This is a genomic window from Streptomyces pseudovenezuelae (genome assembly GCF_029892565.1).
Lineage (GTDB): Bacteria > Actinomycetota > Actinomycetes > Streptomycetales > Streptomycetaceae > Streptomyces > Streptomyces pseudovenezuelae_A.
In genome coordinates this window covers 336,333-391,591 of the sequence record NZ_JARXVH010000007.1, presented here as the reverse complement: position 1 = coordinate 391,591, position 55,259 = coordinate 336,333, and the positions used below count along the sequence as shown (strand labels likewise).

The window sequence follows — 55,259 nt, the reverse complement described above, 5'->3', positions numbered from 1 at the left end:
GATGCAGATCCAGATGCAGGCGGTTCTTGCCGCTCTTCGCCTCCGGCACCCGCTGGAACAGCAGCCGCCGCCCCAGCCCGGTACCGCTGCCCGCGTCGAACGGATCCGCCGGATGCCGCACAGCGATCAGATCCCGGAACGCGGCCCGCCCGAGATGCTCGACGGTCGCCTCCTTGGGCAACGCCCCGACCTCCAGCAACCGCTCGACGAGGGCGCTGTTGTCCTCGACCGAGTAGTGCAGGGCGGCGGCCCAGAAGTCGGCCTGGGCGTGCGGATCACCGGAGTCGATGACGAGCTTCCAGTGGATGGGGGTGGGAACGGCTGCGGGATCGGGCGTGGGCGCGGCTGCTTGAGTCATACGTCCACTATCCAACGCGGGTCTGACAATCTCAGCTCGACGGGTTTTCGAGGACGAGGTCAGACGTCCACCGGAGCGGCCGCAGGCACATCGGCCCGGGCCGGCTCCAACCGCCGCCGCCCCGCGGCCGCCGCCCGCCACACATCAAAGGTGAGCAGACACAGGGCCAGCCACACCAAGGAGAACCCGGCCCACCGCTCCACCGGCATCTCCTCGTGGAAGTACAGCACCCCGAGCAGGAACTGGAACACGGGCGCCAGATACTGCAGCAAGCCCAGCGTGGACAACGGCACGCGTATCGCCGCGGCCCCGAAGCAGACGAGAGGCAGCGCCGTCACGATCCCGGTCGAGGCGAGCAGCGCGGCATGCCCGGCACCCTCGCTCACGAAGGTCGCATCGCCCCGCGCCCCCAGCCACACCAGATACCCCACCGCCGGCAGGAACTGGATCGCGGTCTCGGCGGCCAACGACTCGACGCCCCCCAGATTGACCTTCTTCTTCACCAGCCCATAGGTGGCGAAGGAGAACGCGAGCGTCAACGAGATCCAGGGCGGCTGCCCGTACCCCACGGTGAGCACGACCACCGCCGCGAACCCGACCCCCACCGCGGCCCACTGCATCGGCCGCAGCCGCTCCTTCAGCAGCAGCACGCCCATGGCGATGGTGACCAGCGGATTGATGAAGTACCCGAGCGACGCCTCGACCACGTGCCCGCTGTTGACGGACCAGATGTAGACGCCCCAGTTGACGGTGATGACCGCCGCGGCCACCGCCACCAGCGCCAGCCTGCGCGGCTGCCGCAGCAACTCGCCGGCCCAGGCCCAGCGCCGTACGAATAGAAGCGCGACCCCGACGAAGACGAGCGACCAGGCCATGCGATGGGCGAGGATCTCGATCGCTCCGGCAGGCTTCAGCAGGGGCCAGAACAGCGGAACGAGACCCCACATCCCGTACGCCGCGAAGCCGTTCAGCAGTCCTATCTGCCGCTCACCCTTCGGCTTCCCGCTCACGGGCCCTCCCCCTCACCTGGTCGCACACGCACGCAGGCACGAAGGTAACGCCGAGCGCCCGCACCTGTCATGTCCGTATCGGTATACGGTCATGACAGGCGGGGTCCGCGGGTCTGACCTGGGCGTCAGCCCTTGACGGCGGCCGCGATCGCGTCGGCGAGCGGGGTGGTCGGCCGCCCGGTGAGCCGAGACAGGTCACCCGTGGCGACGACGAGTTCGCCCTTCTCGATGGAGGCGTCCACGCCCGCGAGGATCGCGACGAACGGACCGGGCAGACCGGCGCCGGCGAGAATGCCGCTGTAGGCCTCGACGGAGACGGGGCTGTAGACGATCTCCTGCCCGGTCTGCCGGCTCAGCTCGGCCGCGTACTCCGCGAAGCTCCACGCCTCGTCGCCACCCAGCTCGTACGCCGTGTTCTCGTGCCCCTCGCCGGTCAGTACGGCGACGGCGGCGGCCGCGTAGTCGGCGCGCGAGGCGGAGGAGACGCGACCGTCGCCGGCGGCCTGGACGACGGCGCCGTGCTCCAGGGCGGGGGCCAGGTTCTCGGTGTAGTTCTCGTGGTACCAGCCGTTGCGCAGCAGCGAGTAGGGCAGGCCGGAGGCCAGCAGCACCTTCTCGGTACCGCGGTGGTCGTCGGCGAGCGCGGCCGTCAGGGAGTTGGGGGCGCTGGTGTACGCGAGCAGAGCGACGCCGGCGGCCTTCGCGGCCTCGATGACGACCGTGTGCTGCTGGACGCGGCCCTTGTCGAACTCACTGCCGGAGATGAGCAGCACCTTGTCGCCGGCGGCGAAGAGGTCGTCGAAGGTCTCGGGGGCGTTGTAGTCGGCGACGGCGATCCGCACGCCCCGCGCGGCGAAGTCGGCGACCTTGGCCTCGTCCCGTACGACGGCGGTGATCTGCTCCGCCGGAACCTTCTCCAGCAGCTGCTCCACGACGTGACGGCCGAGGTGGCCGGTGGCTCCGGTGACAACGATGCTCATGATTCAGAACTCCTCAGGGGTGCGTATGCACTAACCCTAGGGGCAGCACTAACTCTCCGAAAGTACCCACTTTGAAGTAAGGTACTGGCATGCCCGTAAGTACCGCAGCCGATGCTGATGCTGATGTGAAGAGTGCCCCCGTCGACACGATGTGCCCCTACCGCCTCGTCCTGGAGCACGTCACCAGCCGCTGGGGTGTCCTGGTTCTCATCGAACTCCTCGACCGCCCGTACCGCTTCAGCGAACTGCGCCGCGCGATCGGGCGGGTGAGCGACAGGATGGTGAGCGAGAAGATGCTGACCCAGACCTTGCAGACCCTCGAACGGGACGGCCTGGTCCACCGCGACGCCAAGCCGGTGATCCCACCGAGGGTCGACTACTCCTTGACCGACCTGGGCCGCGAGGCCGCGGAACAGGTGCGGGCGCTGGCCCTGTGGACCGAACGCCGGATACCCGAGGTACTGGAGGCGCGCGAGGTGTACGACACCCGGAAAGCGGCCGCTGAGCAGGGATGACGTGCGTGTAGCGGCTCCGCCGAACGAATGCGGACGGCGCTCGCTGGGCACACACATGTCAGGGCGTCGGATGACACGAGCGCCACGTCCACCCGTGCGCCCCCTCTCCGCCTCCCGCGCCGACTTGAGTCGCCCGGCATCCTGGGGGCGGAGCGCAGTACCCAACCGCGCGCCGGCCCTCGTGCCGCCCACGAGGACTTCGATCGGCGTGCGGACGCCTACTCGGGGGTCGCATGGCCAGACAGATTCCGGATGCGCGAAGGATCGGTTCTGCAGCGCGAATGAGGAGCGGCCGGGTGCACACCCCCTTTCCACGCCAGGCTTGGCGCCGGCGGCAGGAGGAACTGGCGCTGGCCGTGCTTCACCAACTCACCTGTGTCGCCGAGGAGATCAGGAACGCCAACCTGCTGATGCTGCACCGCATCACGGCCGAGCAGGTGGACCGCGCGATCGCCGACCCCGCGCTGGCCGCAGCCATGAGCACCCTGCGCGAGCTCTCGGACCACAAGCGCCGCCAAGTCCTGTTCGTCAACCGCGAGTACAGCGCCATCCTGCTGGGGCATCGCATAGGTGCCTACGGCTGGGAGGAGCTGATCGGCCATCTGCGGGTGCTGGCTCGCAACCCGGTCTTTGCGGAGTATTGGGAAACGACTCGGGAGCACCGGCTGAGCCTGCCACGCCATTCATTAGAGGCTCGGGTGGGCGATGTCGTGAATGTAATTGTCGACGAATTAGGTGACGATCCGGACGAATGGTGGGTTGTCGGCACAGAGGATGAGCCGAATTCCTGACGTGATGTAATCAATAAGTCGACAGAGGTGATTTCCGAGCGAATGCGTGGGCTCGGTGGACGCGGTTGGGCGCATAAAGGATTCGCCCTAATTACCTCTGGGTAATCAGGTATCCTCGCGCGAGACGTGTTGCGTCCGGCCCCGTAGTCACCTGGGGCCGGACCTTCATTTGTGTCCGGACGTAGAAAGTAGAAAAGGGCCCCCGCGTGCGCAGCGAATTCCCTGTCGTCAGCATTCTCCGCCGAATCGGCGACTCGCCTCGCCAGCGAGGATCAATGACCGGCGAGACGTGTCCCGATGTGTTCGAGCTGAGCGACGGAAATTTTGCGGTCATCGGTACTGACCGAACCGAGGAACTAGACGGACTCTTGCCCGCAGACGCTGCCAGAGCCGATTACGAGCGCATTGTCGTCATCACCCGCGAAACTCTCCTCAGGGCCAAGCGGGACATCCCCGAAGCCTGACTCGGCTGATGTCGACCGACGTAAAGGGCCCGGATGACCGATCTCATCCGGGCCCTTCCGCATGTCCGTTGCCGTCAGCCCACAACCGTCCAGGTATCCCCGCCCGCCAACAGCGCGGCCAGCTCCCCCTTGCCGTTCTGTTCGATCGCCGTGTCGAGCTGGTCGCTCATCTGCGTGTCGTACACCGGCCGGTCCACGGAGCGCAGGATGCCGATCGGGGTGTGGTGGAGGGTGTCCGGGTCGGCGAGGCGGGACAGGGCGAACGCCGTTGTCGGGGAGGCCGCGTGGGCGTCGTGGACGAGGATCTGTGACTCGTTCTCCGGCGTCACCGTCACGACCTTCAGGTCACCCGTGGCCACATCCCGCACCACGCCCCGCGAACCGTCCGCCCCGAAGCGGATCGGCTTCCCGTGCTCCAGCCGGATCACCGCCTCCTCCGCCTGCTGCCGGTCCTTCAGCGCCTCGAACGCACCGTCGTTGAAGATGTTGCAGTTCTGGTAGATCTCGATCAGCGCCGTACCGGGATGCGCGGCGGCCTGCCGCAGCACCTCCGTCAGGTGCTTGCGGTCGGAGTCGATCGTCCGCGCCACGAACGACGCCTCCGCACCGATCGCCAGCGACACCGGGTTGAACGGCGCGTCCAACGAACCCATCGGCGTCGACTTCGTGATCTTGCCGACCTCGGAGGTGGGGGAGTACTGCCCCTTCGTCAGGCCGTAGATCCGGTTGTTGAAGAGCAGGATCTTGAGGTTGACGTTCCGGCGCAGGGCGTGGATGAGGTGGTTGCCGCCGATGGAGAGGGCGTCACCGTCACCGGTCACCACCCACACGCTCAAGTCCCGCCGGGAGGACGCCAGTCCGGTCGCGATCGCCGGCGCCCGGCCGTGGATGGAGTGCATCCCGTACGTGTTCATGTAGTACGGGAAACGGGACGAGCAGCCGATGCCCGAGACGAAGACGACGTTCTCCTTGGCCAGCCCCAGCTCCGGCATGAAGCCCTGGACGGCCGCCAGAATCGCGTAGTCACCGCAGCCGGGGCACCAGCGCACTTCCTGATCGGACTTGAAGTCCTTCATGGACTGCCTGCCCTCGGCCTTGGGGACGAGAGAAAGCGCCTCGATCGTGTCCGTGCCTTCCGTGGACGTCTCAGCCATCGATGGCCTCCTTGAGAGCCGTGGCGAGCTGCTCAGCCTTGAACGGCATGCCGTTGACCTGGTTGTACGAGTGGGCGTCGACCAGGTACTTCGCCCGGACCAGCGTGGCGAGCTGACCGAGGTTCATCTCGGGGATCACGACCTTGTCGTAGCGCTTCAACACCGCGCCCAGGTTCTTCGGGAACGGGTTGAGGTGCCGCAGATGGGCCTGCGCGATGGCCTCCCCGGCCCCGCGCAGCCGCCGCACCGCCGCCGTGATCGGCCCGTACGTCGACCCCCAGCCCAGCACCAGCGTGCTCGCCCCGTGCGGGTCGTCGACCTCCAGATCGGGCACGTCGATGCCGTCGATCTTGGCCTGCCGGGTGCGGACCATGAAGTCGTGGTTGGCGGGGGAGTACGAGATGTTGCCGGTCCCGTCCTCCTTCTCGATGCCGCCGATGCGGTGTTCGAGGCCGGGGGTGCCGGGGATCGCCCAGGGGCGGGCGAGGGTCTGCGGGTCGCGCTTGTAGGGCCAGAACACCTCGGTGCCGTCGTCGAGGGTGTGGTTCGGTCCCTGCGCGAACTGCACGGTCAGGTCCGGGAGTTCGTCCGTCTCCGGGATCCGCCAGGGCTCCGAGCCGTTGGCCAGATAACCGTCGGAGAGAAGGAAGACGGGAGTGCGGTACGTCAGCGCGATACGCGCCGCCTCCAGGGCCGCCTCGAAGCAGTCGGCCGGCGTCCTCGGCGCGATCACCGGAACCGGCGCCTCACCGTTGCGGCCGAACATGGCCTGGAGCAGATCGGCCTGTTCGGTCTTGGTGGGCAGACCGGTGGACGGCCCGCCGCGCTGGATGTCGATGACGAGGAGCGGCAGTTCGAGGGAGACCGCGAGCCCGATGGTCTCCGACTTCAGTGCCACACCCGGACCGGAAGTCGTGGTGACCCCCAGCGAACCGCCGAAGGCCGCGCCGAGCGCCGCGCCGATGCCCGCGATCTCGTCCTCGGCCTGGAAGGTCCGTACGCCGAAGTTCTTGTGCCTGCTGAGCTCGTGCAGGATGTCGGAGGCCGGGGTGATGGGGTAGGAGCCGAGGAAGAGGGGCAGGTCGGCCTGGCGGGCGGCGGCGATCAGGCCGTAGGCCAGGGCGAGGTTGCCGGAGATGTTGCGGTAGAGGCCGGGCGGGAACGCGGTCGCGGCCGGGGCGACCTCGTAGGAGACCGCGAAGTCCTCGGTGGTCTCGCCGAAGTTCCAGCCCGCGCGGAACGCGGCCAGGTTCGCCTCGGCGATCTCGGGTTTCTTCGCGAACTTCGTCCGCAGGAACTTCTCGGTCCCCTCGGTCGGCCGGTGGTACATCCACGACAACAGGCCCAGCGCGAACATGTTCTTGCTGCGCTCGGCCTCCTTGCGGCTGAGGTCGAACTCCTTGAGCGCCTCGACCGTCAGCGTGGTCAGCGGCACCTCGTGGAGGCTGTAGCCGTCGAGCGAGCCGTCCTCCAAGGGGGAGGCCGCGTAACCGACCTTCTGCAGCGCCCGTTTGGTGAACTCGTCCGTGTTGACGATGATCTCCGCGCCGCGCGGCACGTCGGCGATGTTCGCCTTGAGCGCGGCGGGGTTCATGGCGACGAGCACGTTGGGCGCGTCGCCGGGGGTGAGGATGTCGTGGTCCGCGAAGTGGAGCTGGAAGGAGGAGACGCCCGGCAGGGTGCCGGCAGGGGCGCGGATCTCGGCGGGGAAGTTCGGCAGTGTCGAAAGGTCGTTTCCGAAGGACGCCGTCTCCGAGGTGAAGCGGTCGCCGGTGAGCTGCATCCCGTCACCGGAGTCCCCCGCGAACCGGATGATCACCCGGTCCAGCCTGCGTACGTCCTTCGCGCCCGTCGGTTTGCGCTGCTCTCCCACGACGGCTTCGTCGGCCTGTTCCGCTGTCCTGCTGACCTGGCTGGTCACTGAACTGGACCTCCTTCGAGGCGGCTGTCTGGGACCGGCCTTCCCGCAGGCCTTCCCAGGATCAACCCTACGTCCGTTAGGGTCGCCTTCCCTCGGCCATTCGCATGATGGACGCGGTTTTGAGACGGTCCGCCGCCCTGACTTGTCATGATTTCTCGCCCCCCGACGCCTCCTTGTGGAGACGCTCTGCATGTCTCCGCGGTTTCTGACTAAGTGTCAGCCCGTCAGGAGTTCAGATAGGTGAGCACCGCGAGAACACGCCGGTGATCCCCGTCACTCGGAGACAGTCCGAGCTTCAGAAAGATATTGCTGACGTGCTTCTCGACCGCGCCGTCGCTGACCACCAGCTGCCGGGCGATCGCCGAGTTGGTCCGCCCCTCGGCCATCAGCCCCAGCACCTCCCGCTCCCGTGGTGTGAGCCCGGCGAGCACGTCCTGCTTGCGGCTGCGCCCGAGCAACTGCGCGACCACCTCGGGATCCAGCGCGGTGCCCCCCTGGGCGACCCGCACCACGGCGTCCACGAACTCGCGCACCTCGGCGACCCGGTCCTTGAGCAGATAGCCCACCCCGTGACTGGAACCGGCCAACAGTTCGGTGGCGTACCGCTCCTCCACATACTGTGACAGCACCAGCACACCGAGTCCCGGATGCGCCTTCCGCAGCTGTACGGCGGCCCGCACCCCCTCGTCCGTGTGCGTCGGCGGCATCCGCACATCGGCGACCACCACGTCCGGCAGCTCGCCCTGTCCGTCCAGCTCCGTAATGGTCTTGATCAACGCGTCCCCGTCCCCGACCCCGGCGACGACCTCATGTCCGAGGTCGGTCAACAACCGGGTCAGGCCCTCCCGAAGCAGCACTGAATCCTCGGCGATGACCACCCGCACCCTGTCCTCCACGATCTTTGGCCCCCCGAGCCCGACTCCGACCACCGCACCGACCAAGTCGGCCCCCGCGGCAGCTCCGGTGGTCCAGCATTCCAGCAATCCCATCCCACTGCGCCCGACGAACGCGAATCAGCGGGAAAAGGCGCACGGTAGGACGGGTTTCGGGGGGTTCATTTCAGGTCGGGGCCACATCTCCGGACGCTGGCGCACACGCCTCGACGCCGGTGAGCATTTTCCAGCCCGTCCGGCGTTTGAGGACAAGGCCCCTTCAGGGCCGTCGGGGGCGAGAACCGCCCCAGGTCACCCCACCGCCCGCCAGGGCAACTCCGCAGTCACCCGAGTAGGCCCTCCAGCGGGCGAATCCACCACCAAGATCCCATCAACGGCATCCAACCGCTCGGCCAACCCCCCGAGCCCCGAGCCCCCGGACGAATCCGCCCCACCCACCCCGTCATCCACAACCTGCACCATCAGCCGGTTCTCCACCCGCCACACATCCACGGCCGCCCAAGTAGCCCGCGAATGCTTACTGATGTTCTGCAGCAGCTCGGACACGGTGAAGTAGGCGATCCCCTCGATGGCCGGCGCAGGCCGAGCCGGCAGATCCACCTCCACCTGCACCGGCACGGTGCACCGAGACGCCACCGAGGACAACGCCGCATCCAGCCCCCGGTCCGTCAACACCGCCGGATGAATCCCCCGAGCCAGATCCCGCAGCTCCTGCAACGCCGTCTTCACCTCACCGTGCGCTTCCCCCACCATCCGGGCCGCCGCTTCCGGGTCCTCCGTCAGCTTCTCCTTCGCCAGCCCCAGATCCATCGCCAACGCCACCAACCGCGCCTGCGCCCCGTCATGCAGATCCCGCTCGATCCGCCGCAGATCCGCCGCCGCCGTATCGACGACGACCCCCCGGTCCGACTCCAGCTCCACCACCCGCGCGGACAACCGCGTCGGCCCGAGCAACCCCTGCACCATCACCTGGTCCACCGTCGTCAACGCCCGCACGATCCAGGGCGTGGCCAACGTGAACAACAGCCCCACCAACGCGGTCACGGTGATCTCGAACGGGTTGTTCAGGTAGATGTTGTGGGTCCCGTCGCCGTACAGCTGAAGCCCGTCCTGACCGGCGTACACGGGAAAGACCCAGAACCACAGCGGATACGTCAGCGCCGCCCACCCGTACGCCCAGAAGTTCAGCGCGATGACGAACGAGAACACCGACCACGGGAACTGCAGCACCGCGTACAGCAGCGAGCGCCACGACGTGCCGCTCTTCAGCACGGCACCCACCCAGGCCAGCACGCCGGACTTCCTCATCCGCAGCGGCTCCGGGTCGGCCACCTCCACGCCCAGCAGGCTCCGCGCCCGCACCCGCTCCATCGCCCCGAACCCGCGGCAGCCGGCCAGTCCCGCCGCCAGCACGGGAACCCCGAGGAAGGTCACCAGCAGACCCGCGCCGAGGGCCACCATCGTGACCGCGTAGGTGAACAGCACGATGCTGATCGGCAGGCTCAGCAGTACGTACCCGAACGCACGCCAGGTGCGTCCCTCGAACGGTGCCCGCAGCCCGGCGGGCAGCCGGTGCCGGCGCTCACCGGCGACGGAGAGCCCGCTGTCGAAACCGTGCCCGTCCCCGTAGCCCTGTCCGTACTCCGTGGCCATCGACGTCGTCCCGTTCTCTCGTCCTGCGGCTGTCCCGCCGTAGCTCCACCCTCCTGCGTCGCAGGTCCGCGAACCATGGAGTCCGTCGGCCTCTTGGACGGGGGGTTTTCCCTACCTCCGCGGTGGCTCTACGCCGATCCGGGCGTGCGGTCCCGCCAGGGCAGTTCCGCCGTGACGGTGGTCGGGCCGCCGGTCGGCGAGTCGAGGACGAACAGCCCGTCGACGGCACCCAGCCGGTCCGCGAGCCCCCGCATCCCCGTACCGCCGTCGAGGCGCGCGCCCCCGCGCCCGTCGTCCTCGACCTGGATCAGCAGCCGGTCCGCGGACCGCCACACCTCCACCGAGGCCGTCCGCGCGGCACTGTGCTTGCTGATGTTCTGCAGCAGCTCGGAGACGGTGAAGTATGCGATGCCCTCGATCGCGGCGGCCGGCCGGGCGACGAGGTCGACCGTCACCTTCACCGGCACCGTGCAGCGCGAGGCCACCGACGACAGCGCGGCGTCCAGGCCCCGGTCCGTCAGCACCGCCGGATGGATGCCCCGGGCGAGATCTCTGAGCTCCTGCAGCGCCAGCTTCACCTCGCCGTGCGCCTCCGCGACCATCACCGCGGCCGTGTCCGGGTCCTCCAGGAGCTTCTCCTTGGCGAGACCGAGCCCCATCGCCAGATTGACCAGACGGGCCTGCGCCCCGTCGTGCAGATCACGCTCGATACGCCGCAGATCGGCGTTGGCCGTGTCGACCACGACCCCCCGGTCCGACTCCAGCTCGGCGATCCGCTGCTCCAGCTCGTCCGACGGCGACAGCAGGCCGCGCACCATCGCCCGGTCGGCGTTGGCCAGCCCCCGCGCGATGAACGGCAGCACCGGCCACAGCACGAACAGCGAGGTCAGCGTGATGGTGAAGGTGAGGATGCCCCAGGGCAGCCGCATGAAGTCGTACAGAATCGTGCGCCAGCCCACCGGGTCCTTCAGAGTCATCCACAGCCATGGCAGATAGCCCCTGCGCCGCTTGGGCAGCCGACTGGGCTCCTCGATCCGCATCCCGAGCAGCTTCCTGGCCCGCGCCCGCTCGAACCGGCCCAACTGCCGTGCGCCCAGCAGCCCGAGCGTCAGCAGCGGGAACCCGATCACCGTGAGGGCCAGCATGCCTCCGGAGAACAGCACCGCCACGGTGTAGGTGAAACCGACCACCGACACCGGAAGGTTCGCCAGCAGATGCGCGATCTCCTTCCAGGTGTGCCGGTCGTAGGCGAAACGGGCGGGCGGCGGACGGTCGTCGTGCTCCGGTTGCTCCGGCAGCGCGGCTTCCCGGGCGGGCGTCGGGAACGAGAGGCGTTCGGTCATATGGGCTAGCGTGCCGCCCACCGCGCCCTCGCGCCATGAGGAGGACCGCCAGGTTCCCCTGGGGAAAACCCCACCCCCCGGCACGGTCGTCGGTGCCGCCCCGGCATATCGAGCAGATCTCAAGCCTGACGGGCTGCTTACCGTCTCTTTATCAGGGCCTAGACTCCCGTCCGTAGAGATCGCAGATCGTCGAACAGCAGCAGCTATCGTCGAACAGCAGCGAAGGGACGGACGCGGACGTGCGGGAACCGACTGTCCTCGATCCGACCGTCGTCGTCGCGGCGGACTACTTCGAGTCGTACTCGGTCGTCGGACTGCTCGCCGTCGTCGGCGTGCTCTTCGTAGCCGTCGCCTTCGGCGCCGGCCGCCTGCTGAGACCGGTGGTCCCCACCCCCGAGAAGCTCCTGACCTACGAGTGCGGAGTCGACCCCGTCGGCGAGGGCTGGGCCCACACCCAGGTCCGCTACTACGTCTACGCCTTCCTCTACGTCATCTTCGCCGTCGACTCGATCTTCCTGTTCCCCTGGGCCACGGTCTTCGCCGCCCCCGGCTACGGTGCGACGACCCTCGTGGAGATGTTCATCTTCCTCGGCTTCCTCGCCGTCGGCCTGCTGTACGCCTACAAGAAGGGCGTCCTGGCATGGACGTGACGCCAGAAGTGACCTCGTCCTCGCCGGAGCCGGTGTACCTCCCCGAGCCGAAACGCCTGGGCGCCCTCGCCCGCCTCGCCCCCGAGCCGATGAAGGTGGTCCTCAACTGGGGCCGCCGCTACTCCCTCTGGGTCTTCAACTTCGGCCTCGCCTGCTGCGCCATCGAGTTCATCGCCGCGTCCATGGCCCGCCACGACTTCATCCGCCTCGGCGTCATCCCCTTCGCACCCGGCCCGCGCCAGGCCGACCTGATGGTCGTCTCCGGCACGGTCACGGACAAGATGGCCCCCGCGGTCAAGCGCCTCTACGAACAGATGCCCGAACCGAAATACGTCATCTCCTTCGGCGCCTGCTCCAACTGCGGCGGCCCCTACTGGGACTCCTACTCCGTCACCAAGGGCGTCGACCAGATCATCCCGGTCGACGTCTACGTCCCCGGCTGCCCACCCCGCCCCGAGGCCCTCCTCCAGGGAATCCTCAAACTCCAGGAGAAGATCGCCCGCGAGTCCCTGGCGGAGCGCTACGGCGCAGCCCCGGCCCGCCCGTCGACAGCGGCCCTGCAGAGCGACCTGGTGAAGCCCCCGCCGACTCCCTCGGCCGAGGGGGACGCGCGATGACCCTGGTCGGCTGGCTCCCCGCCCCCGCCGAAGAACTCTTCGGTACGGAGGCCACCGCCGAGGAGTCCTACGAGGTCCTGACGGTCGACGTCCCGCCCGCCACCTGGCTCACCGCACTGCGAGTGGCGCGCGACGAACTGGGCTGCACCTACTTCGACTGGCTCAGCGCCGTCGACGAACCGGGCACCGGCTTCCGGGTCTCCGCCCACGTCGTGGCCCTCTCGCCGGTCCGCCGCCTCCTGGTGCGCACCACGGTCCCGCACGAGGCACCGGCCCTCGCCTCCGCCGTCGACGTCTACGCGGGCGCCGCCTGGCATGAACGCGAGACCCACGAGATGTTCGGCGTCGTCTTCGACGGCCACCCCGCCCTGGACCACCTCCTCCTCCCGGAAACCTTCGAAGGCCACCCCCTGCGCAAGGACTTCGTCCTGGCGGCCCGCGTAGCCAAGGCCTGGCCCGGCGCCAAGGAACCGGGCGAGTCCGACCACGGCGGCCCCAAACGCCGCCAGACCCTCCCCCCAGGCGTCCCCGACCCCAACGAGTGGGGCCCCCAAAAGGGCCAACTCCCTCCGGCCCCGACCCGCCCGGCCCGAGCAGCCGGCCGAGCCCCGGGCCGCGCGGCGGTCGAACGCCCCGCCGGTGCCACAGCCGACCGTCCAGCCCGAGCCACAGGCGACCGCCCGCCCCGCCGCACCCGCACGGCCGGGGATGGCTCCGCCAGCCAGGCGGGGGCTGGTCCGGCGGAGGGTTCGTCGGCACCGGCAACCGAGGGTGCTTCGTCGGGCGCGGCACCGGCAGTTGGTACGTCGGGGGAGACGCCGACGCCTGGTTCGGCTCCGGCCTCACCCTCCTCGCCACGGCGTAACCGCACCGCGTCCGAGGGCTCGGCCGGCCAGACGTCACCGGGAGCCGAGAGCACGGGCAGCGCTCCCGCAGGCCCCCGCCGGAGCCGCAGTGCCTCGCAGGGTTCCGCCAGCCAGCAGCCCGCGACCACTCCGGAACCGGAACCGTCGTCCGACGACCAGAGCGAGTCCGCCGCACCGCCGAAGGCACCCACGACTCCTCGCAGCCCAGACGCCCCGTGGCACCACGCCCGCCCGGCCTTCGACGCCCCGAAATCCAGCCCAGAACCACCGTCGGAATCCGCGGAGTCCACCTCGGATGCCGCTTCGGAAGTCGCTTCGGGAGCGGAACAAGCCCCCGATCCGAAGGCGCCCCACGCAGCTCAGGCGCCCCAAGACCCTGAGGCCCCCGAGGAGTCCGCCCCGAATCCCGAAGCCGCCCCCCAAGCCCCAAGCCCCAAAGCTCCAACCCCCGAAGACCCCGCAGGAGGCCCGCAGTGAACGACGCTCTCGACGTCGCCCTGCGACTCCTGATCGTCTTCGTCGTCTTCCTCACCTTCCCCCTCATCGTCGGTCAGACCGAGCACAAGGTCATGGCCCACATGCAGGGCCGCCTCGGCCCGATGTACGCCGGCGGTTTCCACGGCTGGGCCCAACTCGTCGCGGACGGCGTCAAGTTCGCGCAGAAGGAAGACGTGGTCCCGGCGGGCGCGGACCGCCGTATCTTCCAACTCGCCCCCGCCGTAGCCCTCCTCCCGTACCTGATCGTCCTGCTGGCCATCCCCATCGGCCCCGGCGAGGGCGCGGTCGGCCAAGTCATCGACGCGGGCATCTTCTTCGTGCTCGCGGTGATGGGCGTGGGCGTCCTCGGCTCACTCATGGCCGGGTGGGCCTCCGCCAACAAGTTCTCCCTCCTGGGCGGCCTGCGCACCGCCGCCCAACTCCTCGCCTACGAACTCCCGATGCTGCTCACCGCCGCCTCGGTGGCCATGGCGGCCGGCACCGTCTCCCTCCCCGGCATCCTCGACGCCTTCGAGTGGTGGTGGCTGCCCTGGCAGATCGTCGGCGCGATCGTCTTCTTCGTCGCCGGCCTCGCCGAACTCCAGCGCCCGCCCTTCGACATGCCCGTCGCCGACTCGGAGATCATCTTCGGCGCCTACACCGAGTACACCGGCCTGCGCTTCGCCCTGTTCCTCCTCGCCGAGTACGCCGGAATCATCGTTCTGTGCGGTCTGACCACCGTCCTTTTCCTGGGCGGTTGGCACGGTCCCTGGGGTGCCGACGGCCTCGGCTGGGTCTGGACCCTGCTGAAGACGGCCGTCCTGGCCTTCGTCGTCATCTGGCTCCGCGTCACCTACCCCCGCCTGCGCGAGGACCAGCTGCAGAAACTCTCCTGGACTCTCCTGGTCCCCCTCTCCCTCGCCCAGATCGCCCTCACCGGCATCGTCAAGGTGGTGATCTCCTAACCATGGCCGAGCCCCTCCCGCCCACCCGGCCCCGTTTTCCCGGCTCCGGCCTGGCCAAAGGTCTGGCCGTCACCCTCCGCACGATGACGAAGAGGACCGTCACCGAGCAGTACCCGGACGTTCAGCCCGACCTCCCGCCCCGCACTCGCGGTGTGATCGGCCTGTTCGAGGAGAACTGCACGGTCTGCATGCTGTGCGCCCGTGAGTGCCCCGACTGGTGCATCTACATCGACTCCCACAAGGAGACGGTCCCGGCGGCGGCCCCCGGCGGCCGCGAGCGCAGCCGCAACGTCCTCGACCGCTTCGCCATCGACTTCTCCCTGTGCATGTACTGCGGTATCTGCATTGAGGTCTGTCCTTTCGACGCGCTGTTCTGGTCCCCTGAGTTCGAGTACGCCGAGACCGACATCCGCGAACTCACCCACGAGCGGGACAAGCTCCGAGAGTGGATGTGGACCGTCCCGGCCCCTCCCGCCCTCGACCCCGGCGCGGAGGAACCGAAGGAAATCGCCGCCGCCCACAAGACCGCCGAGAAACTGGCGGCTGCGCAAGCCGCACAGGCCGCACAGGTCACGCCGGCCGCACAGGCTGCGCAGGAGGAGTCGAGCGAGCCGACCGCTCAGGCCGGCCCTACGGCGCAGGTCACGCCGCCCGAGCCTCCCGTCCAGGGTGAGCCGCCTACTCCGGCAGAGCCGTCTACCGTGCCTACTCCGGCGGACGGGCCTACCCCGGCGGAGCCGCCCGCCCCACCCACTCCGGCAGACCCGCCCACTCCACCCACCCCGGCGGAGCCGCCCACGCCTCCTCTGCCGCCCACTCCGGCAGACCCGCCCGCCTCGGCAGAGCGACCCACTCCACCCACCCCGGCAGACCCGCCCACCCCGGCAGACCCGCCCGAGCCGCCCGCGAAGCCCGAGCCGCCCGAGTCGCCCAAGCCACCCGAAGCCGAGGGAGGCGCATCGTGACCCTCGCCGCAGCCGCCGCTACCGCGGCACATGCCCTTGCCGTGCCCGCCTCCGCCGCGCACCCCACGCTGACCACGGCCGCCGCCGAGACCCACGGCTTCCTCTCCCCGACCGGCGTCGAGGTCGCCTTCCTCCTCGTCGGCCTGGTCACCTTCGGCGCCGCCCTCGTCACCGTCACCACCCGGCAGCTGGTGCACGCCGCCCTGTGGCTGGTGGTGACCCTCGGTGGTCTCGCCGTCGAATACCTCCTGCTCACCGCCGAGTTCATCGCCTGGGTGCAGGTCCTCATCTATGTCGGTTCCGTCGTCGTCCTCCTTCTGTTCGGTCTGATGCTCACCAAGGCCCCCATCGGCCGCTCCCCGGACGCCGATTCCGGCAACCGCTGGGCCGCCCTCACCGTGGCCGTCGCCGCCGCGGCCGCCCTGGTCTGGGTCGTCGTCGACGCTTTCCGCGCGACCTGGATCGATCTGGACGGCCCGGCCGCCGGCACCACCGCCGTCACCGGAGCGAGCCTGTTCCAGAACTGGGTGCTCCCCTTCGAGGCCCTCTCCGTCCTTCTCCTCGCGGCCCTGGTCGGCGCGATCGTCCTGTCCCGCAAAGCGAAGGCGGAGTCGAGTTCTCCCCCTGTGAACTCCCGGACGATCACGGAGAGTTCCCCTTCTGTCCCGGATTCCCGTAATCACACGATCGGTGGAAATGGCCCGGTTGAGGGAACCGGTCCGGCCAAGCAGGAAGGCGCCCGCTGATGCACCTCGCCTATCCCGCCGTTCTCGCCGCTCTCCTCTTCTGCACGGGCGTGTACGGCGTCCTCGCCCGCCGCAACGCGATCCTCGTCCTGATGTCGGTCGAGCTGATGCTCAACGCCGTCAACCTGAACCTCGTCGCCTTCGACGTCTGGCTCAGCAGGACCGCCCGGGACACCCTGCACTCCGGACAGGCCCTGACCCTGTTCACCATCGCCATCGCCGCCGCCGAGATCGGCATCGGCCTGGCGATCGTCCTCGCCGTCTACCGCAACCGCGGCACCTCGGACATCGACCGGCTCCGCGACACCGCCGAGGGCCACGAGCCCGACGGGCCGGAGTCCGAGGGTGCCGAGACCGACGGCCGGGACTCCCACGACCCCGACAGCGACGCCCGCACGGCCGGGCCGGCCGACCGGGCCGGGAAGGCTGAGGCCACCGCGTGACCACGACCACCCTCGCCGTCCTCGTCCCCCTCCTGCCGTTCCTGGGCGCGGCAGCGGGCCTGCTCCTGGGCCGCACGGCCCCCGGCTTCGTCCGCCCGCTCGCGGTCATGCCGCCCCTCGCCTCCCTCGTGCTCGCCGTGCTGGTCGCCGTGCGCCAGGGCGGCGACCGGGCCGTCGACGCCGCCACGGAGCTCACGCCCACCGGCTCGGTCCCGATCGAACTCGCCCTGCACATCGACGGCTTCGCCGCCCTCGTCGCCGTGCTGGTCGCCTTCGTCGCGTCCTGCGTGCAGATCTACTCGACCGGCTACCTACGCGACGACCCGCGCTACCCCTCCTACGCCGCCCTCGTCTCCCTCTTCACCTCCGCGATGCTGCTCGTCGTCTACTCCGGCGACCTGATCGTGCTGCTGGTCGGCTGGGAGATCATGGGCATCTGCTCGTACTTCCTGGTCGGCCACTACTGGGAGACCCCGGAGGCCCGCGCCGCCTCCATCAAGGCCTTCCTGGTGACCAAGCTCGGTGACGTCCCCTTCCTCATCGGCCTGTTCGCCCTCGCCACCGACGCCGGCTCCTTCCGGATCACCAAGGTCCTCGACACCGTCGCGAGCGGCGGACTCGACCACCCGACCCTGATCGCCCTGCTGCTCCTGGCCGGCGTCGCGGGCAAGTCGGCACAGTTCCCGCTGCACACCTGGCTCCCCGACGCCATGGCCGGCCCGACCCCCGTCTCCGCGCTGATCCACGCCGCCACGATGGTCGCCGCCGGTGTCTACTTCGTCGCCCGTCTCCTCCCGGTGTTCGAGGCCTCCCAGGCCGCGATGGTCGTCCTCGCCGTGATGGCCTCCGTCACGATGGTCGGCTCGGGTCTCGCCGCGCTCGCCCAGGACGACATCAAGCGCGTCCTCGCCTACTCGACGATCGGCCAACTCGGCTACATGACCGGCGCCCTGGCCGTCGGCGACCGCGGTGCCGCCGTCTTCCATCTCCTGTCCCACGGCGCCTTCAAGGCGCTGCTGTTCCTCGCGGCCGGCGTGATCATGCACGCCTCCGGCACCAACTCGCTGGCCGCCATGTCCCGCATGGGCAACCTGCGCGACCGTGTCCCCGACGCCTTCTGGACGATGACCGTGGCGCTCCTCGCGCTCGCCGCGATCCCGCCCTTCAGCGGCTTCTTCTCCAAGGAGTCCGTGCTCGGCGCCGCCGAGCACGTCGCCACCGGCCACACCGAGCACGCCCCCGGCGCGGCGGGCTGGACCGTGCTCGTCGCCGGCCTGCTCACGGCCCTGCTCACCGCGGCGTACGCCACCCGCCTGTGGCTGCTCGCCTTCCGCGGACACGGCGCCGAAGCCCCCGACCACGGCCGTCAGCCGCGCACCATGACCGTGGTGCTGTGGGTGCTCGCCGTCCCGTCCCTCGCCCTCGGCGGACTCGCCTACCGCTCACTGCCCGGATGGTTCGACGGCCGTGACCTCACCCCGACCCTCACCACCTCCGTGCTCGGCACGGGCGTGGCCCTGGTCGGCGGCATCGTCACCTACGGCGCGTGGCGGCACACCAGCACACTCGCGGCCGGCGTCCCGCTGGGCGCGGTCGCCGCCCACCCCGAAGGTGACGCCGGACTCGTCGAGGCCGAGGCGATCGCCAGCCACGCGCCCGCGTACGGAGACGTGGCCTCGGCGCCCGACCCGGCGGACCCCGGGCGGATACTGCTCGGCCCGCTGCACCGCCACGCGGCCGTCGGCTTCCACCTCGACGCCGTGTACGCGACCCTCTTCGTCCGCCCGGTCCAGGCCGCGGCGAGTCTCGTCCGGTTCCTCGACCGCGAGGTCGTCGAGACCTACGTACGCGGTGCGGGCGCCCTTCCCCGCCTGCTCGGGACCGCCGTACGGCGTGCCCAGACCGGCAATGTGCAGACCTATGTGAGCGCGCTGCTCGCCGGCACCGTCGTCCTGGCGGTCGCCGCCCTCCTCGTCGCCACGGGAGCGTGAGCACGCGTGATCGATATCAGCGAGTCCGTGATGCAGTTCCTTCTGGCGTTCGTCGTCGTCGCGCCGCTCCTCGGCGCCGTCGCCGCCCTCCTGCCCGCCCCGCCCGGGCTGAAGGGGAAGTCGCCCGAACAGGCCGTGCTGCGGCACGGCGTGACCGTGACCGGCGCGGTTCTCATCGCCGCGATCGTCCTCGCGCTCGGCTTCGACCACGACCATCCGTCGAAGATGCAGGCCACGACCGACATCAGCTGGATCCCCGCACTCGACGTGCGCATCCACCTCGGCATCGACGGCATCTCCCTCCCCCTTCTGGTCCTGACCGCGCTGCTGACCTTCCTCTGCGCGCTCTACTCCTACTTCAAGATGCCCGCGGGCCCGACCCCGAAGGCCTTCGTCGCACTGCTGCTCGTCCTGGAGTCCGGCACCCTCGCGAGCTTCGCCGTCCTCGATCTGCTGCTGTTCTTCCTCGCGTTCGAGATGGTCCTCGTCCCGATGTACTTCCTCATCGCCCGCTGGGGCGGCGAGGGCAGGACCAGGGCCGCCTGGCGGTTCATCCTCTACACACTGCTCGGTTCGGTCGTCATGCTGCTCGGCCTGCTCCTGATCGGGATCAAGGCCGGCACATTCGACATGGTGGCACTCGCCACTGACAACGGCCGGTCGCTGAGCACATCCGTGCAGGTCATCGCCGTTTTGGCGATCGGGATCGGGCTCGCGGTCAAGACGCCGATGTGGCCGCTGCACAGCTGGCTGCCCGACGCCCACACCGCTGCGCCGACCGTCGGCTCGGTCCTGCTGGCCGGCGTCATGCTCAAGATGGGTACGTACGGGTTCGTCCGGATTCTGCTGCCGATCGCCCCCGACGGCTTCCGCACCTTCGCGCCCTACCTCGCCGCCTTCGCCGTCGTCGGGATCATCTACGGATCCCTGGCCTGCCTGGCCCTCGCCAGACAGGGCGCGAAGGGCGACCTCAAGCGCCTGATCGCCTACTCCTCCGTCGGCCACATGGGCTTCGTCCTGCTCGGCATCTCGACCATGACCCCGACCGGCGTGAACGGCGCCCTGTTCGCCAACATCGCCCACGGCCTCATCACCGGCCTCCTGTTCTTCCTGGTCGGCGCTCTCAAGGACCGCACCGGCAGCACCGACCTCGACACCCTCGCCGCGGAGACCGGAGCAGCGCTGTACGGCAAGGCCCCACGCCTCGGCGGCCTGCTCGCCTTCGGCGCGGTCGCCTCGCTCGGCCTGCCCGGACTGGCCGGATTCTGGGGCGAGATGCTGGCACTGTTCGGCGCGTTCAAGCCCGCCGCCGGCCTCAGCCGCCCGGTGTTCCTCACCTTCATGGCGATCGCGGCCTTCGGTACCCTTCTGACCGCCGCATACATGCTCGTCGTGGTCCGCCGCGTCTGCATGGGCGCCGTACCGCAGGAGGCGCCGCAACTCGCCGACGTGCAGTCCTACGAGTTCGCCGCCTGGACCCCGCTCGTCGCCCTCACCGTCGTCGCCGGGCTGTGGCCCAAGGCCCTCCTCGGCCTCACCGACCCGGCCGTGCAGCAGCTCCTCGCAGGAGGCACCCGATGAGCAGCCCGGTCCAGCCGCTGGCCGCGACCCTCGTCCAGTCCGTCGACTGGCTCGCCATCGCGCCGCCCACCCTCGCGGCGATCGGCGCCCTTGTCGTCCTTGTCGCCGACCTGTTCATCGGCGACACCAAGAAGGCGCTCCTCGGCTGGTTCTCGGTGGCAGGCCTCGCCGCCTCCGCCCTCCTCCTGCTGCCCCTCCTGGACGGCGACCGTTCCACCTTCTGCCTGACCGGCAACGCAGACGTCTGCAGCTACACCGCGGACCGCTTCACCCTGGTCATCCAGTTCCTGGTCCTCGGCGGCGCCCTCCTCGCCGCCCTCCTGTCGGTCACCGCCCTCAAGGACGCCGACAAGCAACTCCCCGAAGGGGAGTACTGGTTCCTGCTGCTCTCCTCCGCCGCCGGCGCCGCCCTCCTGCCCGCCTCCCGCGACCTCGCGACCCTGATCGTCGCCCTGGAGGTCGCCTCCCTGCCCGCCTTCGCACTCGTGGGCCTCCGACAGGGCGACCGGAAGTCCTCCGAAGCCGCCCTCAAGTTCTTCCTGTCGTCGGTCACCGCGACCGCCGTCAGCCTCATGGGCATCAGCTTCGTGTACGCCTCCACGGGAACCCTCTACCTCACCCAGGTCGCCGACCGCATCCAGCACGTCGACGGACAGCTCCACACCCTCGCCCAGACCGGCGTCGTCCTCACCCTCGTCGGCTTCGCCTTCAAGGTCGCCGCCGTCCCCTTCCACTTCTGGGTGCCCGACACCTACGTGGGAGCGCCCCTGCCGATCGCCGCCTACCTCTCGGTCGTCGGCAAGGCGGTCGGCTTCTCCGGCCTGATCCTCGTCACCGTCGTCGCCTTCCCCTCGTACGCCGACGTCTGGGGCCCCGCGCTTGCGGCGCTGGCCGCCCTCACCATGACCGTCGGCAACGTCGGCGCCCTGCGCCAACAGGCCACGCGCGCGTACAGCGCGGTACGCCTGCTCGCCTGGTCGTCGGTCGGCCAGGCGGGCTACCTCCTCGTGCCGATCGCGGCGGCCGCCTACTCCGACGACCCCGAGCACTCGATCGGCTCCACGGTCGCCTACGCCCTCATGTACGCCGCCGTGAACCTCGGCGCCTTCGCGGTCGCCGCAGTGGTGGGCCGTACGCGAACCCTCAACCGCATCACGGACTACCGCGGCCTGTACGCCAAGAACCCCCTCGCCGCCCTGCTCCTGGCCTTCTTCCTGCTCTGCCTGGCCGGGCTGCCGCCGGGCATCATCGGCCTCTTCGCCAAGGTCACCGTGTTCGCGGCGGCCGTGGACGCGGGCCTCGGCTGGCTGGCCGTGGTCATGGCCGTCAACGTGGTGATCGCGCTCTTCTACTACCTCCAGTGGACGGCACTGCTCTTCCGCGCCCCCGAGGGCGAGCCCGTCAAGCACCGACTGCCCGCGCCCCTCACGGCGGCCATCACCCTCACCGGCGTCCTCGCCGTCGCCCTCTCCGGCGCCCCACAACTGGTGCTGCGCTTCGCCGACACGGCACTCTTCTAGGCAGGAGCCGGCAAGAGAGGCCGCCGTCACCCGGACGGCCCATGCCCGGCGCCGTGCGCACAAGGGAACTAGAGGCCCTCGCCTGGCGTTGACCAGTACGGGAGGGTCCACTGGACGTGGCACCACGGCACCGGTGGCATCGGAGACAAGACGCAGGATCAGCAAGCAAAGGGTTCCCCTGCTGCACGATTTGGAGGGCGTACCGTGCACCGCCGGCACAACGGGCTAAGGACCGCAGTACTCCTCGGGGGACTGTCCGCCCTCATCATCGTCATCGGCAGCTTCTTCGGTCGCATGGGGCTCGTCATTGCGGTCGTGGTGGCACTGGGCACGAACGCGTACGCGTACTGGAACAGCGACAAGCTGGCGCTACGCGCGATGCGTGCCCGCCCGGTGAGCGAGTTCGAGGCACCCGCCCTGTACCGCATGGTCCGCGAGCTCTCCACGCAGGCCCGCCAGCCCATGCCGCGCCTCTACATCTCGCCGACGGAAGCACCGAACGCCTTCGCGACCGGCCGCAACCCGCGCAACGCCGCGGTGTGTTGCACGGACGGCATCCTGCGCCTGCTCGACGAGCGCGAGTTGCGTGGTGTCATCGGCCACGAGCTGAGTCACGTCTACAACCGCGACATCCTCATCTCGTCGGTCGCGGGCGCACTCGCCTCCGTGATCATGTTCCTGGTCAACTTCGCCTGGCTGATCCCGATCGGCCGCTCGAACGACGACGACGGCCCCGGCATCCTCGGCATGTTGATGATCATGATCCTGGGTCCGCTCGCGGCCACCGTCATCCAACTCGCCATCAGCCGTTCCAGGGAGTACGAGGCCGACGCGTCCGGAGCCCAGCTCACCGGCGACCCCCTCGCGCTCGCCAGCGCCCTGCGCAAGCTCGAAACCGGCACCAAGCAGTTGCCGTTGCCGCCCGAGCCCCGGATCGAGACGGCGAGCCACATGATGATCGCGAACCCCTTCCGCCCGGGCCAGGGACTCTCCAAGATGTTCTCGACACATCCGCCGATGGCGGAGCGCATCGCCCGTCTCGAGAAGATGGCAGGTCGAACCCAGTGAAAACCATCCTGAACGTCATTTGGCTCGTCCTGAGCGGTTTCTGGCTCTTCCTCGGATACCTGCTCGCGGGCGTCATCCTCTGCATCACGATCATCGGCATCCCGTTCGGCATCGCGGCCTTCCGCATCGGCATCTACGCCTTGTGGCCCTTCGGGTACACGACGGTCGAGCGCCGCGACGCGGGCGCGCCCTCCTGCATCGGCAACGTGCTGTGGCTGGTCCTCGCGGGATGGTGGCTGGCCCTCGCGCACATCTTCACCGGCGTCCTGCTCTGCATCACGATCATCGGCATCCCGTTCGGCATCGCCAACTTCAAGCTCATCCCGGTCTCGCTGCTGCCGCTCGGCCGCGAGATCGTGCCGACGGACCAGCCGTTCGCGGCACGCTGACCAAGCAGAACGCACGGCCCGGGCAGGAGCGACGACCGGTCGCCCCCTCCGCCCGGGCCGCCGCGTTTTCCACAGCCCGGCAGTTGTCCACAGGCCGGCTCGATTGTCAGTGCCGCCTTGCATCATGAATCCATGACCGAGAACGAGCAGTTGCTGGCACGGGTGGCCGCCAAGGCGCGCAACACCCATCCGTGGGGCTGGACTTCCCTCCCCGAGCCCGTCGACGCCGCCACCCTGGCCCGCGCCGAGGCCACACTCGGTTTCTCCCTGCCGCCCCTGCTCGCCGACCTCTACCTGCGGATAGGGGACGGCGGATTCGGCCCGGAATACGGCCTGTTGCCCCTGCTCGACAGCCCGCCCGCCGGCGAGCCCGCCGCCGTCGTGCAGTACCTCGCCAACCGCAAGGAGGGCCGCAAAGACCCCGAGTGGCCCTGGCCCGAGGGAGTCCTGCCGATATCCCACTGGGGCTGCGCGATGTACGCCTGCGTGGACTGCCACACCCCACAGGCCACCGTCCTCCTGTACGAACCGAACGCCGCCGAGGCCGACCACGCCTGGTTCATCGACGCCCCCGAACTCACGGACTGGCTGCGCGCCTGGGTCGACGGGGCCGGCTGGTACGAAGAGATGAACGAGGAGCTGGAGATGGCTCCTTGGGCCGACTTCCGCATACGTACGACAGCCGAGCGAGCGTACTGACCGGCAGGCTCTCGGACCTCGGACGCGTGACCCCTAACCCTCTTGACCTCGGACCCCTGTCTCGGCCCCCGGGCCTTGGACACCGCCCCGTCCGCTACCGCGCGGCTGCCCACCGCCGCACGCCGTACGCGAGCACCCCCACGACCAACACACCCGCGCCCACGACCACTGACAGCCCCGGCAGCGCGAAGGCCAGAACCACGCACCCGAGAAGCCCCAGAGCCGGCAGTACACGGGCCGCCGGAGCCGAATTGAGCGTCCAGGCGGAGGCGTTGGCCACCGCGTAGTAGGCCAGCACACCGAAGGAGGAGAACCCGATCGCACCCCGCACGTCCACAGTGGCGGCCAGGACGGCGACCACCGCGCCCACGGCCAACTCGGCCCGGTGCGGGACTTGAAAGCGCGGGTGCACAGCCGCCAGCACGCCCGGCAGATGCCGGTCCCGGGCCATGGCCAGCGTCGTCCGTGAGACGCCCAGGATCAGGGCGAGGAGCGACCCCAGCGCGGCCACGACGGCACCCACCCGCACCACGGGCACCAGCCCCGGCACGCCGGCGGCCCGCACCGCGTCGGTCAGCGGAGCGCCCGCCCGACCGAGATCGTCAGCTCCCAGCACCGAAAGGACGGCCACCGCGACACACACGTAGACCGCAAGCGCGATGCCCAGGGCCAGCGGGATCGCGCGCGGGATGGTGTGCGCCGGATCCCGTACCTCCTCACCGAGGGTCGCGATGCGCGCGTACCCGGCGAACGCGAAGAACAGCAGCCCGCCCGCCTGCAACACCCCGCCCACACCACCCGAGAACCCGACGTCCAGCCGCTCCGCGTCGGACGCGCCGGATCCCAGACACACGACCACCACGGAAGCGAGGACAGCGAGGACCACCGCCACGATCACCCGCGTCAGCCAGGCGGACTTCTGGACGCCGCCGTAGTTCACCGCGGTCAGCGCCACCACGGCCGCGACCGCCACGGCATGCGCCTGCCCCGGCCAGACGTACGCCCCCACCGTGATCGCCATCGCCGCACAGGAGGCCGTCTTCCCGACCACGAACGACCAGCCCGCGAGATAGCCCCAGAACGCTCCGAGTCGCTCACGTCCGTACACGTACGTGCCGCCCGAGGCCGGATACCGGGCGGCCAGCCGAGCCGACGACATGGCGTTGCAGTACGCGACGACGGCGGCGACCGCGAGGCCGAGCAGCAGACCGGACCCGGCAGCGCGCGCCGCGGGCCCGAGGGCGGCGAAGATGCCGGCCCCGACCATCGAGCCAAGCCCGATGACCACGGCGTCCCCGACCCCCAGGGTGCGCCGCAGCTCGGGTTGATCAGAACCGGACTGATCGGAACCGGACGGAATGGGACCGGACGGTGTCATGGTCGAAACCTTACTGATCAGTTGCAACCGAGAAGCGTCGTCAAGACGTCCCATCCATCAACAGAGCACGAGCACCAAGCACGAGCAAACGCGCCCGAAATCACAGTGCCCGGACAGTGCGGGCACAGCGCGGAAGGGCAGGTTCACGGCATGACCATCATCAGCTGGATCATTCTGGGGCTGCTGGCCGGAGCCATCGCCAAGTTCCTGCTGCCGGGCCGCGACCCGGGCGGTTTCATCGGCACGACGCTGATAGGGATCGCGGGCGCGTTCATCGGCGGCTGGATATCGGCCCGTTGGCTGGACCACCCGATCTCCAAGGAGTTCTACGACGGCGCGACATGGGCCGCGGCGATCGGCGGCTCGCTGGTCCTCCTGATCGCCTTCCGCCTGCTGTTCGGCAACTCGCGCGACTGAGCACACCGCGCACCCCTGGACTGCGGCCAGCAGGCGAGAAGGGTGGGCGCCGACGGTGCCCACCCTTCCTCGTACAACCGCCGATCAGCCATCTACCGGTAGTTCACGAACTGCACGGCGAAGTCGAAGTCCTTGCCCTTCAGCAGGGCGATCACGGTCTGCAGGTCGTCGCGGCTCTTGGAGCTGACGCGCAGTTCGTCGCCCTGCACCTGGGCCTTGATGCCCTTGGGGCCCTCGTCGCGAACGATCTTCGCCACCTTCTTCGCGTTGTCCTGGGAGATGCCCTCCTCGATCGACGCGAAGATCTTGTACTCCTTGCCCGAGAGCTGGGGCTCGCCCGCGTCCAGGGACTTCAGCGAGATCCCACGTTTGATCAGCTTGGACTGGAAGACGTCGAGGATGGCCTTGACCCGGTCCTCGGAGTTCGCCTCCATCAGGATCTTGTCGCCGGACCACGAGATCGAGGCGCCCACACCCTTGAAGTCGTAGCGCTGCGAGATCTCCTTGGCGGTCTGGTTGAGGGCGTTGTCGACCTCCTGCCGCTCGACCTTCGAGACGATGTCGAAACTGGAGTCGGCCATGTCCTGTGGCTCCTTGTATCGGGGTGCGTGTCAGTGCGTATCGGCGGGCGTGGGGGCGGCCGCCGAGCCCGGCGTCGTCCCGGGCCGCATCCACACAAGCCTAGCCACCCCGTGTCCCCCGAGCGCAGATCAATCGGGTGGCGAAGCACCCCTCCGTATCGGGTATTGTTTACGTCGTTGCCAGCGAGCACCGCCGAAAAGCGGTTCGAACGGCAGCAAACCCCGGCGGTGTGCCCGAGCGGCCAAAGGGAGCAGACTGTAAATCTGCCGGCTCAGCCTTCCCAGGTTCGAATCCTGGCGCCGCCACACGTAAAACAAGGGGCCCGTGACCAGCCGTTTTGGCTGGTCACGGGCCCCTTGTCGTATGCGTTGGCGATCGACCTCTTGTCTCGCTCTGTCTCGCGTTCGAACGTCCCGTCTCGAACTCTGTGGCCCAGACGTGGACGGGATTCTGCCCCCTAGGAACGTCCCTCCAAGAGGGCAGAGATCTTGGCATTCGCGGCTTCGTCGCCGTCGCTGAGGAACTTCGCGTACACGCGGAACAGGACGGCCACGCTGTGGCCAGCTCGCTTCGCCACGAGCTGAGGTTCCACGCCAGAGCTGAGCCATGTGGAGACGGCCGCGTGACGAAGATCATAAGGACGCTTGGCCAGTGCCGACGCGTGCTGGGCGGGGGTCAGGGCGCGTGTTCGGGCCTCAGCCCAGACCTCCCCGTATCCGGTGTCCTGGATCAGTCCACCGCGCTGCGTACGGAACAACCGGCCGTCCGGTGCCGTGCCGTACGCCGTGACATGCCACCGGAGCAGGGCGACCAGTTCCGGCGGGATGGGGACTTCCCTGACCGCCTTCCGCGGGCGGTGCTTCAGTCCCCGCTTGTCGTGGGCCTCACCGCTGTCCGTCCACGCTGAGCCGGACCGCGGTCGCGTCTCTCTGAGCCGCAACTTCCCCCACCCGCGGCGCGGTAGATCACAGTCGTGGAGCCGCAAGCCAATGACTTCGGCCGGCCGTGCCGCGGCGTAGTACATGCAGCCGAAGAATGACATCAGATGGCGGCCCCGCGGGCTCTGGTCCCGTACGGCGGCCAAGAGCTTTGCAGCCTGCGCTGGCTCCGGCACGCACGCCGGGTCGACCTCCTCCTCGACCTGTTCGGGGGCTTTCCACTGGACGCGCGGTAGGGGGTTCTCCGTCAGGAGTTCAGCGTCCACGGCATACCCGAGGGCGTTGTGGAAAATGGCTCGCTTCCTGCGGATCACGCTCGCGGCGGCCGTCGTGCCATCCAGTTTCTTCGTCAGCGCGTCCAGCGCGGTGCGGACCTGCATACGGTCCGCCAGAGCAGATGTGGGCACGGACTTCAGCTCGAACCAGGTGAGCACCTTCACGACTTCATCTGGGGGCTCCTTCGTCCAGCGGTTCTTGTTGAACGCCCAGCTGTAGAGGGCAGTGCGTACGACTCGCGGATCCGCCATGCCCTTGGTGTCCTTCACCATGGCGGCCGTGACGGTCGCCATGGCTTCGGCGAGCGTGCGGCGCGTGGACGCGGGGGAGTGGTCCCACTTCATGGCGATGTAGTTGCGGGCATGCTCGTACCACGAGATGTCGCGTTCCTTGGCGAGCAAGGACTTCGGGAGGCCGCTCTCCACATCGAATGGTTCGCCCGCGCGAGTGGCCGTGATGAGCTGGGCCCGGCGGCTCTCCGCCAGGCCCGATGTCTTGAAGGACTCCGAGTGCGGGCGAGTGCCCGTTCCCCAGCGCACCTGGTAGGGCTTCCGCGTCGAATCGCGCTTGCGGATAGCCCAGATCTTGACGTCGTAAGTCCACTCAGTCACGCGGCATCCAGTTCTTCTTTGAAGGTGTCCAGGACACTTCGGCGCACACAAATGCGGCCGGACGGCGTGCGCCGCGCCTCCGGCGTGTAGCCGCGGTTGCGCCACCGGTACCAGGTGGCGCGGGTTATGCCGATCTCGTCCAGCACGTCGCTGAGCGGCACCAGTTCGTCTTTGGGCTCGCGACGGCGGCGGGAAGGGGTGGCCATGTCGGGGTCTCCTTGAGACAGCAGGAGGGGCAGACGAACGAGAGGGACCGTCGCCACCCCTTTCGGGATCGCGCGGCCCCTCTCGGGAATCCGCTACATCCGCTACATCCGCTACAGCGCAGGTCAGGGGCCTGGTTCGTGTCGCGGATGGGTGGGATGTAGCGGATAGGTGGCGCTACGCCGTGCGGTCGGCGGTAGCGGCTTTGGGGGTGATGTAGCGGATGCCGGGAAGCTCTTCCGCTACAGATTCACCCCCGTTGACCTGCGGTGTAGCGGATGTAGCGGATGTAGCGGATTTCTCAGGGGGGAGGGGGCAGTAGCGCAGCCACGCGTCCGCGAGATCTTCCGCGTAGTAGCCCTTCGGCACGCCGTGCGCGGTGCGGATGGACCGGGGCCGGATCGGGGTGTTGTCGGGACGCACGTACTGGCTCAGGAGCTTGGACAGGCCCCGTGCGGTCAGTGCTTTGCCGTCGTCGGTCAGGTCGGCCCACGGGGCATCGTCAAGTCCGAAGAGGACTTCGAGGATGGCGGCGGTGGGCATGCGGTCGGCACCGCAGAACACGCGGTCGCGCAGGTCCGTCAGCAGGCGTACCCCGAGGGAGGCTTCGTCGCCGTCCGTCGCGGACTTGATAAGCGCGACGCAGGCGGCGCGGGCGCGTTCGGGCCAGTGCCCGCCGACCGCGTCGGCGACGGCGAGCAGGGGCTCCCACACGTCGGCAGGCCGGTCGGAGACTCCCTCGGGCATCTCGGGCCAGGCTTGGGCTACTTCGTCGTGGACGGTAGTGGCCCAGTCAGCGAGTTGGTCGCGCAGCGCGTGGCCCTGCTTCTCGTGGACACGCCGGCGGTAGGGCTCGGCCTTCTCGTTGGGGGCCTTCTTGCGCATGCGGATGATGACCGAGCGGGTCAGGATGGTGTCTGGCAGTGAGCCGAGTCCCGCCATGGCGACCGCGCAGAACGAGGAGAACCACTCGGTGTTTTGGTTCGAGCCGTCACCTACGCAGCGCAGGGACTTGGCGCCGCGCCGGTAGCCGGAGTTGAGGAAGCCGCGGACCTCTTCGTTGCCGCCTGCTTTGGGCCCGAAGACAGTGTCGATCTCGTCGAAGAGCAGTGTCGGGGTTCCGCCGTCGGCTTCTACGAGCCGGAACAGGGCGTTCGCGGACGCGTTGACGGTGGTGGCCGCGCGCGGGGTGAGGGTTTCCACGATCTCCAGCGCGCGGGACTTGCCCGACCCAGGTTCCGGGGAAAGGAACGCGAGGCGGGCGGTGCCGTCGAACGCGTCGATCAGGTGCGCGTGGGCGTCCCATAGGGTGACGGCGACGTATGCGGCTTCGGTGGGGAAGACGTTGAAGCGGCGGTGGAAGGCTTCCACCTCGTCCAGCAGCGCGGCCCCGTCGATGGTGGGGTTCATGCGGCGTTCCTCCCTTCGGAGTTACGTGTCGAGCGCGGGACGCGGGTAGCCGAGGTAAGAGCTGAAAGGACGCCCTGACGGGCGGCCTTCTTTCGGGCGCCCGCCCCCCACCCATCACGGGTGAGCGGAGCGTGCCGCGGCCCGTCGGGGGTGGAGATGAGGCAATCCAGGTGGGGGGAGCGGGTGGTGGCGGTGGTCATGCGGCCTCCCGCGGTGTGGCGTTGGCGAGGATCCACTCCGTGGCGCTGCGGATCGTTGTGCGGCACTCGGCAGCCGGCAGTCCCGTGGACTCCCCCGCCGCCTGGATTGCCTCTTCGACCGTGTGGCGGGGGATGTGTCCCCAGGCCACGAACCGGGCCACCTTGCATGTGCTGCGGTACAGCGTGCTGTTGCGGCCGTTCGGTCCGCCTTCGACCGCGGCGGCAATGACCGCGCACTCTCGCTCCAGCGCGGTACGTGCGGCTTTGGTGCCGTCTCGCACCGGAGCGAGTGCAGGCACAACCGTCGGCTTGGCAGGTTCCGTGAGTAGGGCGGCGAGCCAGGCGGGCAGCGTGGCGACCGGGGCCGCCTCAACCACCTCGTAGGCGCCATGGTCGGTCGTGCTGTTCGCTGCGACGACGTAGCCACCCCAGGCCCGGGTGTCGATGTGTGGAGCGAGCCGCTTGACGCTGCACTTCAACCGCGTTCCGGGCGGGGCGGTGAAGTACAGGTGGCGGCCCCCGCTGGGGGTCCGCACCTGGTAGGTGTACGGATGAGGCTGGCCGGCGCGCTCGCAGAGCGCCTTGAAGGAAATGGCGCCGTCAGGCGCTCCTTCTGGTTCTTCGGGTTTGGGCACGTCCAGGTCGACGACGAGCAGGCCGGCCGGTCCGGTCGCGATGCCCACGTTGTACGGTCGGTTCGCCCACGCGGTGTGGATCAACTCCGGGTTGGTGGTGGCGCGTTGCTCGGGGGTGCGGTGCCCGGCGGTGCAGCGGCCGGTGCGCGGGCAGTCTCGTTCGGGGTGTCCGGCGGGCCGCTTGGTGTTGGGGACCAGGGGGATGACGGGCCAGCCGCGTTCCGCGGACAGCAGGGCCGCGGCGAGCAGGTGCAGCGCTTCCAGCGCCACAGGCAAGGGTTCGGCCTTGGTGTTATCGCCCGGTGCGGGGCCGTGGGGTCGCCGGATGGGGAGGGGGTGGGTCATGCTGGGAGACCTCCACTGGTCTGTTGGACGGGTGGATGGGGGGCGGCCCGGATCATTGGCGTGTGAGGGGTCGCCCCTGCTGCGTCCGCAGAGCGCGGGCGAGATCATGGGGTTGTCAGTGGTGGCGGCTAGATTCGCGGCATGTCGAGTCTTGACCTTGCTCAGGGATCCACCACGACGCGCGCGGAGTTGGCGGAGGCGTACGGCGGTTCGCAGTACGGCGGCGGCATCGTGCCGGCCAATCAGTCGCACAACATCTTCGTCTTCTCCGACCCCGCGGCCGGAAAGGAGCACGACTACACCTTCGACGGTCGCGCGGATGACGATGAGTTCGGCGTCTTGTACCTGTACACCGGTGCGGGTCAGGGCACTGGAGATCAGCAGATGACCGACCGCAATCGGGCGTTGCTGAACCACGTGCAGGCAGGCCGTGACGTGCATCTGTTCGTCGCGGACGGCACGTTGGGTTTCAGTGCCACGACGATTCAGCGCTACATCGGCCAGGTCGTCGTCGACCCGGTGCAGCCGTATGAGGAGCGGTGGACGCAGGTCGACGGCGAGCCGGGGCGCCGGCTGTACGTGTTCCGGCTGCGGCCCGCTCCCGGGGTCACGCTCGCGCTGACCGCGAAGGACACGATGCAGGCGGCGCCGACGACCGAGGCGTTGCCCGTGCCGCCAGCCGCGGCAGAGCCGGCGAGCGCGTCAGCGACGCCGGTGGCGACCGAGCAGCACGGCACGGATGCCACCACCGCCGACGTCACGGGTGGCTTGCGCACCGTGTTTCGGCGGGAGGGTCGGCTGACCGCGGCGTTTGAGGCGCTGTTGGTCTCCCATGGGCACGTCGTGCACCGTTTTCAGATTCCGGTGGCGGGCGAGCGGGGAGCTCTGCTGACCGACCTGTATGACGCGACCGACAACGTGCTGTATGAGGCTAAGGGCAAGGCCAGTCGGGATCATGTGCGCATGGCGATTGGGCAGTTGCTCGACTACCGGCGCCATATCGACGTGCCCGACGGGTTGCGTCTGGCAGTCTTGCTGCCGGAGGAGCCTTCCGCGGACCTGCGGGACTTGCTGAATGTGGAGGGCATCGCATTGGTGACGCAGACGGCTGAGGGCGGGTTTGTGGGATTCCCGCTCCCAGCGGCCGGCGCCTAGGCTGACGCGTGCCTTGCCCCTCGTAGAGGAGCAGGGAGATGGGCCGGGGCGACCGCGTGTCTTTGGCGAGATCGGGCGGTCGCCCCGGGTGTAGCTAGAAGGGCGGTTCGGCGTCCGCTCCGCCGGCAGCCGGGGTGTTGGCCGTGGCCCATGGGTCGCCTCCGGCCGCGCCGTTGGCGGCGGCGGGCTTGGCGTTGATGCTCACGGTGGTGAAGCGGATGGATGCGCCGATGTCGTCGACTTCGACGGCGAGCATGGAGCGCTTCTCGCCCTGCTCGTTGGTCCAGTCGTGCTGGCGCATCCGCCCCGAGGCGACCACGCGCGAGCCCTTCTTGAGGCTGTCGGCGACGTGTTCGGCGAGCGTGCGCCAGGCAGCGCAGCGGTAGAAGGCGGTGGTGCCGTCCTTCCACGTGTTGGCGGTGCGGTCGAAGGTGCGCGGGGTGACGGCGATGGTGAACTTCGCGAGCGCGGCGCCGCCGTCGGTGAACTTCAGCTCGGGGTCGTCGGTCAGGTTGCCGACCAGGGTCACGGGGGTCTCTCCGAACGACATGCTTGTCTCCTGATCTCGCAGGGTTAGAAGGGCGGTTCGTTGCTGTAGCCGTGGGGGCCCCACGGGTCACGGCCGCGGCGGCGCAGTAGGCGGGGAAGGCGTGGCAGGGGGAGCAGGCGCCAGCGGTGGTTTTCGTTCCAGCACCCGCAGGGCTCCCAGTTGCTGCCGGCGTACTCGCCGTCGTCGTCGCCGTAGGGGTACTCGATACCGCCGTCTCCCTCACACTCGCGGCAGTCGGGGTGCGGGGTGTCGGTCAGGACCAGCCACCGACCGAGCCGGTGGGAGACCTGAATGCGCAGTCGGATCACGGGTGTTGGCCTTCCTGGGCTACTTCTTCGCGAAGAGCTTGAGCGTGATGCCGCCGGCGCCGATCGGTCCGGCGACGCCGGCGATGACGGTGGCGGTGTGCGCGGCGACGTCCATGAGCCAGCACAGCGCGGCGACCACACCCCAGGTGCCGAGCGTGGCAGCGCCGGCGATCGCGAGCGGGATGAGTAATTTCTGCCAGGGGAAGCTGGCCGGGGTGGTGTCGTGGATGACGATGACGACGGGTTGTCCGGTGGCTTGGGCGCGGTGGTAGACGTCGGCGGGGATGTGCGGGGCGAGGTGTCCGGGCGGATCCGTGCGGTGCATGTGGTGCTCCCTTCCGGCATGCCGGAATATGCGGGCGCCCGCCGGGAGGTGTTCCGGGCGGGCGCCTGCTGGTGACGGTGTGTGGTTGTAGTGGCTACCGGCTAGTGGCTACTGGCAACCCGGAAAGCCCTGTTGAAGCCTCTAGTGGCCAGTAGCGGGCTGTTCTATTGGCTAGTGGCAAGTTGTCACTAGCCAGTAGTCGGTAGCCGTGTGTGAGCGTCAGGCGTGGTCGGGGTGGACGTAGACCGAGTGCGGTCCGTTGTCCCGGTAGACCAACTCCCCACGCTCCGCGGCAGCCTTGAGTGCGTCGCGCACGGCCTGCCGACTCCGACGGACGTGATCGGCTACGGCGGACGGTTTCATGCCCGTCGGGCCGGCGTCGGCCAGCGCGGCGATCGCGTCCGGCAACCAATCCGGCCCCGCGCTCGGAACGTCCTCCGGGGCAGGCGCCTGCTCGTCGTCGTCGCGCAGCGCGGACAGGTTCAACCCCGGACGCTCACCGCGCGGGTGCTCCGGTTCGGGGGCGGTGGCAAAGCGCTCGTCGATCTCGCGCCTGAACGCATCCGCGAGTCGATCCACCTCCGACCCCGGGCCAACGACAGACGCGTCACTCGAACCATCGTGCAGGGCAGACAGGTTGAGTCCCTGCCGACCATTGTCGCTCCCGGTGCCGGTGCCGGTGCCGGTGCCGGGGGCGATGGTGGTGATGAGCGGGTGACCCATCCACGCGATGCGCCCGGCGTCCCAGCGGCGCGCGTACGCGTCGCCCGCGGCTACGGCGGACACGGCGTCGAGTACCGGATGCCGCTCACTGGTCGCGGCTACGATTTCGCGGATCTGGTGCGGGAGGATCCGCCACGTCTTGAACAACGCGGCCGGCGATTCGGGTGTTCCCATGAACCCCGCCCCCTTGTACGGGGCCTGCTCGACACGCAGACCGCGGGAGCCGGGGAACATCTTCGACAGATCCATGCCTTCCGTCTCGCCCCCGGTGAGCGCGACGCGCACCTTGGCCTCACGGCGGATCATGAGGTTGCCCAGCACGCTGCCGGTGGCTCCCAACGCGGTCAGGACAGTGCGGATGCCCATGGAGCGGGCGATGCGGATGACTTCCAAGATCTTGTCCGCGAGTTTGCGCATGCGCCGGTCGTTGCTGACCAGGATCTCCGCACCCTCGTCGATCAGGAGCTCAATCTGCGGGATCGCGGGACTGATCGGCAGCAAGTCGGTGTTGTTGCGGTGCATCAGATCTTGGTAGGCGGTCTTGCGATGCCGGGCCACGGCCAGCGCGGCGTCCAGCATCAGCAGGGCTTCCTCGTAGGTGGAAGCCAGCCAGTCCACCCCGGGTCGCATCGGGCGCTCGCCGGGGGCGGATTGGTGGGTGAGGGCGGGCAGGACCCAGGGCAGGCCGGCGGAGCCGGCGTTGAGGTCGATCACCCAGGGCAGCACGTCGGTGGCGCGGGCGAAGCCGGCCAGGATGATGTGGACCATGTTGGTCTTGCCCGATCCGGTCGGCCCGACCACGAGTGCGCACTGCTCGCGCAGGTAGGCGAGGATCTCGGCGGCGTTGGAGCGGTAGCCCCACGGGATGCCGGTGTGCACCGAAAGCGGCGTGTAGTCGGCGGGGTAAGTGCGCTCATCCATAAGCACGTTGACCGTGGCCACATCGATCAGCGCACGGCCCTGGTGGATACCGGGGCCGGCGGCGACGGTGCAGCCGTGCGGCAACTGCGCATCCGCGGACAGTGCCGCGGACCGCTTGCTGATCAGGTCGAAGGTGGCGCCGCCGGGCAGTTCCGCGTCGATGGTGAACCCGGTTCCCGCGGCCCACTTCTCAACGGCGAGCACCCGCAGCCGGATGCCACAGATCCGCTCGATCCGGGCCACCCACTCCTCTGCGGTCGCGCGGCGTTCCGCGGACAACTCCGCAGCTACCGCCTGCTGTTCAGCCGCGATCGCCTCTTCCTCGCGAGCCTCCTCGTACAGGTTCGTCGACCGAGTCGCAGTACCCATGCCGACACCGATCACAGCGAGGGAGCCGAGCGCCTGCCAGGTCAGCGGCCCATGCGTCATAGCCCACGTCGTCCAGCCCGCACCCACCAGCCACGAAGCGGCCCGCGCCGCGATCGTGCGGCCCGCGTTGCGCAGCCGGATGCCTGCGGCGGCATGCCCGAGCGCGCCAGCCGCACCCACCGCGAGTGCCCAACCGGGCGGCATGCCGGTAGCGGTGCCGGTAGTGGCCACGGCGAACATGCCGGTAGTAGCGGACAGGGCACCGGTCACGGGTCCGTGGCCGGCTGCCCAATCCCACACCGGACCACCCTGGGAAGCCTGAGCCTTCTTCGGCTTCGAGGTGCCGTTCGTGCTGTTGGTCTGCTTGTTCATGGTGGCCTCGGTGGCGGTCACGGGACGTTCCAGCCCTTCTCGGCGTCGGTGCCGTTGCGGGGGTCTTCGTGGCGGGCGATGTCCGCGGCGTGGACGTCGCGGAAGAGCGGCACGAGGGTTTCGCCGGAGTCGACCGCGTTCAGCAGGGTGCGGTGGATGTCGTCGAAGGCGTCGGCGACGCCCTTCTCGAAGGCGAATTCCTGGTCGGAGCGTTCGGCCAGGATGCGGAAGGTGTTGGCGACCGACAGCAGCGCGGTGGGCAGGTTGTCGATCATCGTGAGGATTTCCATGTTGCCGTCGGGCTCGTAGGTGCGGGCCGCGTTCTCCATCTCGGCCGCGGCCTCTTCGAACTTGAAACCAGACACGTGAATAGCCTCCTGACCAGGAATGACGGGAATGAGGTGGGTCGGGCGCTGCACGCGGTCGCCGATCTCGCCCGCGCCGGCCGCGTCGGCGGCGGCCTCCTCCGCGGCGCGGGTGGCCCGGGTCTGCTCGTCGCGGGCGGCCCGCTTCTCGCGCGCCGCTTGCACCAGGCGCCGGTACAGGCGCCTGCCGGGGTGCATCAGTGCTCGCCAGCCGAGTTTCCTGCCGAGCGGGGTGGTCAGGCAGCCCAGCACGCCGGCCGCGCCGCCCGCGAGCGCGGAGAGCAGGCGGCGGCCCTGGAAGCGGGCCGCGGACTTCAACAGCCCCCAGCGCGCCTTGCGCCGGGCGGGCGCCTTACGGACCTGATCGCGCTTCGCATCCACCTGACCAGCGGTGTTCCGGTCCCGCAGAGCGCGGGCCTTGTTGACCAGGGCGCGGGTGCCGGATGCTGCTTTGCCCGCAGCCCAGCCACCCGCCCGACCCAACCGGCCGCGCGAGGCAGCCGACTTGGCCGCACGGGTTGCGGTGCGGGCATCGCGGCGGGCGTCGGCAACAGCCCGACGTGCCGCGGTGGTCTGCTGGCGTGCCGCCGAACGGGACGGTGTTTGGGCCCGGTTGTTCTGACGCAGCGCGCGCACCTGTCCAAGACGCCCACCACCGCCACCATGACGGCTCGCGCCGGTCGATGCGGTGCCGGGGCGGGAGGCATGACGTCCGGCGTGACGGCCCGCCGCGCCACGACCGGAGCGCAGCCCCGATGCCAACGCACCTTTACCGCTACGGGACTTGGAGCCGATCCCGCGTCCGCGACCGCCGGCGAACAGGCCGGAAGCGCCACCGGTGCGGGATGCGGGCGAGCGGGTGGTGCGGCTTGCGCGGCTCTGCCGGTTGGAGCCGGCGGAACGCCGACTGCCCCTGCCTGTACCAGAGTTGCGGCGGCGGGCACGGAGGGCGGCGGTGGTGCCCAGGACGGCGGCGCCGCCCGCGGCCACAGCCAGTGCGATCGGTCCACCGCCGACCAGGGCGACGGCACCGACCGCGCCGACCGCACTGTTGGTGCCGGACAGGGCCAGCGGCAGGACGGGGATTCCGCCGGGGGTGTGCGCAAGGTCCGGGGGAACGGCCGCGGTGGTGGCCTGCTCGCCGGGCGGCAAGGGTCCTGGCGGGGGTGGGGTGGTAGCCGGCGGGGCTACCGGTTCGGTGGTCGTGTCGGTCATGCTGGGGGCACTCCTTTATGGGGAGGCAGGGCCCGGATGCGCGCTTTGGACGGCTGAGCGTCCGGGCCCTGCGTATGGGAAACGGGCTGGTCAGAGCTGGTTGGGTTCCAGCGAGAAGAACACGACCGTGGCGCCGCGGAGATATGGGTCGCCTGCGGTGACGTACTCGTAGATCTCGCGGTAGGCGTTCGCCCGGGTGCTGCCGGGCGGCGGGGTGTAGGTGCCGGTGCGGGTGGCCGAGGCCATTCCGGGCTTGTCCACGGACAACACCCAGAAATGCGTGTCCTGCCCGCGCTGTTGGCCGGCACCCGTCGGGTTGGCAGTGCTCACAGCGCGCTCCCCGAGCCGGCCATGTGGTCGGGGTGGGCGGCGGCGATCTCCTGCCAGTGCCGGTTTTCCGCGGCGGCCGTGTGGGTCAGGCGTACCTGGAAGTCGCAGCCGGCCGCGGCGCAGTGGTGGGTGGTCGTCGACCAGGCATCCACCACGCGGAAGAACAGACCGGAGAAGGTGGCCAGGCAGGACAAACAGCAGGCCAGCAACAGCGCGAGGGGCACGCCGTAGCCGGACAGGCGCACCCCGATCACGGCGGACAGGGCCACGCTCGCGGCGACGATCGCCGACAGCGCGAAGCGTCGGCGGTGGATGGATGAGGTGTTCACCAGGGAAGTTCCCTTCCAGAGAGCAGGACTTGAGACGTCGTGCTGAACCCCGGGCGGACGACTGTCTGTCTGCCGGGGTGTTGGTCAGCTCGCCGGGTCTGCTCCGGGTCTGCGAAGGTGCCGCTCGCCGGCGCTCACCGGGTCTGCTTCACTGGTGCGGTCGACTGCTCCGGCAGTCGCGACGAAGGCCAGCCCAATTGCCGTGGGCTGGCCTTCATTGATGTGTGCCGGATGTCGGTCAGGCTTCGGTTTCCTCGTGGGACATCAGCGAGCCCCACGCCTTGCGCACGCGCTGCTCGCCGCCGACGAAGCCAGCCTCGCGGAACGCGGCGACGGCCTGGCGGTAGGACAGCGGCGGGTCGTCCAGGTAGCGCAGGTGACGCAGCACGACAACGAGTTGCGCGTCCGTCAGCGGCTCCCCGAGCGCCGGCGTCGGCACCGCGGCTACGGCCGCCAACTCCTCCAGCGTCACGGGCGGTTCGACCGGCGGCGTCACGGGCGTGACGCGCGCCGGCGGAACGGCCGCGAGGACGGGCGTGACCTGCGTGCCTTCCTCCGTCACGGGGGGCGTGACACTGTCCTCGGTCGTGGCCGCGAGCGCGGCGGGTTGCGGGGTGGGCGTCACGGCCGTGACGGCGGGTGTGACGGGCAGGGCAAACATGCCCGCAAGCGCAGCGTCCGCGCCCGCCGTCATCCGCTCGCGCTGCACGTCGACCAGATGCGCCCCGAGCAGAGCGTCACCGGTGCCGACCTTCTTCGCGAGCTTCCACGACTCCAACTCCGAAGCCTTCCGGGCCTTGTTGTCGGGGTGGTTGGCGGCGCGGGCGCGGTGGTAGGCCAGGTGCTGCATGACCGCGGCGTTGCGGCGCTGCGCTTCGGCATCAACTCCGGTGCGAAACACCACGATCCGGCGGGCGAGCAGGCCCATGCCCTCCGCGGCCACGCACATGGCCATGGGGGTGAAGGCGAACACCACCGACTCCGTTCCGGTCGGCGCGATCACCGCGCCGGTCACGGAAGCCAGCGCGGGCAGCGTCCACAACCCGAGCCGCACGGCCGCGGGGGAAGACTGACCGAGCATGGTCAGCCCGACCAGGGTCAGCGCGAGAACGAGGGTGGCGCCCTCACCCGCGGCGACCACACCCAGCGCGGTCGCGGACCGGTGGAACACGGACGTGATGTTGGAGTAGGTACCCCACGCACCCAGGCCACCAAAGCCGACCATGGGCAACGCGGCAGCACCCAACACGAGTACCTGGCCCCAGCTCAGGGCCCTTTCCGGGGGATGCTTCACAACGTGCTCCTTCACAGGGAGATACCGCCCGACCAGGCCGGTCAGGCGGCGCACTGGTCCTCGGGATACGCGCACGGGACGCACACCCCCAGCGATATGGAGATGACGTATCCGGCGTCGGTGCGGCACTGCGGGCAGGTCCGCCGGGCGCGCATCGCGCACTCCAGCGCGCGGCGCTTCGCCGGCGTCATCGGCCGCACGGGCTTGGCCTTGTCGAGCCGGTAGAGGTAGGCGACCAGCGGCCCGCGCCGATACCGCGGCCGGAGCACCTGCCCCACGACCGGCTGACCACCGGGGCGCAAGCCACGGGCCCGTAACTGCCGTCTGGTGGCCAGCCCGTCAGGGGCGCATCGCCAGGGAAAGGTGGGGATGCCGTGCCGGGCACCGGTGGGGTCGATGCACTTGCCCCACGCGGCCATCAGGCCGACGCTCCGACCGGCTCAGGGACAGGAATGTGGCCGTAGCCGACCAACTCCAGCGTGGCGCCTCCGTACTCGGTCACCATGCGCAGGACGCGTGTTCGGCCCGCGCTCTGCGTCCCATGGGTGACCGCGTCCGGGGCGATGCCGAGCGCTTCGCGCCAGGACTCGAAGCCGGCCAAGTCGTCATGGAAGTCCAACTTCAGCCGGTCGGGCCAGATCGTGGTCACATGCACGGCCGGCGCCGGCAGGTGCCCGAAGTCGACAGCGAGCAGGCGCAATGCCCGCAGCGGCACGGACAGCTCGTCCAGCGTCAACGCGTCGCTCATGCCGCAACTCCCTTGCGTGCCGAACGGCGGGCGGGGCGGGCGAGTGGGACCACGTTGAACAGGTCCGGGTGGGTCTCGACAACCTGCGCGGCCAGGCGGACCAGGTCGTCGGGCAGGCTGCGGAACTCAGGGTCGGTGAGGATGTCGCGGGCCGCGTCCAGGCGGGCCGCTCGCTCCTCGGTACTCTCGCCGTCGACCCCGAGCCACAGCTCAACGGGGGTGCCCAGCGCCAGTTCCGCGAACTCCGATTCAGTGACGGCCTGATGGCCGGCAACGATGTACTTCACGGGGATCTCTCCTCACAGTGGAGCGGCCACAACACGTCCGGAGATGCCTCAACAGACGCGGGCCGCAGGAAGGGGAACCGCACCGCGCGGGTGCGGGTAGAACCTTCGAAGTGCTCATCAAACGAGCAGGCCACCGACGTTGAAGCCGGCGCCCTGCCCGCATGACGAGTGACGGGAAAGCCCGTCACTGTCGTCTCGCGGCTCCGTGTGCGCCTTGCTCCGCCTCCCTTGGCCGGCGCGTCGGTGACCGCGTCACTCAGTCGTCACTCGCTGAGTTGATCTCCCTGGAATGGCTACCTGTCATGGACCGGGTGCAGCCCAATCACCGGGGTCCCCGCTGATCCGGTTCCTGGGTCTACGCCCGAGGGTCAGACCAACGGCTTAGCCGATGACACCGATCAATCCGTGAAGACGACGGACTTCTACGTCTCCCGTGCCGCTCGAACCGCGTGTAAGCGGGTCCGGCGGGGTGGTTCGTGATGCAGTACCTGTTTTACAGGTACTGCATGGGGGGTCGTCAAGTGCGACGGCCGAACTTCTTGGCTTCGCACCGGAACTTGTTGGTGCACCATCAGAATCGGTGCAGGTCAGGGGAGTTGGTCACCCCATGCATGGACAGCTCAGGTTGATCTGGTTACCTTCAAGAGGTCCCTAGACGTCCCATCGGGGGTGGAGATGTCCAACGAGCGTCTGCGGTCGGCCCTCTTAGCGCAGAACATGACCATTCAGCAGCTCGCGGAAAAGATCGAGGTCAACCCGAAGACCGTCGAACGCTGGATCACGCAAGGCAAGGTCCCTTATCGGCGTCACCAGTACGCCACGGCGTCTGTGCTGAACGTCGACGTGACAACCCTGTGGGACGACACGCGATCGCTCGACAGTGCAACTGACCTGAGCAGAGCGGAGATCATCACGGTCTACCCGCATCGCCATGTCGTACCGACCGACCTGTGGCGGAAGATGTGCGAGCGTGCCCAGGAACGCATCGACATCCTTGTCTACGCAGGCATCGGACTTGCGGAAGACCCGCGCTTCATGTCGGTCCTGAAGGCGAAATCAAAGGGCGTCGCGATTCGCGTCTTGATGGGCGATCCTGCGTGCGAGGCCGTCATCCGGCGCGGCATCGACGAAGGCCACCGCATTATGGACGGCAAGATCCGCAACGCTCTGGTCAACTACAGCCCTCTGTTCACCAGCCACCCCGAGATCACGTTCCGTCTGCACGACACCGTGCTCTACAACTCGATCTACCGTGTGGATGACGAGATGCTCGTCAACACGCATGTGTACGGCATCGGTGCCTACCTGGCTCCGGTTCTGCACCTACGGCGACTCCCGGGGGCGGGGCTCTTCGACACCTTCGCCAATAGCGTGCAGCAGACCTGGGAAGGCGCAAGGCCAGTGACCGAACACGACATCACAGGAGCATGAGCCATGGGACGCATCGACTACCTTCACGACCCCGACGCTCCGTCAGCCAACTCGGTGGTGCCCTCCGTCGTGGCGTTCGTGCAGAACGATGCGGGACAGGTACTGATGATCCAGCGGTCGGACAACGGTCGTTGGGCCCTGCCCGGCGGTGGCCACGACGTAGGCGAGTCCATCAGTGACACCGTGGTGCGCGAGGTCTGGGAAGAGACGGGCGTCAAGGCCGAAGTCGTCGACATGTCCGGGATCTACACCGACCCGGGTCACGTGATGCAGTACGACGACGGCGAGGTGCGCCAGCAGTTCAGTATCTGCTTCCGCGCGCGGCCGGTCGGCGGTGAACTCCGGACGAGCAACGAGACGACTCAGGTCCGCTGGGTCGACCCGGCAGACCTGACGACGTTGGACGTGCACCCAACGATGCGGCTCCGAATCGAGCACGCCATGGACCGGACGCGACTGACCCCCTACATCGGCTGACGTTTGGCGGCGCCGACGCGTTCAAGCACGCGCGATGTGCATGCCAAGATCTCGGGTTCGGCCCGGCGGATGAACTGCCCGATCAAGCTCTCTGGCCCGTACCGCCCGGCGATCTCGTTGATCCGATCGATCGGGTTCGTGGGCGTGCCGTCCGGCGTGGTGTTCATGTCGCAGTAGCAGAGCGCATCGTTCAGGTGCGCACTCTCGCGGGGGAATTCGCCCTCCAACTCCTCACGCATGCCGCGGGCTTCCGCCTCCAACCATGCGCAGGAGTGGTGAGCGACCAGGTTGATGACCCGCTCGTCGGCGCCAGCCACGTCCCGGAGGTATCGAGCCCCGTCCAGCGGGTGGAAGCCCGTCTTCGCCAGGTCCGGGGCATAGCCGATGTCGTGCAGCACCGCCGCGGCCTCCAACAGGTCCGCGTCCTGGTCAAGAACGAGCGCGATCGTACGCGCCCTCTCGGCCACTCCGAGGCAGTGGTTCCAGCGCCGCGGAAGCGGCTCGGCGAGCAGCGACTCAGCCAGGGGATAGGCCCACTCCGTCAACGTCGGCAAGCTACGAACGCTCCTCTCGCGTCGGCACAGTACGGACAGTCCGCACCTTGCCCTGTCCGCCACCCGCCAGCACGCCGGCGGTCTCCAACTTCTCCAGCGCTTTGGTCACCGTGGGTCGTGAAACCCCGAACCGATTGGCCAGAGTGGAAGCGCTCGGGAAAGCTTCCCCTACTTCGAGTTCCTCAGCCTTGATGATGTCGGCGATCCGCTCATCGAGCGGGCGCCGGTCGACCCGTGCTCCCGAGCGCACGACGCGCCAGCACTCACCCGGTGACGGTTCGGCCATGCCTTCCTGCCGCAGCACGCCGAACGCGCGGAGCGCAACCCCGCGTGAGACCTTGTGAACACGCATGACTTCAGCCAGGGACGGGAGCTCCGTCAGGTTGGGGTCGTCCTCGATCTGCCTCTTTACCGCGTCGGCAATCTTCAGGAAGGTTCCCCGAGGGTTGGCCTGCTGCGACACTCGCTCTCCCTCTTCGCTTGCCCGTTGTCACCTCCAAGACTCCCACGAGTCGCGATTGCTGCGGAGGGCCCGGACTAGGCCGCTCACTCCGGAGAACCTGGCACTCAGACCACCGTTCGCAGCGCTCACGCCGTAGAACCCCTGGGGCCTCCCAGGCGGTCGCCTTGGCTGGAGGTGCCTACCGGCTGGCAGGAACGGGGCTCACTTACCCAGTCGTCTTTGGCGCGGGCATGAGTGGATCTTGGCATCAACCATGAGGACCTCCCGTGAAGTCGTGCGCGACTGCGTTTAGGCCTGAGATGATTAGGGCGGATCCTTCCCGCGACCGAAAGCGCTGGTGTTCTTGAATGAATAATTTGGCTACTGAGACATTTGATTATGACGTCGCACTCTCTTATGCCGCAGAAGATCGCAAATATGTCCAGGCTATCGCTGAGATGCTCAAGGAAAAGGGAGTTCAGATCTTCTATGATGAGTTCGCTACTGTCGACCTGTGGGGGCGCGATCTATACGTCGTCTTGGATGAGGTGTATCGGAAGCGTGCGCGATTTGTCATCGTATTCGTTTCTTTCCACTATGTCAGTAAACCATGGACGCGGCATGAGCGTATGAGTGCACAGGCGCGCGCATTTACCGAAGAGGACCCGTACTTCCTTCCTGTGAGGCTCGATGACAGTGAACTGCCCGGATTGCGGCCCACTATTGGCTACATCGACGCTCGAAGTACCTCGCAAGAGCAGCTAGTCGCCCTGGTTAGACAGAAGGTTTCTGGCGCACCCGGGGCGACAAACCCGGAACCAAAGATTCTCCGTGTTCCGCGCACCCCTGATCAACAAAGAGAGCTTCTCGCTCAGCGTCCCCCCGGCTGGGAGTATCTTTTCTACGCCGGTGTTCTTTGGCAGCGTCGAAACGCCCTTGAAGCAAAGTGGCGAGACCATGAATTGGGGTATGGGACCCGTACAGGCCGACACTATGACCTCAGTCAAGTTTTTATGTTCCTCCAGAACTCCCTAGACGACCTCGCAGCAGGCCCCAAGAACATCCTCAAGGTGCTTACTCCCGAAGCGCAACTGCGTGCTTTTGGAGCCATGGGAGAACCTGGGAATGCTGAACTGATCGAGCATATCGCCACTCGCTTGGTAGGGATGTACGAGCAGATGATGGATGTCGCCTCGACGCTTCGGGGCGCGGGTGTCCCAGAAGAGCTGAGAGAAGTCGTGGAAGCCACAGCCAGGCTGGCAGACCAACCTCTGCAAGAGATTCGAGACTTCATCGACCGATTCGTGGCAGAAGCAGACCCTATTCCCGAGCGGCTCGCCGAGGGGCAACATCTGGAGATCGAAATGAGCCTAACCATGACAATTGATCCGGAAGCGCTAGAGCGCCAATCCAATGAAATGGATATAGCTAGGGTGCGCCTTGGGTTGTAGGGTCAACCGGATAGGGTGAAGGTCGCTCGCTTTAACGCCGGCCAGCTGACCTGTGCCTAAGCATGGGCAGTTGCGAACTTTCCCATCCACACCCAGGAGTAGAGAATGAGCGCTGTAAACCCCAATCCAGACGCTACAATCACTGAGCTTCTTCAGATCGGCCACTGATCGGGTGACGTGGCTGAGGTGTCGGTCTCAGTCAGCGCGCTCAATGCTGCTGGTCACCCGTACGTCAACGACAGACCTACCTTCCCTCTCCCGGGGCGCAGTTGAAGAAGCTCACTGATCAACAGGTGAAGCATCTAGAATTCATTCAGGCAATTGTTACCAGGCTTGGAAATGGTTCATTCTTGATTAAAGGGTGGACTCTGACTGCGGCGGGGGTATTTTTCGCCGTACTGTCCAAGGATCTTAGCTGGAAGGTGGCTGTTACAGGGTTCCTGCCCATTATAGGTTTTTGGCTACTTGATAGCTACTATCTGCGGCAAGAGCGGCTCTTCAGAAAACTTTATGATGCAGTTCGCCTACCCGGATCAACCGTCCAGCCATTTTCCATGAATGTCGGCAGCTATCACTCATCCGTTCCGTGGATGGATGTAGTCAAATCCCACACGATGCGTAATTTCTACGGAACCCTCGCGTTGGTGAATCTCGTCTTTCTGGTCGGCAGTGTCGTTAAAGATCGAGCCTGGTTTTAATGCGGAATGTGCTTCCCCTGCCACTGTGGGTAGTGGCAGGGGAACGGCTCTCATCTTTGCCGGTCGGAAATTGCAGTCTCAACCCAGGTGGGAATATTTTGCGTGATGTATCGGTATACATCTTTGCTGTCAATGTATGGAGGATCGTAAGTTTTAACTAGCGAAGAAAGTCTGCCTCCGTTAGTCAGCGGGATGCTAGCGAATGGGTTGGCCCCCTTCGGTGACTGAAGCTGGGCCAGGTTCTTCAAGCGGTGAATGTGGATTCCGAAGACTGCCTTTCTGTCGTTCCATGCTTTCTCGATCTCATAATTAATCCACTTTCGACCGGCGGTCTCCGACCCAATCATGATGATTGCAACGGACTTGCCGTAGAGTTGACCGTCAATCCATTGCCTGATGGCAGCATCGCCACCCCGCTTCACTTTCTCCCAATCGTTATCTGAAACTTCTTCGTTTCCTTCGATAACCCCAGCATTCCGAATCTGTGCAACTCGGTGACTGTCCCGAACATAGTGGAAGCTGTAAAATGCCTTGCGACTCATTTTTTCACTTTCGCGGTATAATGGTTTGTTGTATTTTGCGCGGCTCAAGATTTGATATCCTGAGAGGGGTGCATGGTCATGGATGCTGAAGATTCAGCTGAGTGTTCTTTTTGTCTGATTGCTCAGGGGCGCTCCGAGGCTGAAGTGGTTTTTGAATCCTCGGAAAATGTCGCATTCCTTCCGCTCAATCCGGCAACATTGGGTCATACGTTGGTAGTGCCAAGAAAACATGTGCGGGATCTGTGGGATCTCGAATCCGGATCAGCGAAAAGTCTTATGGAGTCGACTCTTCGGGTTGCTCATGGCCTTCGCATCGCCCTGAAGCCTCAAGGTTTGAATCTGATTAATTCCTCCGGATCCGCTGCTACTCAGACCGTCTTTCACTTGCACATGCATCTGGTTCCCCGATGGGATGGCGACAGAGTCGGAGACATCTGGCCCCCGAAGCGGCCTCTGGCAGATGCTGCGCGCGAGCAGCTGGCCAGCGAGGTGCGCGAAGGGGTGGAGGTGGCCGTACGGCTCAACCTGCCGTCGTGAACAGCTTGGCAGGCTGCATGGTCAGCATCCTGACATTTTCGGAAGTTACTGGGCATTAATATGTATGCCCCGCCTGCGCGAAGGTCTGTTGATAGAGCGAAGGGGGACGACGACTACTGAGGCTGCCGCCCTAGGGCCTTCACGTGAGCGAGTGCGTCAGGCGAACAGTGAGCTTCTTCAGATCGGCCACTGATCGGGTGACGTGGCTGAGGTGTCGGTCTCAGTCAGCGCGCTCAATGCTGCTGGTCACCCGTACGTCAACGACAGACCTACCTTCCCTCTCCCGGGGCGCAGTTGAAGAAGCTCAGTGCTCCGCGACCGCAGATTTCCAAGATCAGGACGAGATGTGGACGAGGCAGTCCCGCTCGGCACACAGACACAACTAAGCCGCAGGTCAGAGAGACTAAAGAGTGGTGATCTTGGGGGTACTGTAAATCTGCCGGCTCAGCCTTCCCAGGTTCGAATCCTGGCGCCGCCACACGGGAAAAAGACCCCCTCCGAACTGCGGGAACGCAGAATGGAGGGGGTCTTTGCGTGCTCCGCCAGCTGCGCCGGAACGGGCGACTCGGCAGGCGGTCCGGGGGAGGAGACGGTAACCAGCAAGCCCGGTACGTGTACCGCACGCAGAGGGGCCGCAGGGCGGCCTCGTCACCAGCTGCTACTGAGCTCGCCTCGGGCGCGCGCACGCGCAACGCGCCCCCGCGCGAGGCACACTGACACCATGTCCACTCCCCGCAGACGCTGCCCCGAATGCCGGCGCGAGATCGCCGTGGTCGCCGGACGGTTCGCACGGCACGACCCGCCCGGCGCGCGCGAAACCGGGGACCTGGTCTCGTGCCCCGGCTCGCGCCGCCAGACGCAACTCGGCGCCGCGCAGCCGTCCTTGGACGGCTACACCGTCCCCGACTTCCCCGGCCAGCTCCCGCTCTTCTAACGGCTGGCCGTCGGTCTCAGTTCCCCGCCACCGACTTGACCGCCACCGACACCGGCGTCGAGCCACTCACCAGTTCCAGAATCAGGCCCGCCGTCGCGACGCTGTCCACCAACTCCGCCAGTACGGCGGCCACGTCGTCGCGTGGCACCGAGCCGCGGCCCGTCCTGGCCTCCAGGCGTACGAGCCCGGTGCCGGCGTCGTTCGTGAGTGCCCCGGGGCGCAGGATCGTCGAGTCCAGCGCGTTCAGGCCCTGCACGTACGCGTCCGCCGCGCCCTTCGCGCGCAGGTACACGTCGAAGATGCCGTCCCCTTGATGCGCGGGATCGGCGCCCATCGAGGAGACGACCACGTGTCGTCGTACGCCCGCCTTGACCGCCGCGTCCGCGAACAGGACCGCCGCGCCCTTGTCCACCGTGTCCTTGCGGGCGGCGTCGCTGCCCGGGCCCGCGCCCGCCGCGAAGACCGCCGCGTCGGCGCCCCGCAGTTTCTCCGCGACCTCTTCCACAGAGGCCGACTCAAGGTCCAGGACCACCGGTTCGGCACCGGCCTCCCGCAGGTCGTCGCCCTGTTCGGGACGGCGGATGATTCCCGCGACCTCGTCTCCGCGCGCGGCGAGCAGGCGCTCCAGCCGCAACGCGATCTGACCATGACCACCAGCGATGACAATGCGCATGTCTTCGACCGTACGCCCGGACGGCCGCATCCGCCGCACGACTTGAGCCACGCCTCAGGGGCGCACGCGGAAGCATCCGTAAGCGGCTCGCGCGCCGGAGGCGTGCACTACCCGCTCGTACACCCAGTCCACCTCCCGGCGCGCGCTCCACACCGCCGCACCCGCCCCTCTCACGACACCTCGCCCCGCCCCTGTCGGGGCAACCCCAGTTCCGCGGCCGCCGCCGAGTTGCAGTACTCGCGTACCGCGCTGGTGCGTGCCACCACGCGCCCCCGGTGTACGACGATGCGGCTGTACGCCAGGGAGAGGGCGCCGGGGAGTCGGTCGCCGCGGACGGCGAGGAGTTCGGCGGGGAAGCCGGCCTCGACGCGGACCTCGGGCAGGCCGAGGGCGGTGCGGGCGGAGCAGCTCACGGCGTCGTAGGCGTCCTCGGGGCGTAGGCCGTAGCGGGAGGCCAGGAGGTAGGCCGCCTCCAGGGGGTCGCCGCGGCCCACCGGGTTCGACAGGTCGCGCAGGGCGCCGCTGCCCGCGGCGACGCGCACGCCGGCCGAACGCAGCAGCCGTACCGGAGCCGTGTCGCGGCGGTCGACGGCGGCGCAGCCGCCCTGAGGCAGGCACACCACGGTCACGCCGGCCGTGGCGAGTCCGTCGGCGATGCGCGGGGCCGCGTCGGCGGGCAGGCGGTCCAGGCCGCCGCACGGTCCGAGGCTCACGCCGGTGCGCAGTCCGCCGGCCATCGCGGCGAGGCGGGCGAGGCGGGCCGGGTCGGCGGCGTCGGTGTGCAGGTCGACGGGGCAGCCGTGCTCGGAGGCGACCTCAAGGACCGCCTCCACATAGCCCGTTGGGTCGGGGTCCAGATCGGGACAGCCGCCCACGACGGAGGCGCCCATCTTCAACGCGTCCCGGAGCATCGCGAGCCCGTCCGCGCCGGCCACGCCGGTCAGCAGCCGCGGCATGGCGACCGCCGTCAGTTCCGTCAGACCGCGCAGCGAACGCCGTGCCTGCAGCACCGCGGCCAGCGCGCCGAGCCCCTGGACGTCACCCACGCGCACGTGTGCCCGTACCGCGGTCGCCCCGTGCCCGAGTTGCAGCAGGGCCGCCTCGGTCGCCCGGCGCTGGACGTCCTCGGGGGCGACGGAGGCCGGGCCGTCGCCGTCGGCCGACAGGGCGGTGTCCCCGTGGGCGTGCGGTTCGGCCGGGGCCGGCAGCAGCAGATAGCCGCTGAGGTCCACGCGTGCGCCGGAGCCCCGAGCGGCGTCCGTTGCCAGGCTGCCGGCCGTACCGACCGCCTCGATGCGCCCGCCGCCCAGCCGTACGTCCACCGTCCGGCCGTCGGTCAGCCGCGCCCCGCACAGCAGCAGGGAGGCCGAGTCGCCCTGTCCCGGCGAGCCCGAGGGACCCGAGGAACCGGAGGAGGAAGAGGAGGAGGACGACGAGTGGGGCGGCTGCGGCTGGCTGTCGGGCATCGCGCTCCAGGGGCTCGGGGCTGCGCGGACTCGGGCACTGCGGACCGGGGAGGCAAGATCACGCAGAGTGAGTCGAGCCTAGGGCGGTGATCCGCCCGCGTCGGGGAGGAGCGCAATAGTCGTACCGGTGTGGTCCGACGGGCCGGAGGGGCTCCGGAGGCCGCTGGGAGAGCGGCGGGATGGGCCTGTATGAGGGCCACGAAACGGATTTGGGTGAACGGCTGCCGAGCGTGTAATGTCTTCATCGCTCGCCCCAATAGCTCAGTCGGTAGAGCGTCTCCATGGTAAGGAGAAGGTCTACGGTTCGATTCCGTATTGGGGCTCTGGTGTGAAAGGTTCCCGTCGCGAGACGGGAACTGATCGCATCACAGCGGTGTAGCTCAGTCGGTAGAGCAAGCGGCTCATAATCGCTGTGTCACCGGTTCAAGTCCGGTCACCGCTACTGACAGTAGCCGATTGCGGGGTCGGTCCTTCGATCGGCTACTCTGTTATGCGTTCATAGTCCTATCCGTTCGTCAAGGAGCACTCCTGTGGCTGCCACCGACGTCCGCCCGAAGATCACGCTGGCCTGCGTGGAGTGCAAGGAGCGGAACTACATCACCAAGAAGAACCGGCGTAACAACCCGGACCGACTGGAGATGAAGAAGCACTGCCCGCGTTGCAACGCGCACACCGCGCACCGCGAAACGCGATAAATCAGGCTCGTACACGAGGCCGCCCCCGCAGTCGGGGGGCGGCCTCGTGTCGTTATCGGCCCCGGTTACCGACCGGTTCAGACAACAGGAGGTGCCGAGCCATGACGCTCGACCAGTCCTTCGTGGGGCGGACCTATCCGCCCACCGACCCGTACGAGGTGGGCCGGGAGAAGATCCGTGAGTTCGCGGTCGCGGTAGGAGACGCCAACCCGGCGTACACGGACCCGGAGGCCGCCAAGGCGCTCGGTCACCCCGATGTGATCGCCCCGCCGACCTTTGTGTTCGCGATCACCTTCAAGGCCGCGGGTCAGGTCATCGAGGACCCCCAACTGGGCCTGGACTACAGCCGGGTCGTGCACGGCGACCAGAAGTTCGTCTACGCCCGTCCGGTGCGGGCCGGTGACCGGCTCACCGTCACCTCGACCATCGACGCCATCAAGTCCATGGCCGGCAACGACATCGTGGACATCCGCGGCGAGGTCCACGACGAGGCGGGCGAGCACGTCGTGACCGCCCTGACGAAGCTGGTCGCCCGCGCGGCAGAGGAGGCGTGACGATGACGGCGAAGATCGCTTACGACGACGTCGAGGTCGGCACCGAACTGCCCGCCCAGAGCTTTCCCGTGACCCGTGCGGCGCTCGTCCAGTACGCGGGCGCGTCCGGGGACTTCAACCCGATCCACTGGAACGAGAAGTTCGCCAAGGAGGTCGGGCTGCCGGACGTGATCGCGCACGGCATGTTCACCATGGCCGAGGCGATCCGCGTGGTCACCGACTGGACCGGAGACCCGGGCGCGGTCGTCGAGTACGGCGTCCGCTTCACCAAGCCGGTCATCGTCCCGAACGACGACCAGGGCGCCGTCATCGAAGTCAGCGGCAAGGTCGCCGCCAAGCTCGACGACAACACGGTCCGCGTGGACCTCACGGCGACCAGCGCCGGCCAGAAGGTGCTGGGCATGTCCAGGGCGGTCGTACGCCTGGGCTGAGGCACGCACGCGTGGCGCGCGGTAAGGGGCGCACTCCATTGAGGGCGCCTCTTACGGACCTCGCCCACCGCCGACACCTCACGCCCGCCCCGTACCCCTCGCCCGAATCCATCCCGCATCCACACTTGACGTAGTTAGTGATTGAGCACTAACTTCGTCACATGGTCAGGATGAGCGCAGAAGAGAGGCGCGAGAGCGTCATTCGCGCGGCGACCGCCGAGTTCGCCCGCGGTGGGTACTACGGCACGTCGACCGAGGCGATCGCCAAGCGTGTCGGCGTCTCGCAGCCGTATCTCTTCCGGCTCTTCCCGGGCAAGAAGGCGATGTTCCTCGCGGTGTGCCAGCGGTGTGTGGAGGACACGATCCGCACGTTCGAGGAGGCCGCCGAGGGGCTGGAGGGTGAAGAGGCCCTGCAGGCCATGGGAGAGACGTACCGCAAGGTCATCGCGGAGCGGCCGGAGCGGCTGCTGATGCAGATGCAGATGTACATCACCGTGGCCGCCGCCGAGCAGGCCGGTGACCTCGAACTCGGCGAGGAGGTGCGGGCGGGCTGGTCGCGGCTGTGGGACACGCTGCGCCTGTCGTTCGGTGCCGACATCGATGAGACGACGTCGTTCTTGGCGTACGGGATGCTCATCAACTGCCTGGTGGCCATGGGTTTTCCACCTGGGCATCGGGTCTGGGAGGGCTTCGGTCCGGAGGCGCGGCTCAGGAGCCGGCCGGGCGCGCAGGTCACCCAGAGCGAATAGTTCACGCAAGTGCGGGAGAGGCGCCGCCACCGCCTTTTCATGTCCGCGAAAGTTAGTAATCAATAACTAATCACGTGGACTCAACCTAAGCGACTGATCACTCTCTGGGGGAGCGATGTCAGAGCAGACAGCACGTCGCGGGGGAACCGTCTGGGCCCTCGTCATCACCAGCGTCGCCGGATTCATGGCGGCCCTCGACAACCTCGTGGTCACCACCGCACTGCCCTCCATCCGTAAGGATCTCGGCGGCGCGCTGGGCGACCTCGAATGGACCGTGAGCGCCTATACGCTCACCTTCGCCGTGCTCCTGATGTTCGGCGCGGCGCTCGGCGACCGGTTCGGCCGCCGCCGGATGTTCCTCGTCGGCATCAGCGTCTTCACCGTCGCGTCCGCCGCGGCGGCCATGGCCACCGGAATCGACAGCCTGATCGCGGCCCGCGCGGTCCAGGGCGTGGGCGCGGCGATCATGATGCCGCTGACCCTCACCCTCCTGACCGCGGCCGTACCGGCGGCGAAGCGCGGAATGGCGTTCGGCATCTGGGGCGCGGTCAACGGTCTCGCAGTGGCGTCCGGCCCCCTCATCGGCGGCAGCCTCACCGAGCACATCTCCTGGCACTGGATCTTCTGGCTGAACGTTCCGCTCGGCATCGCGCTGCTGCCCCTGGCCCGCCTGCGTCTCGCCGAGTCCTTCGGCACCGGTGCGCCGCTGGACGTGCCCGGCACGGTGCTCGCCAGCGGCGGCCTGTTCGGGATCGTCTACGGCCTGGTCCGTGGCCCGTCCGACGGCTGGAGCAGCCCTCTGGTCCTGACCGGCCTGTTCGCCGGATCGGCACTGCTCGTAGCCTTCGTCCTCTACAGCGTCCGCGCCAAGAACCCCATGCTCCCGATGCGGCTGTTCCGCTCGCGTGCTTTCGCCGGCATCAACGCGGCGAGCCTGTTGATGTTCCTCGGGATGTTCGGGTCGATCTTCCTGCTCAGCCAGTACATGCAGGGCGTCCTCGGCTACTCGCCCACCGAGGCGGGTCTGCGGATGCTGCCCTGGACCGGCATGCCGATGCTGGTCGCCCCCATCGCCGGCATCCTCTCCGACCGCATCGGCGGCCGCCCCGTCGTCGCCACGGGCCTCTTCCTCCAGGCCGCCGGCCTCGCCTGGATGGCGTCAGTGGTCACCCCCGACGCCTCCTACGCCGTCCAGTTGCCGGGCCTGATCATCAGCGGCATCGGCATGGCCCTGTACTTCGCCCCGGCGGCCAACCTGGTCATGTCCAGCGTCCTGCCCAAGGAACAGGGCATCGCCTCCGGTGCGAACAACGCCCTGCGCGAGGTCGGCGGCGCGCTCGGCATCGCCATCATGGCGTCGATCTTCGCCTCCCAGGGCGGCTACGAGTCCGGCCAGACCTTCGTCGACGGCCTGCAGCCGGCGCTCGTCACTGGCGCGGCGGTTGTGGCTCTCGCCGGTATCGCGGCCCTGGCCATCCCGACGAGGCGCTCCGAGAAGGCTGCGGAGTCGTCACCGACGGAGGACCAGACCCCGGCCCTGGAGTCGATCGCAGGCTGACATCCCTCAACGAAACGGCCCCGCCCGGAAGGGCGGGGCCGTTTCCGCGTGCCCTTAGACAGAGGCTGAGGCCGGGTCGGCAGCGCAGCCCGGCACTGACAGGGCGCCGCCTGCCGCTGGGACGGGTGCCGCACCAGCGGCAGGCCTGCCTGGAGGCCGGGGATGGGCGACCGCCCGCAGCTCCAGACGCCACCGGCACGCGCTCGTAGCGGAAAGTGGACGTGCCGGGGACGACACCCGCACCCGCCCACGGCGAGAAGGGGCCGGGGCGGGGGGGTGTCCGCCCGCAGTGTCCGGTGTCAAGGCACGGCACATCCAAAACCCCATGTGCCACCGGACCGAGGACGGACACCCCCCGCCCCGGCCCCGACCCACACCGCCAAGCGAAGGCGCTACGCGCACCCCCACCCATCCCGCACAGGCGCCGCAGGCACCCGACCCCTACCCGCCGCCCCACCCCGCCGCAGACACCCCCCGTCAGTCCCGTCTCGTACTCTTGAGCGCGTGCTGGAACTTCACGACGCCCCCCTCGCCCCGCTGACCACCTTTCGGTTGGGTGGTCCCGCTGATCGGCTGGTCACCGCGACGAGTGACGCCGAGGTGATCGACGCTGTCCGGGAGGCCGATGACAGCGGGACGCCGTTGTTGGTGATCGGTGGGGGTTCGAATCTGGTGATCGGCGACAAGGGGTTCGCCGGGACCGCGCTCGTCGTCGCCACCAAGGGGTTCGCGCTCGACGGCACTCGGCTGGAGCTCGCCGCCGGTGAGGTGTGGAGCGACGCGGTCGCCCGTACCGTCGAGGCCGGGCTCGCCGGGATCGAGTGTCTGGCCGGTATTCCGGGGTCGGCGGGTGCGACGCCGATTCAGAACGTAGGGGCGTACGGACAGGAAGTGTCGTCCACGATCAGCGAAGTGGTCGCGTACGACCGGCACGCGCGCGAGACGGTCACCGTCCCGAGCGCCGAGTGCGCCTTCTCCTACCGCCACAGCCGCTTCAAGGCCGACCCCGAGCGCTACGTCGTCCTGCGCGTCCGCTTCGACCTGGAGGACGCGGAAGGGCTCTCCGCGCCGATCAAGTACGCCGAGACCGCCCGCGCACTCGGCGTAGAGCCCGGTGACCGCGTCCCGCTGGCGGCCGCCCGCGAGACCGTCCTCAAGCTGCGCTCCGGCAAGGGCATGGTCCTGGACCCCGAGGACCACGACACCTGGTCGGCAGGTTCCTTCTTCACCAACCCGATCCTCACCGACGAGGAGTTCGCCGCGTTCCACGCACGCGTGCGCGAGCACCTCGGCGACGGCGCGGAACCGCCCGCGTACCCGGCGGGGGAGGGCCACACCAAGACCTCCGCGGCCTGGCTGATCGACAAGGCGGGCTTCACCAAGGGCTACGGCACCGGCCCCGCCCGCATCTCCACCAAGCACACCCTCGCCCTCACCAACCGCGGCGCCGCCACCACGGAGGACCTGCTCGACCTCGCGCGCGAGGTCGTCGCCGGCGTCCGAGACACCTTCGGCATCACGCTGGTCAACGAACCGGTGACGGTCGGCGTGACCCTCTAGAGAACTCGCCCAGCCTCCAAACCAGCCCAGGCCCAGAGCGCCCCCCGACCCGTCACACGCCCTGCGCCAGCCAGTCGTCGACCCCCGCCAACAGCTTCGCCCTCACATCCGCCGGCGCCGCCGAAGCCCGCAGCGACTGCCGCGCCAGCTCCGCCAACTCC

The 55,259-nt window shown here is 68.4% G+C and carries 60 protein-coding genes, 3 tRNA genes and 1 pseudogene (2 of these 64 cut by a window edge); 33 read left to right on the top strand and 31 right to left on the bottom strand.

Annotation, left to right across the window (positions count from 1 at the left end; translation table 11 throughout):
• From M2283_RS24785 to M2283_RS24775, 3 genes are all read right to left on the bottom strand, one after another.
• Positions 1–358, bottom strand: the 5' portion of a protein-coding gene (locus M2283_RS24785; protein ID WP_280878538.1) for a VOC family protein. It extends 137 nt beyond the left edge of the window; only the first 358 of its 495 coding nucleotides appear in the window; it begins with the start codon at positions 356–358; its stop codon lies off the left edge, out of view.
• Positions 359–417: 59 nt separating this feature from the next.
• The gene (rarD, locus tag M2283_RS24780) at positions 418–1,368 is read right to left on the bottom strand and encodes an EamA family transporter RarD (RefSeq protein WP_280878537.1); all 951 of its coding nucleotides are present in this window, start codon (positions 1,366–1,368) and stop codon (positions 418–420) included.
• 125 nt (positions 1,369–1,493) lie between these two features.
• Complete coding sequence (locus M2283_RS24775) at positions 1,494–2,348, bottom strand: SDR family oxidoreductase (protein WP_280878536.1); 855 nt, start codon at positions 2,346–2,348, stop codon at positions 1,494–1,496.
• A gap of 89 nt (positions 2,349–2,437) precedes the next feature.
• On the opposite strand from M2283_RS24775, the gene M2283_RS24770 reads away from it, so the two are divergent.
• The 3 genes from M2283_RS24770 (at position 2,438) to M2283_RS24760 (ending at position 4,118) form a co-directional block, all read left to right on the top strand.
• Positions 2,438–2,863 (top strand): winged helix-turn-helix transcriptional regulator, encoded by a 426-nt coding sequence (locus tag M2283_RS24770; RefSeq protein ID WP_280878535.1) that lies wholly within the window; start codon positions 2,438–2,440, stop codon positions 2,861–2,863.
• A gap of 296 nt (positions 2,864–3,159) precedes the next feature.
• Positions 3,160–3,654 (top strand): DUF6082 family protein, encoded by a 495-nt coding sequence (locus tag M2283_RS24765; protein ID WP_280878534.1) that lies wholly within the window; start codon positions 3,160–3,162, stop codon positions 3,652–3,654.
• A gap of 275 nt (positions 3,655–3,929) precedes the next feature.
• The gene (locus tag M2283_RS24760) at positions 3,930–4,118 is read left to right on the top strand and encodes a hypothetical protein (RefSeq protein ID WP_280878533.1); all 189 of its coding nucleotides are present in this window, start codon (positions 3,930–3,932) and stop codon (positions 4,116–4,118) included.
• A gap of 74 nt (positions 4,119–4,192) precedes the next feature.
• On the opposite strand, the gene M2283_RS24755 is transcribed toward M2283_RS24760, so the two are convergent.
• The 5 genes from M2283_RS24755 to M2283_RS24735 form a co-directional block, all read right to left on the bottom strand.
• Complete coding sequence (locus tag M2283_RS24755; RefSeq protein WP_280878532.1) at positions 4,193–5,272, bottom strand: 2-oxoacid:ferredoxin oxidoreductase subunit beta; 1,080 nt, start codon at positions 5,270–5,272, stop codon at positions 4,193–4,195.
• The gene (locus M2283_RS24750; RefSeq protein WP_280878531.1) at positions 5,265–7,193 is read right to left on the bottom strand and encodes a 2-oxoacid:acceptor oxidoreductase subunit alpha; all 1,929 of its coding nucleotides are present in this window, start codon (positions 7,191–7,193) and stop codon (positions 5,265–5,267) included. The genes M2283_RS24755 and M2283_RS24750 overlap by 8 nt, the downstream gene beginning before the upstream one ends.
• 224 nt (positions 7,194–7,417) lie before the next feature.
• The gene (locus M2283_RS24745; protein ID WP_280878733.1) at positions 7,418–8,077 is read right to left on the bottom strand and encodes a response regulator transcription factor; all 660 of its coding nucleotides are present in this window, start codon (positions 8,075–8,077) and stop codon (positions 7,418–7,420) included.
• 300 nt (positions 8,078–8,377) lie between these two features.
• Positions 8,378–9,739: a sensor histidine kinase gene (locus M2283_RS24740; protein WP_280878530.1), complete on the bottom strand. Its 1,362-nt coding sequence runs from the start codon at positions 9,737–9,739 to the stop codon at positions 8,378–8,380.
• A 128-nt stretch (positions 9,740–9,867) separates the two neighbouring features.
• On the bottom strand, positions 9,868–11,082 hold the full coding sequence (locus tag M2283_RS24735; protein WP_280878529.1) for a sensor histidine kinase: 1,215 nt from the start codon (positions 11,080–11,082) through the stop codon (positions 9,868–9,870).
• A 239-nt stretch (positions 11,083–11,321) separates the two neighbouring features.
• Here M2283_RS24735 and M2283_RS24730 point away from each other — a divergent pair, with 239 nt between their 5' ends.
• From M2283_RS24730 to M2283_RS24670, 13 genes and pseudogenes are all read left to right on the top strand, one after another.
• Entirely contained in the window at positions 11,322–11,732 is a 411-nt protein-coding gene (locus M2283_RS24730; protein ID WP_280878528.1) for an NADH-quinone oxidoreductase subunit A, read from the top strand.
• Positions 11,723–12,349, top strand: coding sequence for an NADH-quinone oxidoreductase subunit B (locus tag M2283_RS24725; protein ID WP_280878527.1), 627 nt, complete (start codon positions 11,723–11,725; stop codon positions 12,347–12,349). Before M2283_RS24730 ends, M2283_RS24725 begins: the two co-directional genes overlap by 10 nt.
• Positions 12,346–13,692 (top strand): NADH-quinone oxidoreductase subunit C, encoded by a 1,347-nt coding sequence (locus M2283_RS24720; RefSeq protein WP_280878526.1) that lies wholly within the window; start codon positions 12,346–12,348, stop codon positions 13,690–13,692. The genes M2283_RS24725 and M2283_RS24720 overlap by 4 nt, the downstream gene beginning before the upstream one ends.
• The gene (locus tag M2283_RS24715; protein WP_280878525.1) at positions 13,689–14,657 is read left to right on the top strand and encodes a complex I subunit 1/NuoH family protein; all 969 of its coding nucleotides are present in this window, start codon (positions 13,689–13,691) and stop codon (positions 14,655–14,657) included. Before M2283_RS24720 ends, M2283_RS24715 begins: the two co-directional genes overlap by 4 nt.
• 2 nt (positions 14,658–14,659) lie before the next feature.
• Positions 14,660–15,212, top strand: a pseudogene (locus tag M2283_RS24710) (NuoI/complex I 23 kDa subunit family protein); the annotation flags it as partial.
• A gap of 451 nt (positions 15,213–15,663) precedes the next feature.
• Positions 15,664–16,368 carry an NADH-quinone oxidoreductase subunit J family protein gene (locus M2283_RS24705; RefSeq protein ID WP_280878732.1) on the top strand — a complete coding sequence of 235 codons (705 nt, stop codon included), beginning with the start codon at positions 15,664–15,666 and terminating at the stop codon, positions 16,366–16,368.
• The gene (gene nuoK, locus M2283_RS24700) at positions 16,368–16,811 is read left to right on the top strand and encodes an NADH-quinone oxidoreductase subunit NuoK (RefSeq protein ID WP_280878524.1); all 444 of its coding nucleotides are present in this window, start codon (positions 16,368–16,370) and stop codon (positions 16,809–16,811) included. Before M2283_RS24705 ends, nuoK begins: the two co-directional genes overlap by 1 nt.
• On the top strand, positions 16,808–18,802 hold the full coding sequence (locus M2283_RS24695; RefSeq protein ID WP_280878523.1) for an NADH-quinone oxidoreductase subunit 5 family protein: 1,995 nt from the start codon (positions 16,808–16,810) through the stop codon (positions 18,800–18,802). The genes nuoK and M2283_RS24695 overlap by 4 nt, the downstream gene beginning before the upstream one ends.
• 6 nt (positions 18,803–18,808) lie before the next feature.
• Positions 18,809–20,383, top strand: a complete 1,575-nt coding sequence (locus M2283_RS24690) for an NADH-quinone oxidoreductase subunit M (protein ID WP_280878522.1) — start codon at positions 18,809–18,811, stop codon at positions 20,381–20,383.
• Positions 20,380–21,903 carry an NADH-quinone oxidoreductase subunit N gene (locus M2283_RS24685; RefSeq protein WP_280878521.1) on the top strand — a complete coding sequence of 508 codons (1,524 nt, stop codon included), beginning with the start codon at positions 20,380–20,382 and terminating at the stop codon, positions 21,901–21,903. Before M2283_RS24690 ends, M2283_RS24685 begins: the two co-directional genes overlap by 4 nt.
• Positions 21,904–22,107: 204 nt before the next feature.
• The gene (gene htpX / locus M2283_RS24680; protein ID WP_280878520.1) at positions 22,108–22,971 is read left to right on the top strand and encodes a zinc metalloprotease HtpX; all 864 of its coding nucleotides are present in this window, start codon (positions 22,108–22,110) and stop codon (positions 22,969–22,971) included.
• Complete coding sequence (locus tag M2283_RS24675; RefSeq protein WP_280878519.1) at positions 22,968–23,360, top strand: YccF domain-containing protein; 393 nt, start codon at positions 22,968–22,970, stop codon at positions 23,358–23,360. Before htpX ends, M2283_RS24675 begins: the two co-directional genes overlap by 4 nt.
• A gap of 132 nt (positions 23,361–23,492) precedes the next feature.
• On the top strand, positions 23,493–24,059 hold the full coding sequence (locus M2283_RS24670; RefSeq protein WP_280878518.1) for an SMI1/KNR4 family protein: 567 nt from the start codon (positions 23,493–23,495) through the stop codon (positions 24,057–24,059).
• A gap of 94 nt (positions 24,060–24,153) precedes the next feature.
• Here M2283_RS24670 and M2283_RS24665 read toward each other — a convergent pair whose 3' ends face one another.
• Positions 24,154–25,437 (bottom strand): APC family permease, encoded by a 1,284-nt coding sequence (locus tag M2283_RS24665; protein WP_280878517.1) that lies wholly within the window; start codon positions 25,435–25,437, stop codon positions 24,154–24,156.
• A 150-nt stretch (positions 25,438–25,587) separates the two neighbouring features.
• Here M2283_RS24665 and M2283_RS24660 point away from each other — a divergent pair, with 150 nt between their 5' ends.
• Positions 25,588–25,854: a GlsB/YeaQ/YmgE family stress response membrane protein gene (locus tag M2283_RS24660; RefSeq protein WP_280878516.1), complete on the top strand. Its 267-nt coding sequence runs from the start codon at positions 25,588–25,590 to the stop codon at positions 25,852–25,854.
• Between the two features lie 92 nt (positions 25,855–25,946).
• On the opposite strand, the gene M2283_RS24655 is transcribed toward M2283_RS24660, so the two are convergent.
• Complete coding sequence (locus M2283_RS24655) at positions 25,947–26,435, bottom strand: YajQ family cyclic di-GMP-binding protein (RefSeq protein WP_280878515.1); 489 nt, start codon at positions 26,433–26,435, stop codon at positions 25,947–25,949.
• Between the two features lie 224 nt (positions 26,436–26,659).
• Between M2283_RS24655 and M2283_RS24650 the strand changes: the two genes are divergently transcribed.
• A tRNA-Tyr gene (locus M2283_RS24650) sits at positions 26,660–26,741 on the top strand.
• A 152-nt stretch (positions 26,742–26,893) separates the two neighbouring features.
• Here the strand turns inward: M2283_RS24650 and M2283_RS24645 are convergent.
• The 4 genes from M2283_RS24645 to M2283_RS24630 form a co-directional block, all read right to left on the bottom strand.
• Positions 26,894–28,261 (bottom strand): tyrosine-type recombinase/integrase, encoded by a 1,368-nt coding sequence (locus M2283_RS24645; RefSeq protein ID WP_280878514.1) that lies wholly within the window; start codon positions 28,259–28,261, stop codon positions 26,894–26,896.
• Entirely contained in the window at positions 28,258–28,467 is a 210-nt protein-coding gene (locus M2283_RS24640) for a helix-turn-helix transcriptional regulator (protein WP_280878513.1), read from the bottom strand. Before M2283_RS24640 ends, M2283_RS24645 begins: the two co-directional genes overlap by 4 nt.
• A gap of 175 nt (positions 28,468–28,642) precedes the next feature.
• Complete coding sequence (locus tag M2283_RS24635) at positions 28,643–29,875, bottom strand: DUF3631 domain-containing protein (protein WP_280878512.1); 1,233 nt, start codon at positions 29,873–29,875, stop codon at positions 28,643–28,645.
• 196 nt (positions 29,876–30,071) lie between these two features.
• Positions 30,072–31,055 (bottom strand): bifunctional DNA primase/polymerase, encoded by a 984-nt coding sequence (locus tag M2283_RS24630; RefSeq protein ID WP_280878511.1) that lies wholly within the window; start codon positions 31,053–31,055, stop codon positions 30,072–30,074.
• Between the two features lie 141 nt (positions 31,056–31,196).
• Between M2283_RS24630 and M2283_RS24625 the strand changes: the two genes are divergently transcribed.
• Positions 31,197–32,210, top strand: a complete 1,014-nt coding sequence (locus M2283_RS24625; RefSeq protein WP_280878510.1) for a hypothetical protein — start codon at positions 31,197–31,199, stop codon at positions 32,208–32,210.
• Between the two features lie 94 nt (positions 32,211–32,304).
• On the opposite strand, the gene ssb is transcribed toward M2283_RS24625, so the two are convergent.
• The 11 genes from ssb to M2283_RS24570 form a co-directional block, all read right to left on the bottom strand.
• Positions 32,305–32,760, bottom strand: a complete 456-nt coding sequence (gene ssb / locus M2283_RS24620; RefSeq protein ID WP_280878509.1) for a single-stranded DNA-binding protein — start codon at positions 32,758–32,760, stop codon at positions 32,305–32,307.
• 23 nt (positions 32,761–32,783) lie between these two features.
• Positions 32,784–33,068, bottom strand: a complete 285-nt coding sequence (locus M2283_RS24615) for a hypothetical protein (RefSeq protein ID WP_280878508.1) — start codon at positions 33,066–33,068, stop codon at positions 32,784–32,786.
• A 19-nt stretch (positions 33,069–33,087) separates the two neighbouring features.
• A complete protein-coding gene (locus M2283_RS24610) occupies positions 33,088–33,393 on the bottom strand; it encodes a hypothetical protein (protein ID WP_280878507.1) in 306 nt (101 codons plus the stop codon).
• A gap of 219 nt (positions 33,394–33,612) precedes the next feature.
• Positions 33,613–35,778 (bottom strand): hypothetical protein, encoded by a 2,166-nt coding sequence (locus M2283_RS24605; RefSeq protein ID WP_280878731.1) that lies wholly within the window; start codon positions 35,776–35,778, stop codon positions 33,613–33,615.
• A gap of 17 nt (positions 35,779–35,795) precedes the next feature.
• Complete coding sequence (locus tag M2283_RS24600) at positions 35,796–37,358, bottom strand: hypothetical protein (RefSeq protein WP_280878506.1); 1,563 nt, start codon at positions 37,356–37,358, stop codon at positions 35,796–35,798.
• 90 nt (positions 37,359–37,448) lie between these two features.
• Positions 37,449–37,688: a hypothetical protein gene (locus M2283_RS24595; RefSeq protein ID WP_280878505.1), complete on the bottom strand. Its 240-nt coding sequence runs from the start codon at positions 37,686–37,688 to the stop codon at positions 37,449–37,451.
• Positions 37,685–38,017 (bottom strand): hypothetical protein, encoded by a 333-nt coding sequence (locus M2283_RS24590; protein WP_280878504.1) that lies wholly within the window; start codon positions 38,015–38,017, stop codon positions 37,685–37,687. Before M2283_RS24590 ends, M2283_RS24595 begins: the two co-directional genes overlap by 4 nt.
• Positions 38,018–38,255: 238 nt before the next feature.
• On the bottom strand, positions 38,256–39,311 hold the full coding sequence (locus tag M2283_RS24585) for a hypothetical protein (RefSeq protein WP_280878503.1): 1,056 nt from the start codon (positions 39,309–39,311) through the stop codon (positions 38,256–38,258).
• Between the two features lie 41 nt (positions 39,312–39,352).
• Positions 39,353–39,730: an RRQRL motif-containing zinc-binding protein gene (locus tag M2283_RS24580; protein ID WP_280878502.1), complete on the bottom strand. Its 378-nt coding sequence runs from the start codon at positions 39,728–39,730 to the stop codon at positions 39,353–39,355.
• Positions 39,730–40,059: a hypothetical protein gene (locus M2283_RS24575; protein WP_280878501.1), complete on the bottom strand. Its 330-nt coding sequence runs from the start codon at positions 40,057–40,059 to the stop codon at positions 39,730–39,732. Before M2283_RS24575 ends, M2283_RS24580 begins: the two co-directional genes overlap by 1 nt.
• Positions 40,056–40,346 carry a hypothetical protein gene (locus M2283_RS24570; RefSeq protein ID WP_280878500.1) on the bottom strand — a complete coding sequence of 97 codons (291 nt, stop codon included), beginning with the start codon at positions 40,344–40,346 and terminating at the stop codon, positions 40,056–40,058. The genes M2283_RS24575 and M2283_RS24570 overlap by 4 nt, the downstream gene beginning before the upstream one ends.
• Positions 40,347–41,021: 675 nt before the next feature.
• Here M2283_RS24570 and M2283_RS24565 point away from each other — a divergent pair.
• Positions 41,022–41,777, top strand: a complete 756-nt coding sequence (locus M2283_RS24565; RefSeq protein WP_280878499.1) for a helix-turn-helix domain-containing protein — start codon at positions 41,022–41,024, stop codon at positions 41,775–41,777.
• A 3-nt stretch (positions 41,778–41,780) separates the two neighbouring features.
• Positions 41,781–42,254 carry an NUDIX domain-containing protein gene (locus M2283_RS24560; protein ID WP_280878498.1) on the top strand — a complete coding sequence of 158 codons (474 nt, stop codon included), beginning with the start codon at positions 41,781–41,783 and terminating at the stop codon, positions 42,252–42,254.
• Here M2283_RS24560 and M2283_RS24555 read toward each other — a convergent pair.
• Both M2283_RS24555 and M2283_RS24550 read right to left on the bottom strand, forming a co-directional pair.
• Positions 42,242–42,808, bottom strand: coding sequence for an HD domain-containing protein (locus tag M2283_RS24555; RefSeq protein ID WP_280878497.1), 567 nt, complete (start codon positions 42,806–42,808; stop codon positions 42,242–42,244). The genes M2283_RS24560 and M2283_RS24555 overlap by 13 nt on opposite strands.
• Position 42,809: 1 nt before the next feature.
• Positions 42,810–43,271, bottom strand: coding sequence for a GntR family transcriptional regulator (locus tag M2283_RS24550; RefSeq protein WP_280878496.1), 462 nt, complete (start codon positions 43,269–43,271; stop codon positions 42,810–42,812).
• A 347-nt stretch (positions 43,272–43,618) separates the two neighbouring features.
• Between M2283_RS24550 and M2283_RS24545 the strand changes: the two genes are divergently transcribed.
• A complete protein-coding gene (locus M2283_RS24545) occupies positions 43,619–44,701 on the top strand; it encodes a toll/interleukin-1 receptor domain-containing protein (protein ID WP_280878495.1) in 1,083 nt (360 codons plus the stop codon).
• Between the two features lie 269 nt (positions 44,702–44,970).
• Complete coding sequence (locus M2283_RS24540) at positions 44,971–45,399, top strand: hypothetical protein (protein ID WP_280878494.1); 429 nt, start codon at positions 44,971–44,973, stop codon at positions 45,397–45,399.
• A 50-nt stretch (positions 45,400–45,449) separates the two neighbouring features.
• On the opposite strand, the gene M2283_RS24535 is transcribed toward M2283_RS24540, so the two are convergent.
• On the bottom strand, positions 45,450–45,989 hold the full coding sequence (locus M2283_RS24535; RefSeq protein WP_280878493.1) for a TIR domain-containing protein: 540 nt from the start codon (positions 45,987–45,989) through the stop codon (positions 45,450–45,452).
• A 30-nt stretch (positions 45,990–46,019) separates the two neighbouring features.
• Between M2283_RS24535 and M2283_RS24530 the strand changes: the two genes are divergently transcribed.
• Together M2283_RS24530 and M2283_RS24525 are read left to right on the top strand one after the other, a co-directional pair.
• Positions 46,020–46,478, top strand: a complete 459-nt coding sequence (locus M2283_RS24530) for an HIT family protein (RefSeq protein ID WP_280878492.1) — start codon at positions 46,020–46,022, stop codon at positions 46,476–46,478.
• A 721-nt stretch (positions 46,479–47,199) separates the two neighbouring features.
• Positions 47,200–47,412 carry a hypothetical protein gene (locus M2283_RS24525; RefSeq protein ID WP_280878491.1) on the top strand — a complete coding sequence of 71 codons (213 nt, stop codon included), beginning with the start codon at positions 47,200–47,202 and terminating at the stop codon, positions 47,410–47,412.
• Between the two features lie 16 nt (positions 47,413–47,428).
• Here the strand turns inward: M2283_RS24525 and M2283_RS24520 are convergent, their stop codons facing one another.
• Positions 47,429–48,085, bottom strand: coding sequence for an NAD(P)H-binding protein (locus tag M2283_RS24520; protein ID WP_280878490.1), 657 nt, complete (start codon positions 48,083–48,085; stop codon positions 47,429–47,431).
• A 170-nt stretch (positions 48,086–48,255) separates the two neighbouring features.
• Positions 48,256–49,551, bottom strand: coding sequence for an amidohydrolase family protein (locus M2283_RS24515; protein WP_280878489.1), 1,296 nt, complete (start codon positions 49,549–49,551; stop codon positions 48,256–48,258).
• A gap of 250 nt (positions 49,552–49,801) precedes the next feature.
• Here M2283_RS24515 and M2283_RS24510 point away from each other — a divergent pair.
• The 8 genes from M2283_RS24510 (at position 49,802) to M2283_RS24475 (ending at position 55,098) form a co-directional block, all read left to right on the top strand.
• Positions 49,802–49,874: transfer RNA gene (locus M2283_RS24510), tRNA-Thr, on the top strand.
• A 46-nt stretch (positions 49,875–49,920) separates the two neighbouring features.
• A tRNA-Met gene (locus M2283_RS24505) sits at positions 49,921–49,993 on the top strand.
• 88 nt (positions 49,994–50,081) lie between these two features.
• Positions 50,082–50,246 carry a 50S ribosomal protein L33 gene (gene rpmG, locus M2283_RS24500; protein WP_003948671.1) on the top strand — a complete coding sequence of 55 codons (165 nt, stop codon included), beginning with the start codon at positions 50,082–50,084 and terminating at the stop codon, positions 50,244–50,246.
• A gap of 101 nt (positions 50,247–50,347) precedes the next feature.
• Complete coding sequence (locus tag M2283_RS24495; RefSeq protein WP_280878488.1) at positions 50,348–50,800, top strand: MaoC family dehydratase N-terminal domain-containing protein; 453 nt, start codon at positions 50,348–50,350, stop codon at positions 50,798–50,800.
• 2 nt (positions 50,801–50,802) lie between these two features.
• Complete coding sequence (locus M2283_RS24490; RefSeq protein ID WP_280878487.1) at positions 50,803–51,231, top strand: MaoC family dehydratase; 429 nt, start codon at positions 50,803–50,805, stop codon at positions 51,229–51,231.
• Between the two features lie 161 nt (positions 51,232–51,392).
• On the top strand, positions 51,393–51,980 hold the full coding sequence (locus tag M2283_RS24485; RefSeq protein ID WP_280878486.1) for a TetR/AcrR family transcriptional regulator: 588 nt from the start codon (positions 51,393–51,395) through the stop codon (positions 51,978–51,980).
• Between the two features lie 115 nt (positions 51,981–52,095).
• Positions 52,096–53,538: an MFS transporter gene (locus tag M2283_RS24480; RefSeq protein WP_280878485.1), complete on the top strand. Its 1,443-nt coding sequence runs from the start codon at positions 52,096–52,098 to the stop codon at positions 53,536–53,538.
• Between the two features lie 504 nt (positions 53,539–54,042).
• Positions 54,043–55,098, top strand: a complete 1,056-nt coding sequence (locus M2283_RS24475) for a UDP-N-acetylmuramate dehydrogenase (protein WP_280878484.1) — start codon at positions 54,043–54,045, stop codon at positions 55,096–55,098.
• A gap of 52 nt (positions 55,099–55,150) precedes the next feature.
• Here M2283_RS24475 and M2283_RS24470 read toward each other — a convergent pair whose 3' ends face one another.
• Positions 55,151–55,259 carry the 3' portion of an adenosine deaminase gene (locus M2283_RS24470; RefSeq protein WP_280878483.1) on the bottom strand. Its footprint extends 929 nt past the window's final position, so only the last 109 of its 1,038 coding nucleotides appear in the window; its start codon lies beyond the right edge, outside the window — the gene reads right to left on this strand; it ends in the stop codon at positions 55,151–55,153.

Excerpts from the sequence above, each read along its gene's own strand:
- M2283_RS24735 (WP_280878529.1), bottom strand. The coding sequence starts at position 11,082 with ATGACCGAACGCCTCTCGTTCCCGACGCCCGCCCGGGAAGCCGCGCTG.
- M2283_RS24520 (WP_280878490.1), bottom strand. The coding sequence starts at position 48,085 with ATGCGCATTGTCATCGCTGGTGGTCATGGTCAGATCGCGTTGCGGCTG.
- M2283_RS24720 (WP_280878526.1), top strand. The coding sequence starts at position 12,346 with ATGACCCTGGTCGGCTGGCTCCCCGCCCCCGCCGAAGAACTCTTCGGT.
- M2283_RS24490 (WP_280878487.1), top strand. The coding sequence starts at position 50,803 with ATGACGGCGAAGATCGCTTACGACGACGTCGAGGTCGGCACCGAACTG.
- M2283_RS24480 (WP_280878485.1), top strand. The coding sequence starts at position 52,096 with ATGTCAGAGCAGACAGCACGTCGCGGGGGAACCGTCTGGGCCCTCGTC.
- M2283_RS24775 (WP_280878536.1), bottom strand. The coding sequence starts at position 2,348 with ATGAGCATCGTTGTCACCGGAGCCACCGGCCACCTCGGCCGTCACGTC.
- M2283_RS24565 (WP_280878499.1), top strand. The coding sequence starts at position 41,022 with ATGTCCAACGAGCGTCTGCGGTCGGCCCTCTTAGCGCAGAACATGACC.
- nuoK (WP_280878524.1), top strand. The coding sequence starts at position 16,368 with ATGCACCTCGCCTATCCCGCCGTTCTCGCCGCTCTCCTCTTCTGCACG.
- M2283_RS24630 (WP_280878511.1), bottom strand. The coding sequence starts at position 31,055 with ATGACCCACCCCCTCCCCATCCGGCGACCCCACGGCCCCGCACCGGGC.
- M2283_RS24725 (WP_280878527.1), top strand. The coding sequence starts at position 11,723 with ATGGACGTGACGCCAGAAGTGACCTCGTCCTCGCCGGAGCCGGTGTAC.
- M2283_RS24755 (WP_280878532.1), bottom strand. The coding sequence starts at position 5,272 with ATGGCTGAGACGTCCACGGAAGGCACGGACACGATCGAGGCGCTTTCT.
- M2283_RS24495 (WP_280878488.1), top strand. The coding sequence starts at position 50,348 with ATGACGCTCGACCAGTCCTTCGTGGGGCGGACCTATCCGCCCACCGAC.
- M2283_RS24760 (WP_280878533.1), top strand. The coding sequence starts at position 3,930 with ATGACCGGCGAGACGTGTCCCGATGTGTTCGAGCTGAGCGACGGAAAT.
- M2283_RS24665 (WP_280878517.1), bottom strand. The coding sequence starts at position 25,437 with ATGACACCGTCCGGTCCCATTCCGTCCGGTTCCGATCAGTCCGGTTCT.
- M2283_RS24600 (WP_280878506.1), bottom strand. The coding sequence starts at position 37,358 with ATGACCGACACGACCACCGAACCGGTAGCCCCGCCGGCTACCACCCCA.
- M2283_RS24670 (WP_280878518.1), top strand. The coding sequence starts at position 23,493 with ATGACCGAGAACGAGCAGTTGCTGGCACGGGTGGCCGCCAAGGCGCGC.
- M2283_RS24625 (WP_280878510.1), top strand. The coding sequence starts at position 31,197 with ATGTCGAGTCTTGACCTTGCTCAGGGATCCACCACGACGCGCGCGGAG.
- M2283_RS24770 (WP_280878535.1), top strand. The coding sequence starts at position 2,438 with ATGCCCGTAAGTACCGCAGCCGATGCTGATGCTGATGTGAAGAGTGCC.
- M2283_RS24605 (WP_280878731.1), bottom strand. The coding sequence starts at position 35,778 with ATGAACAAGCAGACCAACAGCACGAACGGCACCTCGAAGCCGAAGAAG.
- M2283_RS24580 (WP_280878502.1), bottom strand. The coding sequence starts at position 39,730 with ATGGCCGCGTGGGGCAAGTGCATCGACCCCACCGGTGCCCGGCACGGC.
- M2283_RS24610 (WP_280878507.1), bottom strand. The coding sequence starts at position 33,393 with ATGCACCGCACGGATCCGCCCGGACACCTCGCCCCGCACATCCCCGCC.
- M2283_RS24655 (WP_280878515.1), bottom strand. The coding sequence starts at position 26,435 with ATGGCCGACTCCAGTTTCGACATCGTCTCGAAGGTCGAGCGGCAGGAG.
- M2283_RS24485 (WP_280878486.1), top strand. The coding sequence starts at position 51,393 with ATGGTCAGGATGAGCGCAGAAGAGAGGCGCGAGAGCGTCATTCGCGCG.
- M2283_RS24515 (WP_280878489.1), bottom strand. The coding sequence starts at position 49,551 with ATGCCCGACAGCCAGCCGCAGCCGCCCCACTCGTCGTCCTCCTCCTCT.
- M2283_RS24530 (WP_280878492.1), top strand. The coding sequence starts at position 46,020 with ATGGATGCTGAAGATTCAGCTGAGTGTTCTTTTTGTCTGATTGCTCAG.
- M2283_RS24575 (WP_280878501.1), bottom strand. The coding sequence starts at position 40,059 with ATGAGCGACGCGTTGACGCTGGACGAGCTGTCCGTGCCGCTGCGGGCA.
- M2283_RS24640 (WP_280878513.1), bottom strand. The coding sequence starts at position 28,467 with ATGGCCACCCCTTCCCGCCGCCGTCGCGAGCCCAAAGACGAACTGGTG.
- ssb (WP_280878509.1), bottom strand. The coding sequence starts at position 32,760 with ATGTCGTTCGGAGAGACCCCCGTGACCCTGGTCGGCAACCTGACCGAC.
- M2283_RS24545 (WP_280878495.1), top strand. The coding sequence starts at position 43,619 with ATGAATAATTTGGCTACTGAGACATTTGATTATGACGTCGCACTCTCT.
- M2283_RS24740 (WP_280878530.1), bottom strand. The coding sequence starts at position 9,739 with ATGGCCACGGAGTACGGACAGGGCTACGGGGACGGGCACGGTTTCGAC.
- M2283_RS24660 (WP_280878516.1), top strand. The coding sequence starts at position 25,588 with ATGACCATCATCAGCTGGATCATTCTGGGGCTGCTGGCCGGAGCCATC.
- M2283_RS24525 (WP_280878491.1), top strand. The coding sequence starts at position 47,200 with ATGTCCACTCCCCGCAGACGCTGCCCCGAATGCCGGCGCGAGATCGCC.
- M2283_RS24560 (WP_280878498.1), top strand. The coding sequence starts at position 41,781 with ATGGGACGCATCGACTACCTTCACGACCCCGACGCTCCGTCAGCCAAC.
- M2283_RS24685 (WP_280878521.1), top strand. The coding sequence starts at position 20,380 with ATGAGCAGCCCGGTCCAGCCGCTGGCCGCGACCCTCGTCCAGTCCGTC.
- M2283_RS24635 (WP_280878512.1), bottom strand. The coding sequence starts at position 29,875 with ATGAACCCCACCATCGACGGGGCCGCGCTGCTGGACGAGGTGGAAGCC.